Below are 57,671 nucleotides of genomic sequence, written 5' to 3' on the forward strand. Positions count from 1 at the left end.
TTTCGGTCGTCAGGACCTTTGCCGCGGCAACGGCGAGCGTCGCTTCGACCACGCTTTCCTCGGTGCCGTTGATCTGGGCGACGTCGACCTTCTTGCCGGCACGCTCGACCGTTGCCGTTGCCGCCTCCAGGCGGATGGCCAACTGGCCGATGCGGGCGATCGTCAACTGATCGTCGGCCGCCCGTTCGACGCCGCTGTCCATCCAGGGGCGGGCATGATTACGTACGAAATCCAGGGTCTCGGCAAAGGCCGCGCGGGCAATACCGAGGTCGATGCCAGCATGGATGATCTGGCCGACGCTACCGATCGTCGTCGGTCGCTCGAAGCCGCGGTGATGGCGCACCACCGCATCGGCCGCCACATAGATATTCTGCAGCACGGTCGTGCCGCTGCCGGTCGTGCGCTGGCCGAAGCCGTCCCAGTCGTCGATGATCTGCAAGCCCTCGGCGCCACGGGGCACGAAGGCCATGGTCAGCTTGTCGTTCGGATCGAGCGCGAAGACGACGATCCATTCGGCAAAGAGCACGCCGGTCGAATAATATTTTCGCCCGTTCAGGCGGAAGCCGGGGCCGTCGGGGGAAAGCCGGGTCTCATAGTCGCCGACGGTTTTCGTGCCGCGCTCGGAAAGGGCGTTGCCGAAACGGTCGCCGGCAAGCGCCCGCCCGAAGAAAAAGGCCTTCTGCTCCTCGGTGCCGTCGGTGCGCAGCGCCTCGAGAATGTAGAAATGGTTCTGCGGGATCTGGCCGATCGAGGAGTCCGCTTCCGAAAGGATGGCGGTGACTTCGGCAAGAACGGCATTGGAGACGTCTATGCCATCATATTCCGGCGGCACGGTGATCGCCAGCAGGCCGGATTGGGCGAGCGCATCGAGCTCGTCGAAGGGCAGAATGCGATCGGTATCCCGCTCGTTGGCGCTCCCCGCAAATTCCGCCGCCAGCGCACGCGCGATCGACAGCGCTTCCTCTTCGCTTTCGATCCGGTGCGCCGGGGCTCTTGTTTTCTCGGAAAGCCGCGAGATCGTTCCCATGTGACTGCTCCCTGTCGATTGAGGTGCATATCAGTGAATTATCTGGCCTGATCGGGTAAGATAGTATATTCTATAGAAATTATCGATTGGAGTATTTCGTTTCGGCCTTGATGGCGACTTGGTGTTTACCTTCGGGTCGGGATGGGTAAAATCGATTCGGGGGAAGGCCGGGGAAGAGGACCCTGGTGACGGTCGGCGGCGTGTATGCTCACCGATTTCCCGCCAAAATTGACTGCGGCTCAGGGAACCATCGCCCGATTTGTGCATTGCCTCATCGCCTGCAGTTTGACCCGTCGCGTGGCCCCAGAGTATCGGCCACCCGGCACGAACACAAATACATGCTGACAGAATTGGCCATTCGCGTTTCCCGGCCTTAACCACTGAAGGAGACACAAATGACGAATTTCCTGCCTGCTCTCCATGAAGGGCACGCCTCCATCACGCTCCAGAACCTGTTTCGTGATGCTCTGGAGGCCTATGATGACTGGGGCGCCAACATGCCCGAGCCCATCGTTGCGTTCGAAGGCAAGCGCATTCCCATCAGCGAGGTCTTCGACTGGATGAAACCTTGCACCGACATCATGCCGGCAAACCTCATCGGCATCGTGACGGACCGGCTGAACAAGCCCTGGAGCGGTGAGGGGCCGCTCGACGCCATGACCGTCTCGACGGCGGCGCGTGTCATGTCGGTGCTGACGCGGCGGCAGCTGCGCAGCTTCGGCCGCGGCTCGATCGAGATCTTCGCTGACCGCTTCAACCATCCGGTCCATGCCAGCGCGTGAGACCGGTGACCTCTGGGGAGCGCGTGCGCGCGCTCCTCGTTCCCGGCGGGTATCCGGCATGGATTTTCCCGCAGCTTGCCCACCCCTTCCTTGAAGCATCGCCTTCCCGTAAACACGAGGGGAGAGCAAGCGGATGTTCGAGCGGACCGGGGGCGGCGTGAATTTTCGACAATTGGAAGTGCTGCGCACGCTGTTGGCGACCGGATCGACGATCGCGGCCGCAAAAACCATGGGGCTCAGCCAGTCCGGCGTCAGCCGGCTGTTGCAGCAACTCGAGGAAGAACTGTCGCTGACGCTATTTGCCCGCGACAAGGGCCGGCTGATTGCGACGCCCGAGGCGATGAAGCTCGCCGAGGATGCGGAGCATATTCTGCTCGGCATCGACCGGTTCACCAATCTGGCGCAGGACCTGCGCAGCGGCGCAGTCGGCCCAGAGGTCGTGCGCATCGGCCTGCCGAACAGCATGTCCGAGACCTTCGCCCCGGCGATGCTCGCCGACTATGCCAAGGATTTTCCCGGCGTGCGCGTCGAAACCTTCTTCGACACGACCGTTGCGATCGCCCGCCTCGTCGAGCAGCGCATCATCGATTTCGGCTTCCTGCGCTACGAGGGGCAGCTGAGCGCCGGTCTCGAAATGCAGCCGGTCGCAACCGGCCTCAGCGTCTGCGTCATGGAAAAGGGGCACACGCTTTCGCAGCACGAAACCGTGACGCCGAAGGAACTGCGCGGCGTGCCCTTGATCCTGATCGGCCGCCGCCGGCCGACGCGGGTCATGCTCGACGAGATCTTCCGCAAGGCCGGCGTGCCGCAGAAGGTCAAGATCGAGACCCACAGCAACAGCTCGGCCTGCGCCTACGCGGCCTACGGCCTTGGGGTCGCGATCATCAGCAGCTTCTTTGCCAATCTGCACCGGCACCTGCCGATCGAGATCCGTCCGTTTTCGCCGCACCTCACCCAGGATTTCGGCGTCGCGACGGCGGCTGGCGTACCGCTGTCGCTCGCAGCCCAAGCCATGATTGACTGCCTCAAAAGGCAGGTCGCCGCTTCGCAGCAGCCGTGAGGCAATGGCCTCAAGGTTGCGGCCATTGGCAATGGGACGGGCGCGACACTACATTGCCGGCCGATACGAACATTAGAGCGGATAAGATCATGTTTCAGGCAGCCACCATCGACACAGGCGACAAGCGCGCTTTCTACGCGGAGCTGGCCCAGCAGCTCGAATCGCTGCTTCATGGCGAGCCGAACCTGATCGCCAACGCGGCCAATACTTCGGCGCTGATGTTCCAGACCATGCCCAGCCTCAATTGGGCGGGGTTTTATTTCCTCGAAACCGACGACGAACTCGTGCTGGGACCGTTCCAGGGCAAGCCTGCCTGTGTGCGCATCGCCGTCGGCCGCGGGGTCTGCGGCACGGCCGTCAAGGAAGACCGCTCGATCCTCGTGGAAGACGTCCACGCCTTTCCCGGCCACATCGCTTGCGATGCGGCCTCGCGCTCGGAACTCGTCGTTCCGGTCAGGCGTGACGGCCGGGTGATCGGCGTCATCGATCTCGATAGCCCGGAGCCTGCGCGCTTCGACCGCGACGACCAGAGTGGCATCGAAAAACTTGCCGCGATCTTCGCGGCGGCAATCGCATAGGGCCGCCGTCGTGGATGATCTGGCAAGGACAGACAGGCTTTCGCTTCGAGCCGCAGCATGACGGATGCCGCTCCTGTCGTGAACGTCGAAACGCATGCGCGCGTGGCCCGCAAGATCGACGTCGTCGTCATTGGTGCCGGCCAGGCGGGACTGTCTTCGGCCTTTCATCTGAGCCGGCTTGGGCTTGAGCCTCACAGGCAATATGTCGTCATCGACCGGTCGCCGCAGCCGGGCGGCGCCTGGCAGTTTCGCTGGCCGTCGCTGACCTTGAACACGGTCAACGGAATTCATGATCTCCCCGGCATGAAATTTTCCGAAGCGGTCGATACCAGCAAGGGCGAGGTCCACGCGGCCGTCGCAGTGCCGCAATATTACGGCGCCTACGAGAAGGCGTTCGATCTGCCGGTCCGCCGGCCGGTGGCCGTCAAGGTCGTGTGCGACCGTGGCGAGCGCTTCAGGGTGGAGACGGACGACGGCGCCTATGCCGCCCGAGGCATCATCAACGCGACCGGCACCTGGGAGGCCCCCTATATTCCGCCCTATCCGGGCGCGGAGCGCTTCAAGGGGCGCCAGTTGCACACGAAGGATTATCAGTCGGCAGGGCAGTTCGCCGGGCAGCATGTGCTGGTTGTCGGCGGCGGCATCTCCGCCATCCAACTGCTCGATGAAATATCGCAGGTGACATCGACGACCTGGGTAACGCGCGAGGAGCCGGCCTTCCGCAACGAGCCGTTTACGCCGGAGGTCGGACGCGCCGCCGTAGCGATGGTCGAGGATCGGGTCCGCCGGGGCCTGCCGCCGGGTTCAGTGGTCTCGGTCACGGGCATTCCGGTGACGCCGGCGATCATGGCTGCACGCGCACGCGGCGCGCTTGAGCGCCAGCCAATGTTCGCCGAAATGACCGAACAGGGCGTGCGCTGGCCGGATGGACGCGAACTGGCCGTCGACGTCATTCTGTGGAGCACCGGCTTCAGAAGCGCGCTCGATCACCTGGCACCGCTCCAATTGCGCAATACCGACGGCGGCATCCTGATGACTGGGCGGCTGGCGACGCAGGTGGCAAAAGACCCCCGGATCCATCTCGTCGGCTACGGTCCGTCGGCTTCCACCATCGGTGCGAACCGGGCGGGAGGCGCTGCCGCCCGCGAACTCTCAGAATTTCTTCACCTGACCTGACGGACACCGGCGCGATCGCGAAGGCTTCGTCGCCGGCAAGCCAGCGGGCAACGCCCGTCCGGCGGCGCTGAAGTTGCATGCCGTTTTCATAGAGGTATGACGTTTACTCATAATATTGCGCGATTTTTTCCAATCAATCATAGTCCCTGTAACAAGAGAGCCGACGGGCGGGAGAATCGCGGTAACGCGGGCGGTCTGCCTCAGTACGGGGAACCCATGATCAAATTCATTCTCAATCGCCTCGTGATGGCGATACCGACGATGGTCATCGTCTCGGTGGCCGTCTTCACGCTCATCCGCCTCATTCCCGGCGACCCGGCAGCGCTGATGCTCGGCGACATGGCCGAGCCGCAGCAGATTGCGGCGTTGCGCACGGAGCTCGGTCTCGACCGCAGCATTCCGGAGCAATTCGTCATCTGGGCCGGCAACATCCTCTCCGGGGATTTCGGCACCTCGATCGTCACCGGCGAGCCGGTGCTGCATCTGGTGGTCAGCCGCTTCTTCGTCAGCGCCGAAATCGTCGTCATCGCCGTGTTCCTTGCAAGCCTGATCGCGGTGCCGGCCGGCGTCATCGCCGCCTGGCGGCAGAACAGCCTGACCGACCTGGCGCTCGTCGGTTCCGCGACCGTGCTTCTGTCGATCCCCACCTTCTGGCTCGGCCTTCTCCTGCTGCTCGCCTTCGGCCTGAAGCTCGGCTGGCTGCCGGTGCTCGGCTACGTGCCGATCTCGGAGAACTGGAAGGCCGGCCTTCTCTATCTGGTGCTACCGGTCATGACCCTCGTCATCCACGAGATGGGCGTGATCATCCGCATGGCGCGCGCCTCGACGCTCGAGGTGCTCAGGCTCGACTACATCACTCATGCCCGCGCCAAGGGGCTTTCGGAAAGTGCCGTTCTCTGGCGCCACGCCTTCAAGAACGCCTTCGGTCCGACCTGGACGATGATCGGCCTGATCCTCGGCAACCTGCTCGGCGGCATCGCCGTCATCGAGACGGTGTTCACCATTCCGGGTCTCGGCCGCCTGATGGTCGATGCGATCTTCCAGCGCGACTATCCGGTGATCCAGGGCTGCCTGCTGCTCGTCGCCTTCTCCTATGTCGTCGTCAACCTCGTGGTCGACCTCCTCTATCCTCTCTTCGATCCGCGGGTGGTGGCAGAATGAGAAAGCTCACTTTCAACGGCGTCATCGGCGGCGGCCTGATCGGGCTGCTGGTCGTCACCGCCCTCATCGGCCTTTTCTGGACGCCCTATGATCCGATGGCGCTCGGCTTCACCGCGCGTCTTGCCGCCCCCGGTGCAGCGCACTGGCTCGGCACCGACGAGTTCGGCCGCGATGTCGCCAGCCGCCTGATGGTCGGCGCCCGCGCCAGCGTCTGGATCGGCTTCCTGACGGTCACCTTCGCCGTCGTCTTCGGCACCTTCATCGGCATCGTCAGCGGCTATGCCCGCGGCTGGATCGATGGCGTGATCATGGCGATCAACAATGCGCTTCTGGCCTTCCCCGGCATCCTGCTGGCGCTCGGCCTGCTCGCCGTCTTCGGCGCCAACCAGTACGGCATCATCTTCGCGCTCGGCATCGCTTATACGCCGTCGATGGCCCGCGTGGTACGCGGTGCGGTGCTGTCGCTGCGCGAACGCGAGTTCATCGAGGCGTCGCGGGTGATGGGCAACGGCGAGATCTACACGATGCTGCGCCATATCCTGCCGAACTGCCTGGCGCCGATCACGGTGCTTGCGACCTCGATGTTCGGCTGGGCAATCCTGTCGGAAAGCGCGCTTTCCTTCCTCGGCCTTGGCGTTCCGCCACCGGCCCCCACCTGGGGCAACATGCTCGCCGCCGGCCGCCCGTTCATCGAACAGGCCGTCTGGCTCGGTTTCTTCCCCGGTCTCTGCATCGCTCTCACCCTGCTCGGCATCAACCTTCTGGGCGACGCCCTGCGCGACAAGCTCGACCCCCGCATGCGAGGCCTGAAATGACGGGCAAGACCCTCTTAAGCGTCGAAGGCCTTTCGTTGGCCGTCAGCCATACCGGCAACCAGGTGGTCAAGAAAGTCAGCTTCGACGTCGCGCCCGGCGAAATCGTCGGAATCGTCGGTGAAAGCGGCTCCGGCAAGACGCTCGCGACCCGCGCGATCATCGGGCTCATTCCGCCGGCCGTCCGCCGTATCGGCGGAACGATCCTCTACCGGGGCAAGGATGTGCTCGGGATGAAGGATCGCGAGTTGCGTGAGCTTCGCGGCGGCGAGGTCGGCGTTGTCTTTCAGGAGCCGATGACCTCGCTGAACCCGTCGATGACCATCGGCCGGCAGCTCGAAGAAGGGCTGATCCTGCACACCAAGATGTCGGTCGAGGAGCGCCGCACGGCGATCCTCTCGATGCTTGGTCGCGTCGGCATCCGCCAGCCCGAGCGGGCATTGATCGCCTATCCCCACGAGTTCTCCGGCGGCATGCGCCAGCGCATCATGCTGGCCTCGGTCATGCTCTTGAAGCCGGCCTTGCTGATCGCCGACGAGCCGACCACGGCGCTCGATGCCGTCGTGCAGCGCGACGTCATGGAATTGATGGTCGAGCTGACCCAGGCCCAGGGCACGGCGGTGCTGCTCATCAGCCACGACCTGCCGATGGTTGCCCGCTACACCAACCGTTTCGTGGTGATGGAAAAGGGCGTCGTCGTCGAGCAGGGGCTGACCGAAGAGATCCTGCAGGCGCCGCAGCATCCCTATACCCGCAAGCTGCTCTCCTCGCTGCCGTTCCGCGGCGCGGCGCGTGAACTCGACACGACGCGCACGCCGATGGTTTCGGCACGCAACATCGTGGTCGAATATCCGGGCCGCAAGGGGCTGTTCCGCCGCCACGAGCCGAAGCGCGCGCTGCATGGCGTCAGCGTCGATATCCACGTCGGCGAGGTCGTGGCGCTTGTCGGCGGTTCCGGCTCCGGCAAGACGACGCTCGGCCGCACCATCGCCGGCCTCGTCCAGCAGGCCGAAGGCGAGATCCTGTTCCAGGGCCGCGAGCGCAGCGCCGACTGGCGCGACTATCGCTTGAACTGTCAGATGGTGTTCCAGGATCCCTATTCCTCGCTCGATCCGCGCATGACCATCCAGGCGCTGGTCGAGGAAGCGCTGCGGCTGGTGCCGGATCTCGACACGCCGGCCAAGCGCCGCCGTGCTCTTGAAACGCTGGAGGAAGTCGGGCTCAGTGCCGATTTCGCCAATCGTTATCCGCATGAACTTTCCGGCGGCCAGCGCCAGCGCGTGGCGATCGCCCGGGCGATCGCGCGGCGACCGAAGTTCCTGATCGCCGATGAGCCGGTTTCGGCGCTCGACGTGACGGTCCGGGCGCAGGTGCTGGAACTCTTCTCCAACCTGCAGAAGCGATACGGCTTCTCGTGCCTGTTCATCAGCCACGATCTTGGCGTCGTCGAGCAGGTCGCCGACCGGGTCATCGTCATGCAGGACGGGCGGATCATCGAAGAAGGCGACCGCGATCGCATCTTCGATGCGCCGAAGGAGGCCTATACCCGTAAGCTGCTGTCCGCGATCCCGGCGCTCGATCTCAACCAGACCGGCGGCGTCACCCTCAAATGGCGTCTGGAGGCCTGAGATGAGCACCGAAATCAAGACCGGCATGATCGCGGCCGAACTCCATGCGATCGCCGATGCCCAGCCCTTCGTCACCCGCTTCCTGGTGCGCAACCTTCGGACCGGTGAAACCATCGGCCGCGGCGAGCGTGAGGAAACGCCGTCCGCCAGCACCCGCAAGACCTCGATCATGATGGCGGCGCTGAAGGCGGTATCCGAAGGGCGGCTTAACCTCGACGAGTGCATCACCTACGAAGCACGCCTCGCCCAGGAAGTGGCGAGCGGCATGTTCCGCTACCTGACGCCCGGCATCGTCATTTCGCTGCGCGACGCGATCGTCGGCATGATGGTGCTGAGCGACAATGTCTGCACCAAGATGGTGTTCGAGCGACTGACGCTCGAGGAGGTCGACGGCTATTGCAAGGCGCTCGGCATGGTTGGCACCCACCATCGCTTCCTCATTCCGCCGCTGGCGCTCAAACCCGATCACTCGCTGGCCGATGTCACGACGACGACGGCTGCCGACCAGGTGATGCTGCTGGAACTGATCCTCGCCGCCGAGCACGATGCCGCGGCTGCGGCGAAGCTTGGCATTACGGTCGAGCTGGCCGCCTTTGCCGTCCAGACGCTGAAGAACCAGGTTCTTCGCTACGGCATCCGCGCGCGGCTGCCCTTCGATACGGTCGCCGCCTGCAAGGGCGGCCGTGGCAAACGCGGCCGCATGGATGCCGGCGTCGTCTATCGCGACGGCAAGCCGCTCTACGCCATTGCCGCCTTTACCGACGGTGTGCCCGCGCTGATGCCCGACGGCACGCCCGGCTACACCATCGCGCTCGAAACCATCGGCAAGCTGTCGCAGGCCTGCTGGCGCGCCTTTTGAATCGACAACCAACAACAAGAGAGAGGAACCCATGAAAACCATACTTCTTGCCGGCACCATGCTGATGAGCGCGATCGCGCTCGGCCATGCGCGCGACCTGACGGTTGCCCAGAGTTCGGACATCCGCAGCAACGAGCCCGGCGTCAACCGAGACGGCAACACCGACTCAGTGATCTTCCACATCGTCGAAGGCCTGGTCGGCTACGCCGAAAACGGCGAAGTGAAGCCGCTGCTGGCAAAGAGCTTCGAGGCCTCCGCCGATGGCCTGACCTATACGTTCAAGCTGCGCGACGACGTGAAGTTCCACAACGGTAAGGCGCTGACCGCGGAAGACGTGGTCTGGAACTGGAACCGCTACATGAAGCCGGAGACCAAGTGGACCTGCGCCGGCGACTTCGACGGCAGCAAGTCGATCAAGGTGACGAGCGTCGCCGCAGCCGACGCTTCCACCGTCACCATGAGTATCGAGAAGCCTTCGGCCGTCTTTCTCGGCCTGATGGCCCGGCCGGAATGCGGCTACACCGGCATCGTCTCCCAAGATTCCGTCGGAGCTGACGGCGCCTATGTCGCGCCCATCGGCACCGGCCCGTTCAAGTGGGCGGAATGGAAGAAGGGCGAATATGTCCGGCTCGAAAAGAACGCCGACTACGTCTCACCCGCCAATGACGGCAAACCCGATGGCATGGTCGGCTCGAAGCGGCCGCTCGTCGACGGCATCAAGTTCATGGTGATCCCGGACGCCTCGACCGTGAAGACCGGCCTGCTTTCGGGCGCGCTCGACACCGCCGAAGTCTCGGCCGATCTCATTGCCGAGTTCAAGGACAGCGACACGACGCAACTCATCGTCAAGCGCAACAACGGCAAGAACCTGCTTTACTTCCAGACCCGCGACAAGATCCTGAGCAACGTTGCGGTTCGCCGCGCCATGGCCGAAGCGCTCGACCTCGACCAGCTCGTCGCCGCTGTTTCCAACGGCACCGGCGAAGCCAACGCATCGATGGTCTCGGCCGACTCGATCTTCTATTCCGACGTCCAGAAGAAGAAGATCCCGATGGACCTGGAAAAGGCGAAGAAGAACCTGGCCGATGCCGGCTACAACGGCGAGCCGATCACCATCATCGCCAACAAGCGCGGCAACGTGCCGAGCTTCCCCGCTGCCGTCGTCGCCCAGGCGATGATGCAGCAGGTCGGCCTCAACGTGCAGATCGAAGTGCTCGACTATGCGACCCAGGTCGATCGTCGCCGCTCCGGCAACTACCAAGTGATCTCGCAGTCGGTGTCGCCGCGCCTCGATCCGGCGCTGATGTACAGCTTCTATGTCGGCAACAAGGACAAGAACGCCTCGCTGATGTGGGACAACCCGAAGGCGATCGAGCTGATGAAGGCGGCCTATGTCGAGGCCGACCAGGCCAAGCGCCAGGCGATCTTCGACGAGTTTCACCAGCTGATGCTCGAAGAGGTCCCCGGCATCTTCATGTACGACATGGTCGACATCTGGGGCGCCACCAAGAAGCTGCACGGCCAGCCGGTCTGGCAGTCCAACACCCGCCTCTGGGAAGTGACGCTCGACGACTGATGCGGGCGTAGCCCTTCCTCTCCAGCGGATGGCGGCCGTTTGCCGCCCTCCGCACCTCCCTAGACAAACTGCTGATGCGACCGCGCCCCGCGCCGTCGCAAAAGGATGATTGATGCCAAATCCGGCCGCACGAACCGCCCTTGTCGAAACGATCGAAGCGCTGAAGCCCGAATTCGCAGCAATGAGCGACGCGATCTGGGACCACGCGGAACTGAGTTTTCATGAGGAAAAGTCGGTAGCGACACAGATCGCCATGCTTGAGAAGCACGGGTTTCGCGTGTCGCGCGGGTTGGCGGAGATCGACACCGCCTTCGTCGGCGAGAGCGGGCAGGGCCTGCCGGTGATCGCCTTTCTCGGCGAGTTCGACGCACTGGCCGGTTTGAGTCAGTTGGCCGGCGTTGCCGAAGCGCGCGCCGAAGTCGACGGCGGTACGGGCCATGGCTGCGGCCACAATCTGCTCGGCACCGGCTCGCTGCTCGCTGCCGTCGCGCTTGCCCGCTACCTCCAGGAAAACGGCTTGCCGGGCACGGTGCGCTATTACGGCTGTCCCGGCGAGGAAGGCGGCTCCGGCAAGACCTTCATGGCGCGCGCCGGCATCTTTGCCGATGTCGATACGGCGCTGACCTGGCACCCGGCACCCTTCAACGGCGTACGCTCGACCAACAATCTCGCCGTTCTCGAAATCTACTATCGCTTCAAGGGAGTGGCCGCGCACGCATCGAACGGTGCCCATCTCGGCCGCAGCGCGCTCGATGCGCTGGAACTGATGAATGTCGGCGTCAACTTCCTGAGGGAGCATATGCCGCAGGATTGCCGCGTGCACTATGCGATCACCGATGCCGGCGGCAAGGCGGCCAATGTGGTGCAGGCCCGCGCCGAGGCGCTCTATCTTGTACGCGCGCCGCAGATGCCGGAGGCCTTGGCGCTCGCCGCCCGCATCGACAAGATCGCCAAGGGGGCGGCGATGATGACGGAGACCGAGGTCGAGATCGTATTCGACCGCGCGGCGACCAACCTGCTGCCCAATATCGCGCTGGAAACGGCGATCCACGACAACATGGTGGCGCTCGGCCCGGTGCCCTTCGACGAGGCGGATATCGCCTTTGCCAAGGACATCCAGAAGACCCTGACGCAGGAAGCAATATCGAGCAGCATCCGGCTCTATCAGATCAAGGGCGACGTTTTCGCCAACAGCCGCATGGACGGTTCGACCGGTCTGCATCTCGGCCTGCGCGATTTCGAGGGCCAGTCGCATTTCCGCGCCGGCTCGACCGATGTCGGCGACGTCAGCTGGATCACGCCGACGGCGCAATGCTGGGCGCCCGCCTGGGCGATCGGAACGGCGCCGCACACCTGGCAGGTGGTGGCGCAGGGCAAGAGCCCGGCCGCCCACAAGGCTTTCGCCCACGCGGCAAAATCAATGGCCACGACCGGTCTCGACCTGATCCTCGACGCCGATCTCTTGGCGCGGGCAAAGGCCGAATGGCGGGAAAAAACCGAGGGTAAACCCTACCAGTGCCCGATCCCTGATCATATCGGTCCCAAGCTTTGAGTTCACTTTTTCGATGTTTGCAAACGCCCGCGCCACCCCGCGGGCGTTTCGTTTTGTGGGCGTCCGGACGCCTGAGCGTCAAGCGCACGCGCCTTTGATTGGCGCCCGACTCTTGACGCGAATCGCAAGCTCCGGCATCTCTGTTACGGAGTTTTCCGAATAAGTGCCAATTGGCCGTATTTGAGTTGAATCTCTGTTAGCGCGATGGGGCGCCGTTGGGCCGCTGACGCGCGCAAGGAGTATGGCAGAATGAATATGACGGCAACCCACGCAAAACAGGATGCAGGCCACGCCCAGGCCCGGCGCCCAGCCGACGAGGCGATCGCGGCGGATGCCCGCGCGCTTTCCGAACAGTTGAAGGCGATGCGCGAGCGGCTGTTCCCGCCGACGGCGATGAAGACGCTGCGCAGCTTCACCTCGGGCGAGGCGGCCAAGCTGATCGGCGTTTCCGACGGTTATCTGCGCCAGCTTTCGCTTGCCGGCGAAGGGCCGCAGCCCGATACCGGTCTTGGTGGCCGCCGTTCCTATTCGCTCTCCGACATCAATGCGCTGCGCCGGCATCTGGCCGAGCAGGCCCTTGCCAAGGGCAACGCCGCCAAGGCGCGCAGCTATCTGAAATGGCGCGATGCGGAAGCGGGTGAACATCTGCAGGTGATCTCGGTCACCAACTTCAAGGGCGGCTCCGGCAAGACGACCTCTTCGGTGCACATCGCGCAATATCTCGCCATGACCGGCCACCGGGTGCTTGCCGTCGACCTCGACCCGCAGGCGTCGCTGTCCGCCCTCTTCGGTTATCAGCCGGAACTCGACCTCACCGGCAACGACACGCTCTATGGCGCGATCCGCTACGACGCCGAAGCACGCCCGCTGAAGGACATCATCCGAAAGACCTATTTCGACGGTCTCGATCTGGTGCCCGGCAATCTCGAACTGCAGGAATTCGAGCACACGACGCCGCAGGCTCTGGGCGCGCGCCAAAACGGCACGGACGCGGGGCCGCTTTTCTTCGCCCGCGTGCAGGCCGCGCTGGCCAGCGTTGCAGACGACTATGACGTCGTCATCATCGACTGCCCGCCGCAGCTCGGTTACCTGACGCTGTCGGCGCTGTGCGCCTCGACGTCCGTCGTCGTCACCGTGCATCCGCAGATGCTCGACGTCGCCTCGATGAACCAGTTCCTCTACATGACGTCGGACCTCCTGAGTGTCGTGCGCGAGGCCGGCGGCGAACTGAATTTCGACTTCCTGCGCTATCTCGTCACCCGCTTCGAGCCGAATGACGGGCCGCAGGCGCAGATCGTCGGCTTCATGCGCTCGCTCTTCGGCGACCGCGTGCTGACGTCGGCCATGGTGAAATCGACGGCGGTTTCCGATGCCGGCCTGACGAAGCAGACGCTCTACGAGGTTGGGCGGGAGAATTTTACCCGCGCCACCTATGACCGCGCGATCGAATCGCTGAACGCCGTCAACGGTGAGATCGAAGCGCTCATTCACGCGGCTTGGAGGCGCTGACCGACATGGCTGGCAACCGCAAGAACGAACTGCGCGCACTCTTCTCCGGCAATGTCGCCCCGGCGGCACCTGCCGCAGAAGTGGACGACAAGGCGCCCGCCGCACCAAGCGCGCAGCCGGCAAAGCCGGTGGTCGTCCCTGCAGCCCAGGCCGACGTGCCGCGGGCGGCCTCCGGCGCGATCAAGGCCATGGGGCTTTCGCTTGGGAGTATCACCCGCGAGGCGGAAGAGGCGCGCGCACTGCGCGAGGCCCTGCACCAGGGCGAGCGCGTCGTCGAGCTTGATCCGGAACTGATCGACGCGTCCTTCGTCGGCGACCGCCTGACCGATGGCGAGACCGACGATCCGGAATTCCTGGCGCTCGCCGACAGCATTCGCGACAGCGGCCAGCAGTCGCCGATCCTCGTGCGTCCGCACCCGCAGAAGCAAGGCCGTTACCAGACCGCCTACGGTCACCGTCGCCTCAACGCCGTGCGCAGCCTCGGCATCAAGGTCAAGGCCATCGTCCGGCCGCTGACCGACGACGAGCTGGTGCTGGCGCAGGGCAAGGAAAACGCCGAGCGGCGCAACCTGTCCTTCATCGAGCGCGCCATGTTTGCGTCGGCGCTCGCCGACCGTGGCTTCGACCGCAAGGTGATCGGCGAGGCGCTCGCGGTGCAGAAGAGCGAGCTGTCGCGCCTGCTGCAGGTGGCCGAAGGCGTGCCGCCGGCGATCGCTCGCGCCATCGGCCCGGCGCCGAAGGTCGGCCGCGAACGCTGGATGGCCTTTGGCGCGCTGCTTGAGGATATGGCGACCGTGGAACTGGCGCAGGAAGAGTGCCGCGCGCGCCGCTTCCTCGAAGCCGAAAGCGACCAGCGGTTCCAGATCGTCTTCACCCGCCTGTCGCGCAAGCCGAAGCCGGATGCAGCGGCGACCAAGCCGGAAGCGTTGGTCGACGCCGGCGGGCGCGCCTTTGCCAAGCTCAAGCGCGACGGCAAGAATGCCCGCATCGAGTTCTCGGCCGATGTCGATCCCGCCTTCATCGACGAGGTCGTCGAGCTGCTTGCCAGGCATCATGCGGTGTTTGCGTCCGGCCGCGAAGGCTGAGCGAAGCCTACGTCTTAGAAACGTTCGATCGGGCCCGCGTGATGCGCTCACGCGGGCCCGATTCGTTTTCCCGGTGGAGCCGGTGGCGAGCCACCGTGGGCATCCCTTAGCGAGCGCCGATATCGCCTTCATCCAAGAAATATTTTCGGCCGTGCGAGGGCGGCGACGGGATGTCGCGGTCGCCTTGGGGCGTCGGGCCTTGCCGTTGCATCAAGCCCACAGAAAGACGGCAATCGACCGTCGAGTCCGGTTCGAAACGGGGCGTTGGAAGGGACTTGTTAACCTTCATTTCCTATCGCTTAGAAGGCCCCGCGGCGATGTCTCTAGCTCTTCCAGGACCCATGCGTATTCCCAGGACAAACTTCTCACAGGCTGCTTTGCATGATGCAAACCAGGCGGATTATTTCGATGGTCCGCAGGATGATGCGTTGAGCGGTATGCCCACCCATGAGGCGGACCCCGCCGACCCCTATCAGTTGTACGAGGCGCCGGCGGCGCCCCGCCGGCCGGCAAACCAGCAGGCCGAAACCGCGAGCCGTGCGACCCGCCTCTATGGGCAGGGTTCCGCCTACGCTCCTGCACAGGTGACGTCGACGATGAGCGAACCCTTGCCGACCCTCTCGGAGATTGCCGGCCACTACGGTGATTCCACCTGGGAGAGCCATTTCTTCCTGGCCCCGAACGTGCGCTTTACCCGCACGCCCGAGCGCGAATTCATGAAGCGGCGCGCGCCGCAGGTCGAAGAAAGCGAAACGGTTACCGAAGCCGAAGAGGCGATCGTCGCGGTGGCGGCTGAGCCTGCTCCGGTCCTGGTCGAAACCGTCGAGCCCGTCGAGACGGCACCGGTCGAACCCGTGCCGATGGAAGCTTCGGCCGCTGCTGCTGACGAGGTGCTGCAGGCCGAGGTCGCGCTGCCGTCTTACAGCCCGTCCGAACTGCTGCGTATGCTGACCAACCAGTTGCCGACCTGGACCGCGGCACAAAACACGATCGAGCCGGCCATGCTCGAGCGCGTCGAAGCGCCGGCCGATGAGGGCGTCGCCCTTGCGCCGGTTCTGACGACGTCGATCGCCGTTTCCGCACCGGTCGCCGAAGTGACGCCCACGCCCGCTCCGACCTCAGCCGAAGCTCCCGTCGATCAGAGCGCTGCGCATTCCGTCTTCCTGTCGGACTTCGCCTTCTTCGAATTCGGCCCGGCTGACGATGCAGAGGTTACGGGCGCCGAAACCGTGCATCCGAAGCCCTATGTCGAGACGCACGCGCCGGCAGCGATGACGCCCGTTATCGCTTCTGCCGTTGTCGCGCCCTCTGCGGTCACGCCGCCAGCGCCCGTGCGCCAAGTTGAAATCCGCCGCGTGCCGCCGACGGCGATCACCTCGCTGTTCCGCGTCGTGGACGTTCGTGGGGCAAAGCCCGAGGATATGCCGGCATCGCAGCCGCTTGCCGACGTTGCCCCGACTCCCGTTGCCGTGGCTGAAGAACCGGCGTCTGTCGCCGCCGCTGAAATCATCGACGCCGAACCGGTCGAAATCGAACAGCCGGCGCCGGTCGCCACGAAGGCGGCGATCACCATGCCGGCGCAGGTGACCCGCGCGCCGAGCAACATGCCGCCCATCGGCTCGACCGACCGCGCGCCGAGCGCCGACGGCTATGAATTCCCGTCCGAAGAACTGCTGCAGGAAGCGCCGGTCGGCCAGGGCTTCTTCATGACGCAGGAGCAGCTGGAACAGAATGCCGGCCTGCTTGAAAGCGTGCTCGAAGATTTCGGCGTCAAGGGCGAGATCATCCATGTGCGTCCCGGCCCGGTCGTCACGCTCTATGAATTCGAGCCGGCACCCGGCGTGAAGTCATCGCGCGTCATCAATCTTGCCGACGATATCGCCCGCTCCATGTCGGCGCTTTCGGCCCGTGTCGCGGTCGTGCCCGGCCGCAACGTCATCGGTATCGAACTGCCGAATGCGACCCGCGAGACCGTCTATTTCCGCGAGCTGATCGAATCCGTCGATTTCCGCAAGACCGGCTACAAGCTGGCGCTGTGCCTCGGCAAGACGATCGGTGGCGAGCCTGTTATCGCCGAGCTTGCGAAGATGCCGCATCTGCTCGTTGCCGGCACCACCGGCTCGGGCAAGTCGGTCGCGATCAACACCATGATCCTGTCGCTGCTCTATCGCTTGAGCCCGGATCAATGCCGCCTGATCATGGTCGATCCGAAGATGCTCGAACTCTCCGTCTATGACGGCATCCCGCATCTGCTCACCCCCGTCGTTACCGACCCGAAGAAGGCGGTGATGGCGCTGAAGTGGGCGGTGCGCGAGATGGAAGACCGCTACCGCAAGATGTCGCGGCTCGGTGTGCGCAACATCGATGGCTACAACCAGCGCGCCGCCGCTGCCCGCGAAAAGGGCGAGCCGGTCATGTGCACGGTCCAGACCGGCTTCGAAAAGGGCACCGGCGAGCCGCTGTTCGAACAGCAGGAAATGGACCTGGCGCCGATGCCCTATATCGTCGTCATCGTCGACGAAATGGCCGACCTGATGATGGTCGCGGGCAAGGAGATCGAAGGCGCGATCCAGCGGCTGGCGCAGATGGCGCGCGCTGCCGGTATCCACCTGATCATGGCGACGCAGCGTCCCTCGGTCGACGTCATCACCGGCACGATCAAGGCGAACTTCCCGACGCGCATCTCGTTCCAGGTGACCTCGAAGATCGACAGCCGTACCATCCTTGGCGAGCAGGGTGCCGAGCAGCTGCTCGGCCAGGGCGACATGCTGCACATGCAGGGCGGCGGGCGTATCGCCCGTGTCCATGGCCCGTTCGTCTCCGATCTGGAAGTCGAACACGTGGTCGCACACCTGAAGACGCAAGGGCGCCCGGAATACCTCGACACCGTCACGGCGGAAGAAGAGGAAGAAGAGCCGCAGGAGGAGACCCCGGTCTTCGACAAGAGCGCGCTTGCGTCGGAAGACGGCAACGAGCTCTACGACCAGGCGGTCAAGGTGGTGCTGCGCGACAAGAAGTGCTCGACCTCCTACATCCAGCGCCGCCTCGGCGTCGGCTACAACCGTGCGGCCTCGCTGGTCGAGCGCATGGAAAAGGAAGGCCTCGTCGGACCGGCAAACCATGTCGGCAAGCGCGAGATCATCTACGGCAACCGCGACCATATGAGCGCGCCCGACAACGACGACATGGATTGATACCGGTCGCAAGCGTCGCCCAAAACACGGATATCAAGCCGTCGCTGACAGATTGTCGGCGGCGGCTCTTCTATTGTCGCGTTGGTGGTAGTGTCACCGGCGCCAGGAGCGGCCGTGATGCTTCCGGCCCTGATATCGCGCATGGGATGATCTGATCGGTGCAGGCAGTAGCGCATCGTCGCAATGAGACACCGATCTGGCCAAGCCTGACGCTTGCTCTCATCCTTCATGCTTTGGCCGCGCTGGCGCTTATCCTCCTCCCGTCCGCGAGACCACCTGTTCCGACCCCGGACGAGGGGATCGCCGTTCAGATACTGGAATTGCCACCCCCACGCCCTGAGGTGGTGCGGCCCGTGCACGAACCACATGAAGCTCCGGCCGTCGCGCCTTCCGTATCGGAGACGGCGCCTGCTGCGGAAGCAGCCACGCTGCCCCCGGCTGCCCAGCCGGTGGTACAAGCGAAGCGGTTCTTCTCGGCGGCGATACTGGCCGATTCACGCAGCAGACAGGCGCTGGAAGGACTTTCGCAGCTTACCGCCGACGAGCGGATCGTCCAGCTCTGCAATCTCGAGGCGATGGAGCAGGTTCATCGCTGGCGCGTCGACTTTAACCCCGACTTGCTCGTCGCCTATGCCACGTCGAATATCCTCCTGACGGGGCGGGACCTCCGCGCCGATGGCGCCGCCTTCCGCAGCAGGGGGCGTTGGTTCAACATCAAGTTTGGCTGCGCTGTGGCGCCGGATATCAAAAGCGTCGTGCGGTTCGAGTTTCAGGTCGGCGATGAAATTCCGAAAAGCGAGTGGGAGGCGCATTTCCTCCCTGCAGGCGCCGAAGCCCACTGATCGTCGCCATGGCCAGGGTCCGCCTGCACCCGGCGCATTTTGGCGAGGTGCCGGACGAGAACAGGCTGCGAAGGGGATCACGCCGGGGCCGGTCCGCCTTTGGCGTGGCCTGCGCGGCAGCAGTGCTTGAGTTGCTTGCCGGATCCGCAAGGGCAGGGGTCGTTTCCGCGCAGTTGCAGGCGACCGACAAGCGGCAGAAGCGCTGAGGAGGGAAGGAGGCTGGCCATCAGGATCGCCAGCCTGGCGGATATGCCGGGAATGACCAGCCGCCGCCGGGCCTTGAAACCGCGCCAGGCGCATCTTGCCACGTATTCCGGTGTGGCCTTCGGAAGCGCTTTGAACAAGGCCGCCCTGTTGGCGCCGGATTTTTCGAGGAATTCGGTCGACACCGGTCCCGGCGCAACGCAGGTCACGGTTACGCCCGTCTTTCGCGTCTCCTGGTAAAGCGCCTCGGAGAAGGAACGAACGAAGGCTTTGCTCGCATAATACATCGCCATGTACGGGCCGGGCGTGAAACTGGCGACGGAGGCCAGATTGATGATGCCGCCGCGGCCGCGCGCGACCATGCCCGGCAACAGGTGCAAGGTCAGGGCCGCTAGCGCGCGTACATTGACGTCGATCATGCCGATCTGGTCGGCAATCGGCAAAGCGGTCGCCGCGCCGCGCAGGCCGTAGCCGGCACTGTTGACAAGAACGTCGCAGACAAGGCTTTCGCGCGAAAGTAATTCGTCGAGAATGCGCGTGGCATCGGGCGCGGCAAGATCGACTGGCAGGGAGAATGCCTCGCCGCCCGCCTGTTCGATCGCGGCCTCCACGACCCGCAAGCCTTCGATGGACCGCGCGACCAGAACGACCGGCGCGCCGTCTCGCGCGGCAAGCTCGGCAATTGCTCTGCCGATGCCCCGGGACGCTCCGACGACGACAATGGCGGCTCGTGGTGGGTGCTGCAATGTCATACGGAAGGCTCCGGCGCAGCGATGGGCGCATTGTCGGCTTTCGTAAGGCCTGCCACCTCGTCGGCGATCTCGCCGTTCAATATTTCCTCGAAACGCGCCAGGGCGCGCGCGACGTTGGCGCCGTCCATGACGCGGTGGTCATAGTGGATTCTCACAGTGACCGATCCGTCGTCACCGATCGGCCCATAGTTGAAGATGGTGGTGAGCGGCGTCAGCGGATTGAGCGATTCAGCACCCAGGCCGGAATAGACAGACAATTGGAAGGTGCCGAAGCGGTGTCCCCGTTGGCGCCCCATGTTCAGGCTGAGCCACATCAGCAGCCGCCGCAACGGCGCCGGCAGGCGCGCGATCTTCAACGCCCGCCGATATTCCCTGATCTCGGGCACGGGACGGGATCGGGCCTCCTGGAGCAGGGCGCTCAATTCGGCAATGGATCGCCGTTCGGGTGTCTTGATCGTGCTGAGGAGAACGACTCGCTCGCCTTCGTACTCGCGCTCGTGTGCCACGGACGCGATGCTTCCGGGGTACTCATAGAGTTGCGGTCTCGGAAGCTTGATATAGGCCCGGCGCAAGTCTGGTGTCTCCTGCGAGAGCAAACCGTAGCCCTTGAGAAAAAGCACCACCCACGATGGCCGATCCGAGCGGCTTGCCCGGGCTTTGTGCAACGCGCTGATGTCCATCTGCCGCTGCACCGTGACCCGAGGCACGCCGATGGAAAATCGCATCAGATCGCCGACGAGGCGTCGTGCGGCGGAAAGCTTGATCGGTCGGCCCCGCATAGTGCCACCTCTAGTAGATATAGGGTATAATTCGCTTCGTCCTGTCCATGTAGTCGCGATATTCGGGCCCGAAGAATTCCAGCATCAGGCGCTCCTCCTTGCCCACGCGCAGGAAGAAAAGAACAGCGAAACCAACAAGCCCCGCAAGTCCGACCACCCAGTTCGACAGCAGCAGCAGCTGGCCGAGTCCCATAAGCAGGAAGCTCGTATACATCGGGTGGCGGACGGTGGCGTAAGGGCCCGTGCTGATCAGCTTGTGTTTTTCGCGAATTTCCAGCGAAATGGACCAGTTGCGGCCGAGTTCCTTATGCGTTCGACGGAAGGTCCAGATCGCGGCGGCGAACACGAACGCCCCAAGCCCGACCAGCCAAGGTTGGGCGACGTAGTCGGCAAATCTCGGAATTCCCGTCGCCACATAGAGTGCCGGCACAATGGCAAGGCCGAGCGAAGCAGCAGCCAGGCCAATCGTATCGGTCGTCGATCGACGGTTGCTCATCACCCGCACACGCCTTGCGCGGCGTTCGAACGGGTAACGGACGACATACCAGGCAATGATGCCCACGACCCAGACGATTTCGCCGATGGAAGCGGCAGACATGTTCACGTTGGCTCACCCAAGCTCTTTTGTGCGGATGCTGGTCCGCAGGTGGCAATCACGCACGAGACTGCCATGCGTCGCTCGGACCTGACAAGGCAATAAAACCGCAGCGGTCGAGAACACCGTTGCCGGGCGATGAAGGCGTTTCCTTGTGCCTGGTCAGGCGTGGCGTGGCGCGCTCGCCCGCTAGCCGCCGTTCATCTCTCGCAGCCGCGTGATGAACTGCTGCGGCCTTAGCCAGATGCCAGGTGTCTTGTAACCCATGGATCGCGCGATGTCGGCAACGAAAGCGTTGCAGTTGTAGATCGACGCCTGCCAGAAGCGGGCTTCGGACTTGAGCTTCCGGATTTTGGCAACGACGTCGCGATATTGCGCTTCCGTCAACATGACGCGCCAGCTCGCGGACCTGTATTGTTCCTCCAGGTCGCCGTCGCTGGCGCCAGTTTCGGCCGGAACCGGCAGAAGGTGGCCAATAACATAGGGGGCGGTATCGCTTGTGGCGGGTGCAAGCCCCGCAACTTCCGGATTGACCATTGCTCCCGACTTGCTGAGCTGGCCGAAAATTACATAGGAGTGCCCGTAGCTGAGCGCATAACGAGAGCGGAACTCGATGAAGTAGCCCTGATTGCTCTGTTGCGATGTGCCCGCATAGCTTGAGACAAACCGCGGCTGTGGGCCCTTATCCTGCGATTGACACGCCGTGAGCGCCATTGTGGCCAATACGGCGAACGAAATAAGACCTCGTGAACGCATCATTCCTGCGCCATCTTTCCCGAATTCTGATGAGCACACGAGAATGCCACTTACGGCTTTCGGTCCGCGCACCCCTACGAGTGGCCGGGCTGGCCACGATCAGACAGGGCGGGGAGGATGATGGTCCTCCCCGAACCAAGGTCAGAATTATTTGTAAACGGGCGCCGGTTCTGCCGCCACGGGTGGCGGGGCCTTGCCTTTGCCTTTGCCGATGGTTCCGCACGCCGCGAGGCTGGCGACGGAAAGCAACGCAACTGTAACGATTAGGATTCTGCTCATCAATATGTCCTTTCCTCTGTGGTCGGAATGGTTATTCGAAGGCAACGATTACAGTATTAGTAGCAATTCACGATTCGGCCTAGTGCGGAAAGAGCACACTCCCTGTCCGCTTTATCGTTACCAAAATCCAAACTGTGTTTCGGAACATTCCCGCCCTACTCCAATACGGAAGGGAGATAGCGTACGTTATCAAATGATCAATACCGGAGTTCCAACTGGTGTCCGTGCGTAGAGATCGACTATGTCATCATTGGTTAGACGTATGCAGCCGTTCGAAACTGCCTGTCCTATAGTCCAGGGTGCATTCGTGCCGTGGAGCCGGAACTTGGTGTCCTGGCCGTTGCGATAAAGGTATAGAGCCGACGCGCCCAAAGGGTTGTGAGGGCCGCCTGTAACGCCGCCGGCGTATTGCGCCAGTTCCGGTTTGCGTCGGATCATGCTTGCGGTCGGCGTCCATGATGGCCACTCAGCCTTGCGACCGACGATGGCTCGCCCTTTGAGTGTGAGCCCTTCCTGCCCGACGCCGATCCCGTAACGCATCGCCCATCCGCCGTTTTCGATCGAATAGAGGTAGCGTTGCGATGTATCGACGAGGATTGTTCCGGCCGGTTCTTTGCCGTCGTACCGGACGTGTCTCTTTCGGTAGCGTGGATCCACACCCGGTGTGCCACCGTACAGCGATGGGAACGAAACGCCCTGCCAGCTTGAACTGCACCCGGCCAGCAAGCCAAGGCTGCTGATGAACAGGGCTCTTCGAGTAATGCGCTGATTGTCCATCTTTACCTGCTGAGAAAAATGGTACACCCCGACTCGCTTTTAGCATTACAATATTTGCCGGCAAAGTTCCGATCAGTCAAACTAAACCATGCGTCAGCCTATGCGGTCGGGACAGGAGATATTTATGCACGTTCCGCGGGAAAGTCTGCGCAAGAGTGATGTATTCGTGCGGACGAATCTGGATCGTTCTCGGAAATCTCATTAAAAGTGCTGGTGTTTTTCGCGTCTTTCTGTGGACGGTGGGTCGATAAATCTGTGCCTCGCATCGAATGCATGAAATGATTTGCGATGTCGCACACGCTCGGTTGGTCGAGCGTGACAACTGGAAATGACGGTATGAATTTAGGCTTCACTGGCAAAGTCGCTGTGGTGACCGGCGCCGGTTCAGGAATCGGCGCGGCCGTATGCCGGCAACTCGCGGCCGAGGGCGCGGAAGTCATTGCTGCCGATGTCGATGCCGACGCAGTGCGTCTCGTCGTCGAAGATATTTGCGCGAATGGAGGCAAGGCCCATCACGTCGCGCTTGATGTCGCCGATTCTGCCGCCGTCGAAAAGCTGGTGAACTACGCCGTTCAGACCTGTGGTGGCCTGCATCTCGCAGTCAACAATGCCGGGATCGACGGCGTGCGCAAGGCAACCGCCGACTATCCAATCGACAGCTGGCACGCGCTGATGGACGTCAACCTTCACGGCGTTTTCTATTGCATGAAATACGAGATCGCGGCCATGGCGGCGCAGGGTGGCGGCGCGATCGTAAACACGACGTCCATTCTCGGTTCCGTCGCTCTGCCGACAGCCGCCGCCTACACGGCGGCCAAGCACGCAGTGGTTGGGCTGACGAAGGCCGCTGCGATCGAGTACGCCCGTAGCGGTATCCGCATCAATGCGGTGGCGCCCGGCTGGATCGACACGCCGCTATCGGGCGAAAATGCCGACGTGTCCAGCAGCCGGCGCATGATGTCGCTGCAGCCGATGGGACGCCGTGGCACGCCGCAGGAAGTGGCGGCCCTGATCTGTTTCCTGCTTTCGGAACAGGCAAGCTTCATCACGGGAAGCGTTCACCTCGTCGATGGCGCCTACACCGCTCACTAGCGGGCCGCGCACGCACCGTTCCAATCCCCTCCCGTTGTTCAGGGCGCGCAGACGCGCGTCCGGCGTCGCGTAGTGTTTGCTATGACCCATGAATAAAAACGTTTTTATTTTTCTTGAAAACGTTTTTATTGGCTGTTACCTCTAGTCTCCAGGAGAAGGCCTAAGCCTGGGAGGGTGCATGGCGACTGAGATGCACAGGGCGCGACGCACACCGACGCCGACGATCAAGACCCTGGCGGAGATGACCGGCTATTCCATTGCCACGATCTCCAAGGCCTTGCGTGAATCGCCCGTGGTTGCGCCAGCGACCAGAGACATCATCTACAAGGCGGCACGCGAAGTCGGCTACCAGGCCAACGCTCGCGGCATGGCGCTTCGCACCGGCAAGAGTTTTCAGGCGGCCGTGCTGATGCCGGTGACCGCGGCGCGCGACTATGAATGGGACGGCGTCGAATACACCCAGACCCTGAGCGGCATCAGTCAGGCGCTCGAAGGCACCGACTACCGCATGTCCGTGCATGTCATCCGCGATGCCGCCGATGGCGCGGATGCGGCGCGCCGCATCGTCGACCAGGGGCTTGCCGACGGGCTGATCTTCTCCGGCATCCTCGCCGACGATCCGCGCATCGATCTGCTCGTCGGCGAGGATTTCCCCTTCGTCTCGATGGGACGTTGCCGCGGGGATCTCGACTATGCCCATGTCGACATCGACAACGAATGGGCCGCGCATGCGGCGACCGCGCGGCTGATCGCCGGCGGCCACCGGCGGATCGCGCTGGTCAATCCGGAACGGCGGCTTTCCTACGCGCTCGACAGGATCGACGGCTTTGTCCGGGCGTTTCGCGAGGTCGGCCTGGAAACCCCGACGGATCTGATTGCCGAGGGTGATCTCTCGACCCATTTCGGACGGAAGACGGTGACCGATTTCCTGCAATTCGACGACGCGCCGACCGCCTTCGTCTGCATCAACGAATCCACCACGCTCGGCGTGCTCTCGGGCCTCGGCAGCCTCGGGCGCCAGGTCGGCGTCGATGTCGATGTCATCGCCTATGACGACATCAATGTCAGCGCCTATTTCACGCCACCGATCACCACTTTCTATCAGCCGATCGAGGTGCTTGGTCGCACGCTCGGTCAATTCCTGCTGCGCCGCATGGAGGGGGAGGACCCCAAGGTGCTGAGGCAGGTCTTCCGGCCGACGCTGATTGAGCGCCAACCCGACAATCTCGGCGGCCGTCTGATCCAAAACTAATCATCCAAGGAGGAGAACCATGAAAAAACTGATGATTGCCCTGGCCATTGCGGCCCTTGCTTCGAGCGTGTCGCACGCCGCCGATCTCGGCGGCAAGCTCTTGAAGGTCGGCTCCGACACGACCTCGCCGCCGATGGAAAGCATCGATCCGGCAACCGGACAGGTCGTCGGCTTCGACGTCGATGTCGTCAATGCCGTCTGCGCCAAGATCAACTGCCAGGCCGAATTCATCACCACCGGCTGGGACGGCATCTTCGCAGCCCTCGACCAGGGCAGCTTCGACCTTGTCGCATCGGGCGTCTCGATCACCGAGGAACGCAAGAAGGCGATGGACTTTTCCGACCCTTACATCGTCAACAGTCAGGCCGTGCTGATGCGTGCTGACGACCAGGGCATCACGCTCGACGCCTTCAAGGACGCCGGCAGGAAGCTTTCGGCCCAGGCCAACACCACCGACGCCCAGGTTGCCGAAAGCGTCGTCGGCAAGGAGAACGTCGCCGCCTACGACACGTTCAGCGCCGCGATCATCGCGCTCAAGAACAAGGACGTCGACGGCGTCGTCATCAACGGCGCCAATGCGGCTGCCTACGAGCGCGAGTTCGCGGGCGAGCTCGTCGTTGCCATCAAGGATCTCGAATCCGATCCGCTCGGCCTCGTCTTCCGCAAGGGCGACGAAAACGTCGCGGCCTTCAACGAAGGCCTGAAGATGATCAAGGACGACGGCACGCTCGACCAGCTGATCAGCAAATACTGGGGCCTCAAGTAAGCCTTTGAAATCGATCGGATCCGGAGCGTGCCGCGCTCCGGGTCGTCTGTTTGTCTGTCCTGTGCCCCGGAGGAATGAATGTCGTTCCTGAGAAGCGTGCGTCCGAGCAATCTGATCATCCTGACCGCGCTGCCCTTCATCATCTATCTGTTCATCTCCTCCGGCGACTATCAGCGCTCGCTGCGGGCGATTCTCGGTGTCGAGAACGGCTCGTCGGCCTTCGTGCCGGGCTTTCTGGCGCTCGCGATCGCGTTTACCTCGGGCATCGCCGTGCTCGTGTTCTCGCGCGCCAAGGCGCCGCGCCCGCGGCTTGCGAACGTTGCGGCGCTGCTCAATCTGGCTGCCGCCGCCGTTCTCGTCATCGGCCACAACATCCACCCCTTCATCGCATCCGTCGTCGCCAACGGCGTCGATCCGTTCAAGTCGACGCTGATCGTCAAGGGCGTGACGCCCCGGCAGTTGACGGAAGCCGCGGACCTGATGGTGCAGGGCGTCGAAGCCTGGCTGTTCCCCGCCTATCTCGCCGTCACGCTGATCGGCCTCGGGCTTCATTTCCTGAGCGGCCGTCCGGATGCCCCTTCCGACGGAAAGGCGCGTCGCGTCGCCCGCTGGATCCTTGGTCTCACCAATGGCGCCGGTTTGGTTTTCGTCTTCTTCTTCGCCCATATCGCCTTTGCGGCCGGGGTCGCGACCACTATCCGCGCCGCGATCGCCGCCTATATCCTGGCGGCGCTCATGGGTCTTGTCTGGGTCGGGCTGCTGCAACTGCATTCAACAGTTAGAACCAGCCTCTATTTTGCCATTGCCACCCTTGTGCTGGCGGTTGCGGCCGGCTGGTTCCTGATGCAGCCGCGCGACACCTACGTGCTCGCCGGCACGCTTGAGGGCAAGGTCGGCATCGTCACCAACACGCCGGCGGGCCTGATCAGCGCGGTGCGCTTCGGCCAGTATGACGGTGCGCCGCAGACGGAAACGCCGGTGCGCACCTTCGTCGGCCCGGCCGAGGCGCTCGCCTCGATTGCCAAGGGTGAGGGCGTTTCAGGTGCCCTGCTGCCGGCCGCTTCCGCGCCCGCCGACATGCCCGTCCTCTGGAAGACCGAGGCGCTGAACGATCGCGATCGTGCCGCCGGTGTCACCGTCGCCGTGCTTGCGATCATACTTGGTCTCTTGACCTTCGGCGGCTATCTGCATCAGCGCCATCCGCTGGCGATCGGCTCGGAGTTCATCGTCGATACGATCCGCGGCATCCCCATGCTGGTGATCGTGCTCTATGTCGGCTTGCCCTTAAGCGGGGCGCTCAAGGACGCGACACAAGGCGTGCTCGATCCACCAAACCTGGTGCGCGGCATCGTCGCCATGGCGCTCGCCTATTCGGCCTATCTCGCCGAAATCTTCCGCTCGGGCATCAACGCGATCCCGGTCGGCCAGATAGAGGCGGCGCGCAGCATCGGTCTCAACCGCTGGCAGACGGCGCGCCTCGTCGTGCTGCCGCAGGCCTTCCGCATCATCATTCCGCCGCTCGGCAACGAACTGATCGCGATCCTCAAAGACACGTCGCTCTTGTCGATCCTGTCGATCCGCGACATCACCCAGCGCATGCGCGAGTTCCAATCGGCAAGCTTCCTGCCGTTTGCACCCTACAACTCGGCGGCGATCTTCTACATCTTCCTGACGCTGGCTGCGGCAAGCCTCGTCAACATGGTCGAGCGGAAATATGACATCAAGCACCGCTAGACCCCGCACGGTGTTGATCACGGGAACCTCCCGCGGCCTCGGCGCGGAACTCGCGCGGCTTTATACCGAAGATGGCTGGCGGGTGATTGCCTGCCAGCGGAGGCCGATCTCGAGCGAAGGCTCGGCGGATCGCTTGGCGCTGGATGTTGCCGATCCGGCATCGATCGCCGCCCTTGGGCGGTCGCTCCAGGGCGTTGCGATCGACCTGCTGATCAACAACGCGGCCGTGCGCGGCGATGTCGGGGGCCTTGCGACGCTTGAACCGGGCGATTTTCTCGACGTCATGCGCGTCAATGCGCTGGCGCCGCTCTTGGTGACGCGGGCGCTGCTTCCGAACCTGTGCGCCGGCAAACAGCCTGTCGTCGCCAATATCAGCAGCCGGGCCGGGTCGCTCGCCGAAGGCACGCTCGACGATGATGACGGCGACTATGCCTACCGCTGCTCCAAGGCGGCGCTGAACATGGCGACGGTCAAGCTTGCCCAGGATCTGAAGCGCGACGGGATTTCCGTCGTTTCGCTGCATCCGGGCTGGGTGCAGACGGACATGGGCGGCAGCGAGGCCGTCGTTTCGGTGGCTCAAAGTGCGACCGGGTTGAAGGCGATCATCGACCGCACAGGTTTGGCCGATAGCGGCAGTTTCCGCGCCTATGACGGGCGCCGGGTTTCGTGGTGACAGGACAGTGAATATGGACAGAGATTTGAGAACCGAGCAGGAAATGGCGACGATCCGGGCCTGGCTCACCGAGACCTACGGCATCGAGGCGAGCCTGTCGCCGCTACCGGGCGAGCACGATCTCAACTATCGCGTCTCTGCCGCCGATGGCCAGGAATACCTGCTGAAACTGCACGCCGCCGGCGATGCGGACGAACTGGACATGCAGGTGGCTGTGCTCGAACACCTCGCGGCCAAGGCATCGGGCCTGCCGGTCTCGAGGGCGTTTCGTGATCGTTCAGGCGGTGTCACCAGCCGGATCGAACTTCGGGGTCCGCGCACCGCACGGCTTCTCTCCTGGCTGCCGGGCGATATCTGGGCGAAGGCGCCGCGGCGCGATACGGCAAGCGCCGAAAGCCTCGGGCGCCTGCTCGCCGGACTTGATCGCAGCCTTGAAGATTTTTCCCATGCCGGTGCCAAGCGGCTCTATGCCTGGGACATCGGCCGCGCCGACATGCACCGCAAGCACGTGGAGCTGATCGACGGTGACGACAAGCGCGAAGCGGTCGATGCGATCCTCGACCGTTTTGCTGCGGCGGTGCTTCCGCGTCTGGCGTCGTGCCCGATGCAGGTCATTCACAACGACGCCAACGACTATAACGTGCTGCTCGACAAGGACGGAACGGCCAGCGGCCTGCTCGACTTCGGCGATATGGTCGAGACCTGGCGGGTGATCGAGATCGCGGTCGCTTCCGCCTATGCGCTGATCGGGGCTGCCGATCCGGTCGGCACGGTCGCAGCCCTTGCCGGTGCCTACCACCAGGTCAATCCGTTGAGCGAGGCGGAAGTCGAACTGGTCTTCGATCTGGTCATGACCCGCTACGCCGTCAGCATGTGCATGGCGGCAAAGCAGATCCGCGACAATCCCGAAAATACCTATCTGCTCGTCAGCCAGGAGGATGTCTGGCGCGAACTCAATCGCCTGCAGGGCGAAAACCGTGCAATCGCCATCGCGCGCATCCGCGACGCCTGCGGTTTCGCACCGATCCCGCAGGCCGCCGCCGTCGTTCGCTGGCTCGAAAAGAACGCGCATGACTTCGCGCCGATCGTTCAGCCCTCGGTCAAAAAGCCGAAGGTGACGGTGTTCGATTTCTCCGCCTCGGGACCTGAAGCCGCGCAATGGGCAAACCTCGACGCGGCGGAAGCCGAAGCCCGCATCATGGCCCAGATCGGCAGCGAGCGTGCCGCCTTCGGCATCGGTATTTACGGCGAGGATCGCGGCATCTATCAGGGTGACGCTTACGAGACATCGGTCGAGGGCGCACGGCGCTCGGTGCATCTCGGCGTCGACATCTTCGCGCCGGCAGGCGAGCCGGTCTCGGCGCCCTTCGCCGGCACGGTCGCCTTCGTTCACGACGACGCGGTCGCCTTTGGTTTCGGTCCGACCGTTCTGCTGGAACACGAGATCGAAAACGGTGTTCGCTTCTGGACGCTTTACGGTCACCTGTCACGCGACAGCGTTGCCAAGCTCACCGACGGGCAGGCGATCGCCAAGGGCGAAGTTTTTGCCACCTTCGGTTCCGCTGACGAAAACGGCAACTGGGCGCCGCATCTGCATTTCCAGGTCGTTACCGATCATCTCGGCCTTGCTGGGCAGATGCACGGCGTCGGCGTGGGTGACCAATGGCAGGTCTGGCGCGAGGTGAGCCCGGATCCGAGCGTCGTGCTTGGCCTTTCGGTTCCGGTCTCGGTGATCGTGCCGCGCGACAAGCAATTCCTGGTCCGAGAGCGTCATCGCCGCATCGGCCGGTCGTTGAGCATCGCCTATAGCGCCACCCCCTTGAAGATCGTTGGCGGCGAGGGCGCGCATCTGATCGACGAGGACGGCACGCGCTGGCTCGACATGGTCAACAATGTCTGCCACGTCGGCCATTGCCACCCGCGCGTCGTCAAGGCAGCGCAGGCGCAGATGAGTAAGCTCAACACCAATTCGCGCTATCTGCACGATTCGTTGGTCGAATACTCCCGTCGGCTCGCCGCGCAGTTCCCGGACCCGCTCAACGTCTGCTTCTTCGTCAATTCCGGCAGCGAGGCGAACGACCTCGCGATCCGCCTGGCGCGTGCCTATACCGGCAACCGCGACATCATCACCGTCGACCACGCCTATCACGGCCATCTGTCGAGCCTGATCGACGTCAGCCCCTACAAGTTCGCCGGCAAGGGCGGCGAGGGGCAGGCGGCACATGTGAAGGTCGCCGAAATGCCGGATCTCTATCGCGGGCGCTATCGTTATGGCGACGCGGATGCCGGCCGGAAGTATGCCGAGGACGTGCGTAGCCAGGTGGCGGCCCTTGCCGCCGAGGGCCGTCGTCCGGCGCTGTTTTTCAGCGAGGGCATTCTCGGCACCGGCGGTCAGCTGTCGTTGCCGGACGGGTATCTGCGCGAAGCCTATGCGCATGTGCGCGCGGCCGGCGGCCTCTGCCTTGCCGATGAGGTGCAGGTCGGCTTCGGTCGCGTCGGCAGCCACATGTGGGCGCACGAGTTGCAGGGCGTTACGCCCGATATCGTTACCATGGGCAAGCCGATCGGCAACGGCCACCCGATGGCCGCCGTCGTCACGACCGAGGCGATCGCCGCCTCCTTTGCCAACGGCATGGAGTATTTCAACACCTTCGGCGGCAATCCGGTTTCGGCCGAGATCGGCCTTGCCGTGCTCGACGTCATCCGCGACGAGCGGCTGATGCACCATTGCCGCGTCGTCGGCGACCGGCTGATGGACGGCGCACGGGCACTCGCTCAAAAGCACGCGATTATCGGCGATGTCAGGGGGCACGGCCTCTTCAACGGCATCGAGCTGGTGCGCAACCGCGAGACGCTGGAGCCGGCGGCGCGTGAGCTCGATTTCGTCATTGCCGAGATGAAGCGCAAGCACCGCATTCTCTTGAGCAGCGAGGGACCGCACCACAATGTGCTGAAGGTAAAGCCGCCGGCGCCCTTCAGCGCCGAGGATTGCGACCGCTTCCTCAATGCGCTGGACGATACGCTTCAGCGTCTAAGCGTCTGAGACAAAAGACCAAAAACGGCGGCCTCCGGGCGGCCGTTTTGTCATTGCCCGCTGCTCTCAACAGCAAAATCGGATCAATGCAATTTTCCGCTTTACAAGAAAGTTAAACGTTTTTATCGTGCATATAAACGTTTAACTTGGTGCTGCATTAGGGCCATTGGCCACGGCAGTGCTCCGCCGGCAGGGAGGGCCCGTTGGCAGCGATCCGCATCGACAATTTGCGCAAAGGCTTTGGTTCGCTCGAAGTCTTGAAGGGTATCAACCTCGATATCGCCGACGGCGAGTTCGTCTGTTTCCTTGGGCCCTCGGGCTGCGGCAAGAGCACGCTGCTGCGCTCCATCGCCGGGCTCGAGGATCTCGATGGCGGCTCGATCCATCTGGGTGAGCGTGACATCACCGACGTCGCCTCGGCCAAGCGCGATATCGCCATGGTCTTCCAGAACTACGCGCTCTATCCGCACATGAACGTGCGCAAGAACCTGTCCTTCGGCCTAGCCCTGAACGGCATGAAGCGCGACGAGATCGATCGCCGTGTCGACAACGCCGCCGACATCCTGCGCATCAAGGAACTGCTCGCTCGCAAGCCGCGCCAGCTTTCCGGCGGCCAGCGTCAGCGCGTGGCGATCGGCCGCGCGATCGTGCGTGAGCCGAAGCTCTTCCTGCTCGACGAGCCGCTGTCGAACCTCGATGCGGGCTTGCGCGTCACCATGCGCGTCGAGCTCGCAGCCCTGCATGAGCGTCTCGGCGTGACCATGATCTATGTGACCCACGACCAGGTCGAGGCGATGACGCTTTCCGATCGCGTGGTGGTGCTCGACAAGGGCAAGGTCAGTCAGTTCGGCACGCCGCTCGAACTCTTCTATCAGCCGGCCAACCTGTTCGTCGCCGGCTTCATCGGTTCGCCGCGCATGAACTTCGTGACAACAGAAGTGACATCGCAGGTCGATACGGCGGTGACGCTCAACGGCGGCGGTCTTGCCCATCCGCTCGCGCTCGAAATGCTCTCGGCCACACCGATCGCCAAGCCCAAGGCGGTGACGCTCGGCATTCGCCCGGACAAGATCGAGCTGGTTTCGGCCGAGGAGGGTCACCTCGTCGGCGACGTGCGCCTCGTCGAGCGGCTCGGCACGGAAAGCCACGTCCATATCAGCCTTCAGAATGGTGGCGACATGACCGCGGTCGTGCGCGGCACGCATCCGGTTTCCGCCCGCGAGCGCGTGCATCTACGTCTGCCGGCCGAGCATTGCCATCTGTTCGACGGCGAGGGCCAAGCGGTTGCGCGGCGTCTCGATGTCGAGACGCAGGCGCTCATCAATCAGGAAAAGGCAAAGCGGGTCGCGTAACCCGAAGGAGGAGGAGAAACATGCTCAATAGGAAGTCGATTATCGGCTCGCTGATGGTTCTGGCGATGGCCGGAACCGCAACGGCCCGCGCGGAAGAGATCTTGCGCTTTGCGACCTGGGACACGGATGAAAGCCTGGCGATCCAGCAGGAAATCGCCAAGAAGTTCGAGGAAAAGCACCCGGGCGTGAAGGTCCAGGTCGAGCCCTACGCAGATGGCTACGATCAGAAGCTGATCGCCGCCTTCGGCGCCGGCAACCCGCCCGATGTCATGTATATGTGGAACTTCCCGCAATACTACACGTCGCTGAAGCCGCTCGACGATCTGATCGCCAAGGATGCGGCCGAGATCAAGCCGGACGATTTCCCGCAAGGCCTGATGAACACGGTTCGTGTCGAGGGCAAGACCTACGGCATGCCCTCGGGCTTCACCACGCAGGTGGTGTTCTACAACAAGGACATGTTCGCCAAGGCCGGCGTCGAGGAGCCGAAGGACGGCTGGACCTGGGACGACCTGCGCGCCAAGGCCGCCAAGTTCCGTGACGAGCCGAACAAGGTTTACGGCTTTGCCGTCGACGCCAAGCCGGATCCGTACGACTTCGAACAGTTCCTCTGGTCGAACGGCACCAAATACATCTCCGACGACGGCAAGAAGATCGACGGCTACATGAACAGCGATGCGGCAGCGCAGGTGCTCGACATGTTCGGCGACATGGCCAAGAAGCAGGAAGCGATCACGCTCAACCTCGGCGACGACACGTCGGGCAGCACGCTCTTCAAGGGCGGCAAGATCGCCATGTTCCAGAGCGCGATGTGGTCGAAGTCCGGCATCGACGCCTCCGGCATCAAATACGGCGTGGCGCCGCTGCCGAAGTTCGGTGACAAGACCGCCCATTCCGCACTCGGCGTCTCGGCCATCTCGATCGCCAAGGATGCGGCCCATCCGGACCTCGCCTGGGAGTTCGTCAAGTTCTTCTCCTCGCCTGAAGCCGTCGCCATGCGCAAGAACGACCTGCCGGTGCGCACGAGCGTCGCGGAAGAAAAGGGCATGACCAAGGACCCGATCTACAAGCCGTTCTTCGACATTCTTGCGACCTCCAACACCGAGACCCACGCGTTCCTGAAGAACGCCAACTGGGGCAAGGTCCAGGACAATCTCGCCCGGGCCATCGAGGCGACGATGATCGACCAGGGCAATGCCAAGCAGCATCTCGACGAGGCGGTCGCCCGCTCGAAGCGGCTGATCAAGTAAGAAAAGGGAGCCCGGGGAGATGGACATGACCTACGCAACAGCCGCAGTGCCGGCCGCGGCCAAGCGCAAGCGCTCGGCTTTCGCCCGCCACATCGCGGCCTATCTGTTCATCTCTCCGTGGATCCTGGGCTTCCTGTTCTTCACGCTCGGCCCGCTCATCTTCTCGCTGACAATGAGCTTCTACGACTGGCCGGTCGTCGGGGAACGCACGTTCGTCGGGCTCGAGAACTATCGTTCGATGCTGTTCGAGGATCCGCAATTCTGGGAGAGCCTCTGGATCACGGTCAAGTTCGCGGCGATCTACGTGCCGTTCAACATCGTCATGTCGTTCCTTCTGGCGCTGATGCTGCACAACATCACCTTTGCCAGCGGCTTCTTCCGCACTGCCTTCTACCTGCCGAGCGTCATTTCCGGCGTTGCCCTGGTGACGATCTGGAGCTGGATCTACAGTCGGGAATACGGGCTTTTGAACTTCATGCTGTCCTTCGTCGGCATCGACGGGCCGAACTGGCTCGGCGATCCGAACCTCGCGATCGTCGCGATCATCATCGCCAGCCTCTGGGGGCTTGGCGGCACCATGCTGATCCTGCTCACAGGGCTCAAGGCGATCCCGAAGGAACTCTATGAAGCAGCGACCGTTTCGGGCGTTCCCGGCTGGGCGCAGATGCTGTTCATCACCCTGCCGATGCTTGGGCCGATGCTGCTTTTCACCTTCATCACCTCGATCATCTCCGCTTTCCAGCAACTGACGATCGCGCTGCTCCTGACCAAGGGCGGCCCGCTCGGCTCCACCTATTTCTTCGCCATGTACATCTACGACAACGCCTTCAAGTATTTCGACATGGGTTATGCCGCCGCCGGCTCCTGGGTGATGTTCATCATCGTGTTGCTGCTCAGCCTCGGCGTCATGCGCTGGTCGGCCGCCTGGGTCTATTACGAAGGCGAAGTCCGCGAGAACGATGGAGAACGCAATGCGTAAGACGCTGCTCTATTCCGCGCTGATCCTGCTGTCGGCGCTGTTCATCGCGCCGTTCTACTGGACCTTCATGACAGCGATCAAAAGCTCGGCCGAGCTCTACCAGTTCCCGCCGGTCTTCTGGCCCTCCGAATGGCACTGGGAGAATTTCGCCGCCGCCTGGAACAAGCAGCCCTTCGGCACCTATCTCACCAACTCGGTGATCGTGGTGGTGCTGTCGACGATCGGCCAGTTGATCTCCTCGTCGCTGGTTGCCTATGGCTTTGCCCGTTTCCGCTTCCCCGGCCGCGACCCGCTGTTCATCCTGTTGCTCGCCACCATGATGATCCCGTGGGACGTGAAGATGATCCCGCTCTACATGGAGTTCAACCTGCTCGGCTGGATCAACACGCTGAAGCCTTTGATCGTTCCCGCCTATTTCGCCGATGCCTTCTTCGTGTTCCTGCTTCGCCAGTACATCATGACCGTGCCTGTCGAAATCGACGAGGCCGCCCGCATGGACGGCGCCAACGCCTTCGACATCTACTGGCGCATCCATCTGCCGCTGATGATGCCGGCACTGGTGCTGGTCGGCACGTTCCACTTCATGAACGCCTGGAACGACTATCTCGGCCCGTTGATCTTCCTCAACGACCAGTCGAAATACACCCTCACGCTCGGCCTTTCGATGTTCAAGGGCCTGCACGAAGTGGACGTGACGTCAATCGCCGCGATCACCGTCATCCTCTGCCTGCCGCCGCTGGGCCTCTTCTTCGTCGCTCAGCGCTACATCATGGATGGCGCGGTCGGCTCGTCGGTGAAGGGATAAGGGCATGCTGTTCGATATCGACTTTGTCCCCTTCAGCCGCAGGGGCCGGTTCCTGACGCTCTCGATGATGCGTGTCCCGGGCCGCGATGGCGAGCGGGCGCTTTATCTTCGCCACGTCGCCGGCGGCGACGAACGGCCGTCGCTCGGCCGCCTCTGCCGCGTCGAGTTTCTCGACGCTGAGGGCAACACTGCGACGCCCGTGCTCGTGCTGTCGCCAGAAAGGCTCGATGCCCGCATCGGCGAGGGCGAAGTCAGCTTCGTCATCGGCGAGGGTGAGCGGCTGCACGTTGCAGGCAAGCGGGCCGGCGTGCGCTTCCATCTCGAAGGGTCGCGCTACGACTATGTCTACCGCACGCCGCAAGGCGAGGATTGCCTGGTCGCCGCGGTCGAAAACGTCAAGTTCATTCCGCGCGCGATCGCAGGCGAACTCAAGGTCACCGGCGCCTGGCAGCGCGATCATTCCGAAGACGTGTCCTTCGCGTTTTCGGGGACCACTGCTTTCGAGGGCAATGTGGATTTCTTCCGCACCGTGCCGCCGGCTGATCGGCCCGGCCGGTTCGCCGAGGCGCTTTCGAACTCTGCGTCAGAATTCTCTGCCTGGCACGAACGCGTTCCCGGCGGTGTCGACGGCCAGGACGAGGCGCACCGGCTGGCGAGCTATCTGCTCTGGGCGAACGGCGTGCCCGCCGGCGGCGCGCTGACGCGGCCGGCGATCTACATGTCCAAGAACCACATGATCAACATCTGGAGCTGGGACAACGCCTTTTCCGCGCTTGGCGTGGCCGCCTTCGACCCGGATCTCGCCTTCGACCAGTTCGCAGCGATCTTCGACCATCAGGACGCCTCGGGCCTGCTGCCGGATTACATCAACGACCGCGACGTGCTCTTCGCCTTCACCAAGCCGCCTGTGCATGGCTGGGCGGTGTCGCTGATCGCCGCTGGCGATCCGAGCTTCCTGACGGCGGAGCGCAAGGCTTACCTGTGTGGCGCGATCGCCAAGCAGGTGGATTACTGGCTGACCTACGGCCGCAAGGATGCGGTGAGCCTGCCATCCTATTTCCACGGCAACGACAGTGGCTGGGACAATGCCACGTTCTTTGCCGAGGGCGGTCCGGTGATCTCGCCGGACCTGCCAGTCTTCCTGATCCTCGCCTGCGAGACGCTCGCCGATCTTCTCGAAGACGACGCGGACCGCCAGGCGATGTGGCGGCAGAAGGGTGCAGACCTGCAGGCGCTGCTGTTTGAACGTCTGTGGACCGGAGAGACCTTTGGCGCGCGGCTTGCCGCGGATCCGGAGCGGATACTGCCGGGCGAAAACCTCATCCAGTTCATGCCGCTGCTGCTCGGTACGCGCCTGACGTCCGAGATGCGCGAGAAACTTCTGGCGCGGCTGGTCGCCGGCGGCTTCATCACCGAATGGGGTCCGGCGACCGAAAGCCCGAAGAGTTCCTTCTACGAGGACGACGGTTACTGGCGCGGGCCGGTTTGGGCGCCGACGACGATGCTGCTGTGGGACGGTCTGCGCCGGCAAGGGGAGATTGAACTGGCCAACGAGGTCGCGGAAAAGTTCTGTTCACTTGCCAGCAAAAGCGGTATGGCCGAAAACTTCGACGCGCGCTCGGGGAGGGGCCTTCGCGATCGCGCATTCGCCTGGACATCCGCAGTCTATCTTGTGCTGGCAGCATCGCTCAGCGCTGAAAACCCGTGACGAGCAGAACCGCCATGCAGAGACCGACGATCAAGACCATCGCGCAGGAGACGGGGCTTTCCATTGCCACCGTGTCCAAGGCCCTGAAGCATTCGCCTCAGGTCCGCCCGGAGACGCGCGCGATCGTGATCGAGGCGGCGGAGCGCGTCGGCTATGAACTGAACATGCATGGCGTGCAGTTGCGTACCGGCAAGACCTACCAGGTCGCAGCCATCATGACGGCGCCAGGCCCGAAGCAGAATGAATGGGAAGGCGTCGAATACGCCCAGCTCTTGAGCGGCATTTCCTGGGCGCTCGAAGACAGTCCCTATCGCGTCTCGCTCTATGCCGTCCGGAATTTCGAGGAGAGCCAGGCGGTCATCAAGCAGATCGTGTCCTTGAAGAAGGCGGACGGCATCATCATCTCCGGCACGCGCGCCGACGATCCGCGCATCCGCACCATGCAGGCGGCGGATTTCCCGTTCGTCACTTACGGCACCAGCATTCACAATGCGCCGCATGCCTATGTCGATGCCGACAACGAACAGATGATCCGGGTGTCGATGGCGCGGCTGACCGAGCGCGGCCATCGCCGCATCGCGCTGCTCAATCCGCTGTCGGACCTGAGCTACGGCATCACCCGGCTCGAAGCCTACAAACATGCGCTTGAAGTCGCGGGGCTTCCCTACGACCCGGCGCTCGTCGCCCATGGCCGCCTGACGCCGGCCTTCGGCCGGGAAAACGTGCTGACGATGTCCGAGCTCAGCAATGCGCCGACCGCCTATATCTGCGCCAACGAAGCCTCGGCGCTCGGCGCGTTTTCCGGCTTCCACGAGCGTGGCCTGGTGCACGGGCGTGACGCCGTGATCAACGCCACCGACGATCTCAATGTCAGCCAGTATTTCGCGCCGCCGATCACCACCTATTACCTGCCGATCAGCGAGCCGAGCAGCCTGCTCGGTGCCTATATCCTCAGGCGCATGGAGGGCGAGCCGCCGGAGGCGCTGCAGACGCTGCTCATGCCGAACCTGATCGAGCGCTGCGACGACCGCCTGAACCCGAACCGTTGACGAACTTTGCGCCCGCGCCGGGCGCCCATTCATGCCTTTGAATATAAACGTTTATATTTGAGGCCGTACTGACAAAACCCGAGGCCGGACCCAACCGGCCATAAGACATGACGAAGGACCGGACCCGTGCACATGCCCCTGACGAGATCGAACCGCTTCAACGCCAAAGAGCAGCAGGCCGACATGCTGGAGCTTGGCGTCTGCTACTATCCGGAGCAGTGGCCGCGCGAAAAATGGGAAGAGGACGCCCGCCGCATGGTCGAGCTCGGCCTTGCCTGGGTGCGCATCGGCGAGTTTGCCTGGGCGAAGATCGAGCCCCGGTCGGGCGAATTCCACTGGGAGTGGCTGGACGACGCCATCGAGGTGCTCGGCAAGGCCGGTCTTAAGGTCATTCTGGGAACGCCGACAGCAGCACCGCCGAAGTGGCTGATCGATCGCTACCCGGATATCCTGCCGGTCGATGTCAAGGGCGTGGTGCGCAAGTTCGGCGCCCGCCGCCACTACTGCTTCTCCAGCCGCCGCTACCGCATCGAGGCGGCGCGCATCTCCGAGGCTATGGCCGAGCGCTATGGCAACAACGCCTTCGTCCATGCCTGGCAGACGGACAACGAGTACGGCGACCACGATACGATCTACAGCTATTCCGACGAGGCGCTGCGCGCTTTCCGCGAATGGCTCGAGGCCCGCTATGGCACGGTCGAGGAACTGAACCGTGCTTGGGGCACGGCCTTCTGGGCGATGAACTATCTGAGCTTCGCTGAGATTGAGCTTCCGAACAACCTCGTCGAAGAGCCGAGCCCGACCCATATCGTCGACTACATCCGCTTCTCCTCCGACCAGGTGAAGAGCTTCAACAAGGCGCAGGTCGACATCATCCGGAAGCACTCGCCGGGCCGCCCGGTGACGCACAACTTCATGTCGCAGAACACCGATTTCGACCATTACAAGGTCGGCGAGGACATCGATATCGCGTCATGGGACGTCTATCCGATGGGCGGGCTGCTCAACGGCCGGCTCTCGTCGGAAGACAAGGGCCGGTATCTGCGCGTCGGCGATCCGGACCAGCCGGCCTTCAATCATGACCTCTACCGCGCCGTCGGCAACGGCCGCGTCTGGGTGATGGAGCAGCAGCCGGGCCCGGTGAACTGGGCTTCGCACAACCAGTCGCCGGCCGACGGCATGGTCAGGCTCTGGACCTGGCTTGCTTACGCCCATGGTGTCGATATGGTCTCCTATTTCCGCTGGCGGCAGGTGCCGTTTGCGCAGGAGCAGTTCCATGCCGGCCTGCTGCTTCCAAACAGCGAGGCGGACCAGGGCTATCTCGAAGTCGCGCAGGTGGCCGAGGAGATGAAGCGGCTGCCAAAGGGCGAGCGCCGCGAGAAGGCAAAGGTCGCGATCCTGCTCGACTATACGTCCCGCTGGGCCACCCGGGCGCTACCGCAGGGCCGTACTTACCTGGCCTCGCAGATCGCGCTCGACTGGTATTCGACCATCGCTAGGCTCGGCGTCGATGTCGACATCATCGGCCAGCACGCGGATCTCGACGGTTACCAACTGGTGCTGGCGCCCGATCTCGTGATCCCGGATCAGGCCTTTGTCGATAAGCTTGCGGCATCGGGCGCCAAGGTGCTGTTCGGACCGCGCAGTGGCAGCAAGACCAAGGACATGCATATTCCCGAAGGCCTGCCGCCAGGTCCGCTCGCCGCGCTGATCGACCTCAGCGTCGCGCGCGTCGAATCGTTGCCGGAATTCCACACCGAGAGCGTGCTCTATGGCAACGAAACTTATTCGGCTGGTGTCTGGCGCGAGACGGTTCGCAGCAGCGAAACCGTGCTTGCGACCTTCGAGGGCGAGTATCGCAACGGCGCCCCTGCGCTCGTCGGCAACGACAAGGCGCGGTATCTGGCAACCGGCGCCCGCGGCGAATTGCTCGACAAGGTGATCGGCGACGCGCTCGGCTGGGCTTCGGTCGAAGCGCTGGCGGATCTCGGTGATCTGCGCATCACCCGCCGCGGCAAGCTCACCTTCGCTTTCAACTACGGCAAGACCGCCGTGGACGTGCCGGCGTCTTCCAACGCAACCTTCCATGTCGGCGGCCGCAAGCTCGGCCCGGTCGACGTCGCGATCTGGTCGGAGTGATCGGGAGGCGGGCTAAAGCGCCTGCCAACCCATCGGCTTGCCCCAAGAGCAAAGAGCCCGGCCTTTGAAAAGGTTGGGCTCTTTGCTTTTCAGACGGCAATTGTATCCGTGCTCAGACCCGTTCGAGCGCCACCGCGATGCCCTGGCCGACGCCGATGCACATGGTCGACAGCGAATATCGGCCGCCGGTCTCCTGCAGCTCTAGCGCCGCCGTGCCGGTGATGCGGGCGCCGGACATGCCGAGCGGGTGGCCGAGCGCGATCGCGCCGCCGTTGCGGTTGACGCGCGGATCGTCGTCGGCAATGCCGAGGTCGCGCAGTGTGGCGAGCCCTTGCGAGGCGAAGGCCTCGTTGAGTTCGATCACGTCGAACTGCGCCTGCGTGAGCCCGAGCCGCGCCATCAGCTTCTTCGAAGCGGGCGCAGGACCGAAGCCCATGATGCGCGGCGGTACGCCGGCGGTAGCACCTCCGAGAATGCGGGCAATTGGTCGCAAACCGTACTTCTTCGCTGCCGCCTCCGAGGCGATGATCAGTGCCGTCGCGCCGTCATTGACGCCGGAGGCATTGCCGGCCGTCACCGTGCCGCCTTCCTTTTTGAAGGGCGTGCCGAGTTTGGCGAGCGCTTCCATCGTGGTGGCACGCGGGTGCTCGTCGCGGTCAACGATCACGGGCCCGCCTTTGCGCTGCGGGATCGTGACGGCAACGATCTCCTTCGCCAGCCGGCCGTTGGCTTGCGCTGCGGCAGCCTTCGCCTGGCTGCGGACGGCGAAGGCATCCTGGTCCCCGCGGCTGACATGGAAATCCGCGGCGACGTTTTCGCCGGTCTCCGGCATCGAGTCGACGCCGTACTGCTTCTTCATGACAGGGTTGACGAAGCGCCAGCCGATGGTCGTGTCGTAGATTTCGGCATTGCGTGAGAACGCGGTATCGGCCTTCGGCATCACGAAGGGCGCACGCGACATGCTCTCGACCCCGCCGGCGATCATCAGCTCGGCTTCGCCTGACTTGATGGCACGCGCTGCCGCGATCACCGCGTCCATGCCGGAGCCGCAGAGCCGGTTGATCGTCGTGCCGGTGACGCCGACGGGCAGGCCGGCCAGAAGCAGCGACATGCGCGCAACGTTGCGATTGTCCTCTCCCGCCTGGTTGGCGCAGCCGAAGATCACGTCGTCGACGGCGTCCCAATCGACATCGGCATTCCGCTCCATCAGCGCGCGAAGTGGGACCGCGCCGAGATCATCGGCTCGGACGGAGGAAAGCGAGCCGCCGAAACGCCCGATCGGCGTACGGATATAGTCGCAGATGAAAGCCTCGGCCATCACGCAGCCTCCCTGTCGCCCTGGTGGGCCTTCTTGGTGCGGGCGTTGATGTCACGAAGGGTCTTGAGTTCCAGTTCCGTCGGTGCCGGCGTCTCGATCACTTCTTCGGCGAACTTGATGGCCCAGCCGCAATTCTCGACGATCTGCTCGCGCGTCACGCCGGGATGGATCGAGACGACGGTCAGTTCCTTCGTTTCCGGATCCGGTTCCAGAATGCAAAGATCGGTGATGACGCGCGTCGGTCCCTTGGTCTTCATGCCCAGCCGTTCGCGGTGGTCTCCGCCTTCGCCGTGGCCCATGGAGGTGATGAAGGGGAGCTTCTCGACGAAGCCGCGCTTGGAAAGCGCCATGGTGATGAAGATGCGGCCGCAGTTGGAGGCGATCTCCGGGGCACCGCCGCCGCCGGGCAGGCGAACCTTCGGGTGGTCATAGGGGCCGACGACCGTAGTGTTGAGGTTGGCGAACTTGTCGATCTGCGCGCCGCCGAGGAAGCCTGTGGTGATGCGCCCGCCCTGCAGCCAGTAGCGGAACATCTCCGGTACCGATACGGTGAAAAGCGCCGTGTCGCAAAGCTCGCCGTCGCCGATCGAAAGCGGCAGCACGTCCGGCTTGGTGCCGACCGTGCCGCTCTCGTAGATCAGCGTGATGTCAGGCGCATGCGTCAGCCGGGCGACGTTGCAGGCCGCAGACGGCGCGCCGATGCCGACAAAGCAGACGTCATCGTTGGAAAGCGCCCGGGAAGCGGCAATCGTCATCATTTCGGTGGGGGTAAAATCGCTCATCCTATCCTCCCTCAAGCCGCTTTTGCCGGCTTGTTGCCGGCGTGCTTGGCGAAGTCTTCCGGCCTAGCGCCGAGCACGTTTTCCTTGATCCAGGCGGTGAAGCTGTCGCGGTCGCGGGCGATCTCGTCCCAGCCGATATAGAAGGCGTTGGAGCGCGGGTAGTAGCCGTGCGCATAGGACGGGAAGGCGCCGCCCGGAACATGGGCAACCGATGTGACAGCCCAGTTCGGCAGCACGAGGGAATTGGGCGACGGCGGGTTGAGCTCGTCGACGATCTCCTCCACCGTGACAATCGAGCGCTTGGCGGCAAGAACCGCCTCTTTCTGCACGCCGACGATGCCTTCGATCAGCACATTGCCCTTCCTGTCGGCCCGTTGCGCATGGATGATCGTGACATCGGGGCGGATGGCCGGCACGGCGGCCAGCACCTCGCCGGTGAACGGGCAGGTGACTGACTTGATGTTCGGGTTCACCTTCGGCAGGTCGGCGCCGATGTAGCCGCGCAGTGTCGCAAACGGCAGGTTGGCAGCGCCCGCCTCATAGGCGTTGGCCATGGCGGCGTGGGAATGTTCCTCGATCTCGAGCGGTCGCGGCCACTGGTTTTCGACCGCGTCGCGGAAGCGATGCAGCGAGCCGACGCCGGGATTGCCGCCCCAGGAAAACTTCATGCCGCGCGCCGCACCCACGCCGATCAGCTGGTCGTAGAGAATGTCGGGCGTCATGCGCACCAGATAAAGGTCCTTGCGGCCCTGGCGGATCACCTCATGGCCCGCGGCATAGGGGATCAGATGGGTGAAGCCTTCCATGGCGATGGTGTCGCCATCCCTGACATTGTCGCCGACGGCCTCGGCGAGCGAAACGATCTTCGCCATGTTTCCTCTCTTCATCTCAGTGATCTCTTGGCCTTCGTCGCCCGGTGGGCGGCAGGCGCCTTCCTCTTCCGGATGGCAATAAGCGCCGATCGAAAGGCTCGGTCAAATATTTTGTGCGATATTTGACTTTTGTTCGTATATCGCACAAAATTGAACGGCATGATTGGGGAGGCAGGGATGCGGGAAACGGACTTCGTCAGCGGCTTTGCGCGCGGGCTGGCAGTGATCGAGGCCTTCGATGAAACGCGGCCGAAACTGTCGATCGCCGAGGCATCGAAGATCACCGGGCTCGACCGGGCGACGGTGCGCCGGTCGCTGCTGACACTCTCCGAGCTTGGCTATGCCGACTATGACGGCAAGTTCTTCGCATTGACGCCGAAGATCCTGCGCCTCGGCCATGCCTATCTCTCGGCAACCCCGCTGCCGACGATCATCCAACCCTATCTCGATCAGCTCTCCGACCGCGCCGGCCAGAGTGCCTCGGCCTCGGTCCTGGACGGGACCGAGATCGTCTACATCGCCCGCGCCTCGCAGAAGCGGGTGATGTCGATCAACCTGACGACCGGTTCGCGCCTGCCGGCCTATTGCGCCTCCATGGGGCGGGTGTGGCTCGCAGCACTTCCGGAGAACGAGGCGCGCGAGATCCTTTCGCGCTCGAACCTCAAGGCGAACACGCCCTATACGAAAACGGATACGGAGGACCTCGTCGCCGAATTCCGCCGCGTGCGCGACCAGGGCTATGCGCTGATCAACCAGGAACTGGAACTCGGCCTTTGTTCCATCGCGGTGCCGCTCGAAAACGATCGTGGCCGGATCGTTGCAGCACTCAACATCGGCGCACCGGCAGCGCATGTGGCCGCGGCCGAGATGGTGGAGCGCTACCTTCCGCTGTTGAGGGAGACGCAGGCCGCCTTGCGTTTAGTGCTAAGGTAGCAGCTTCCAGCGTCGGCGCTTGATGTCTTGCGCGCGCGGTGTGGGTGCGAAAACGGTAGGAACCGCGCCAGCGCCGCAAGGGGCTGGCGCGCCTTGCCGCCGCCGGCTCCGATGGTCGAAGCGGCCAGCGACGGACCTCGGAGATCTCGGCGCGCGCGCCCTTGGCCGGCAACATGTCTCGCGGCCAGGCAGGTCCCCTACGTTTCATGCCGTGGATGGTTTGGTGGTGCTCGTCCCATTGGCAAGAACCGGTCTGGGAAGCTGAAACGCGCGAAACCGACCCAAAAATGTTTCCGTGAGGCAATGCAGTTTAGGCTTGCATTTGTTTTCCCCTCAAATTCAAGTGGTCGCGCGGGTGGATGTCGACGGCGAAGAACGCCGACACTGGACGATGGAGGGGGCCATCGCACCGCGAGAACCGGATATTTTGTCGAATTTTGCCCACGGCCGCCTCTCGGTCACGTCTGGCTTTACTGCCACTGTTACGACCCGATTGCCGGGAAACCCGAAATTTTACTGAGCGATTCCTTTTCGCCTTTACCTATCGAGCGTCATGAATGAGCAATTGCACCCGTCCGATCATTCGATAGGCCTACCGCCCTACGAACTGATCGCGACGAACGAGCCGCCTTGCCCTGCCGTGGGGCAACCCACGCACGACTGGGCCTATCTGGCTGCCACCCACCTCATCGGTTCGCCGGCCAAAACGGCGATCGCCGCGATCCTGGAGGAAACCGGCAAGCTTGCCGGCGCCGACCGGGCGTGGATGTTCGAATACAGCGACGATCTTCTGCGTTTCCGCAACACCGACGAATGGGTGCGAGGCGGCGTGTCGTCGCATGTCGATGACCTGCAGCAGTCGCCGGTGACGATGATCGGCTGGCTGCATCAGTGGCTGGTGGCCGGCAAGGCAGTCATGATCAACGATGTCGCAAGGCTACCGCGTCCGGCGCGGGCGCTTCAGGCGGAAATGCTTCGCCAGAACGACAAGAGCGTTCTCTGCGTCCCGGTCTTTCACGAGGGCAGGTTGCGTGGCTGTATTGGTTTCGATGCAACGAGGGCGTTGCGTCGGTGGCCGATCGAAGAAATCCACCAGCTCGTCCGCTGTGCAAAGCTGATCGGGATCGCACGCTATGGGCGCACGCGGACGGATGGCGGCCGGGACGATGCGGGTGCCATCCCGTCCGCCGAGACCGACCCGGTCGTCCACCTGCATATGCCGGGACGCACCCGCGGCGTGCCGCTGTCTGCGATCGTCGGGCTTCGCTCCGCCAAGGACTACACCCAGATCTGGCTGAAGGACGAAGCCGCGGTCCTGGATCTTCGTCCGCTTTCATTCTGGATCGGCCTGCTGCCCAAGGCGAACTTCCTGCGCATCCATCGGACGGCGGTGATCAACCTGGCGCATGTGACCGAGCTCGACCGTCATTCCGGTCCGACGAAACAGGCATGGGCCGTGCGTCTGCGCAGGGCAGGCGAAACCTGGACCGTATCCCGCCCTTACAGGCAGGAATTGCGCAGTCGTCTCGGCATCTGAGATTTTCCACAGTGGCTGATATCGCGGTTTGTCGTTTCGTCGAACCCGTAGGTTGCTTCGTCGATAAGGCGTTGTCGCTGTAGAGTTGTCGTGTCAGCCAGCACCCTGGAGAATTTTAGGGTGCGGGGCGGAGGGCAAGCCTTTGAAAAAAATCAATTGTCAGAATCAGGGCTTGGGAAGCGGGCATGAGAGCGAAGAGCGCAACGACCGGCGGTCGCCGTCGCGTCGGTCTGCAGCCGGCCGCCAGCGTTCGCTGATGAGCAGCACCGCTCTGTGGTTGTTCACAGCCTCCGGTATTGCTCTCGGTATGGTCGCGGCCGCGCCGCTGGCGCATGCAGGAGGCAAGGGCGGCACCGGTGGCAGTTCGGGCGGCGCAGGCGGCAGTGTCGACGGAAATCTGCAGGGAACGCCCGGCAGCGATGCGACTGCTTCCGGAAATGGCGGCGGTGGCGGCGGGCCGGGTGCGGCCGGTGGCGCGGGCAGCCAGGTCGGTGCCGGGGTTGGCGGCACGGGCGGTGCCGGTGGTACCGCCGGCAGCCCGAACGGAGCAATGGGTGGAAACGGCATCGGCAATGGCGGCGATTTCGGCGGCGGCGCGGGTGGCGGCGGCGGTGCGCATGGCAGCGTCGGCAATGTCGCTGGCCGCGGTGGCGAGGGCGGCGGGTCTCCGAACGGGGACGGCGGTGGTGGCGGCGCCGGCGGGTATGGCCGTATTGTTGCCGCCGGTGGAACGGATAGCATAACGGGACCGGCCATATCAGGCGGGCGGGGCGGACACGGCGGTGCCGGCGGGGCAGCGTCAGGGGCCATCGGTATTGGTGGCAGTGGCGGTGACGGCGGCGACGGCGCGGCACTTGTCAGCGGCGGCACATTGACGGTGAACACAAACGTCACGGGCGGCAACGGCGGCAACGCCGGCGCCGGCGGTTATATGCTTGAAAAGTTCAATGGCGATGGCGGTCACGGCATCAGCGCCTTGGATGGTGGCACTGTGATCGTCAACGGTAGCGTGACGGGTGGTGTTGCTGGAACCGGTGGAACCGGCGGCGCCCACGGTGCCGGCGTTTTCGGTCGAAACCTGGACGTGACCCTGGGCGCATCAGGCGCGATCATCGGCGGAAACGGCGGGACCGCAAATGCGCTGACGCTCGACGGTGGCGCAAACACGCTTCGATTTTCTACGGCGACCCCAAGCCTCTCCGGCAACATCGCGATCAACAACTCCGGAAGTCTGACGCTCGATCAGACCGGCACCAGCCGCATCAACAACGTGATCACCGGCAACGGCTCGCTGATCAAGTCCGGCAGCGGCACGCTGACGCTGACGGGCATGAACACCTACACCGGTGCGACGAGCATCGCGGCTGGCGGCACGCTGGTGCTGTCCGGCCAGGGCCGTATCAACGCCTCCAGCGGCTTGACGGCCGACGGCATCTTCGACGTTTCCGCGGCAGCCTCCGCACAGGTGAAGTCGCTGGCCGGCAGCGGGCAGGTGGTGCTTGGAACTCAATATCTGATGATCCACAACGCCACCGGCACATTCTCGGGGGTTGCAACCGGCACCGGCGGCATCAACGTCATGGCTGGCACGCAGGTTCTAACCGGCGCCAACACCTTTACGGGCAGCGCGGGTACCAATGTCGGCGCGACGCTGCAGATCGGCGACGGCGGCACGGGTGGCTCGCTCGTCTCCAACATCAACAATGGCGGCGCGCTGATCTTCAACCGGTCCGACAATGTGACCTATGGCGGCGAGATCACCGGCAACGGCACATTCTCGCAGATCGGCAGCGGCACGCTGACACTGACGTACAACAACAGCACGCGCGCGCCGGTTACGATCGGTTCGGGCAGCACGTTGCAGCTCGGCAACGGCGGCACGACCGGCTGGATCGGCGGCACCAACAATTTTGTCGGCTCGATCACCAACAACGGGGCGCTGATCTACAACCGGTCGAACAATGTCAGCTACACCGGCAAGATCACCGGCTCGGGTACGCTCTCGCAGGCCGGCACGGGCAGGCTGACCCTGACGGGCGACAGCTCGTTGTTCTCCGGTGCAACGTCGGTGACGTCCGGCACGACCTATGTCAACGGCCAGCTTGGCGGCAACGTCAATGTCGGCTCCGGCGGCACACTCGGCGGGTCGGGCAGGATCGGCGGCAACGTCGTCGTCGACGGTACGCTGTCGGCTGGCAACAGCCCGGGTACGATAACGGTTGGCGGCAACCTGACGCTCAACGGTGGCTCCTCATCGGTCTTCGAGCTGAATACGCCCGGCCTCGTCGGCAGTGCGGCCGGCAACGATCTGGTGAAGGTCGGCGGCAACCTGACGCTCGGCGGCGCGCTGAACGCCCAGGTAGCGTCGGCCGGCTACTACCGGCTGTTCGAGTATGACGGCGCGCTGTCGGGCAGCTTTGCGACGACGGCCGCGACATCGACGGCTCCTGGCTTCACTGTTGCCAGCCATCAGGTCCAGACGGGGATTGCTAGCCAAGTCAATCTGTCGGTGCTCGGCGCCGGCCAGACGATGCACTTCTGGGACGGCGCGGACACAACGGGCAACGGCACCGTCAACGGCGGCACCGGCACCTGGACATCGGGTGGCACCAACTGGACCGGTGCACCGGGGCGCGCCAACATCAACGGCAGCTTCGGCGGATCGGTCGGCGTTTTTGCCGGCGCCACCGGCGGCACCGTCAATGTCGTCGGCACGCAGGGCTTCGACACGCTGCAGTTTTCCGCGACGAACGACGGTAGCGGCTACACCATCAATGGCGGCGTGCTGAGCTTCAATCCTGCAAGCGGCACGGCGGCGACGATCAATGTCGGCAACGGTGTTGCCACTACGATCGGCTCGGTGCTGCGGGATGGCGGAACCGGAACCGGGCTCAACAAGGTCGGCAACGGCACGCTGACGTTGACGGGCATGAACACCTATACCGGCGCGACGTCGATCGCCGCGGGCGGCACGCTCGCGCTTTCGGGCCAGGGCCGGATCAACGCTTCGAGCGGCCTGACGGCCAACGGCACCTTCGACGTTTCGGCGGCGGCCTCGGCGCAGGTCAAGTCGCTTGCCGGCAGCGGTGAGGTGGTGCTCGGCAGCAAGACGCTCATCATCAACAACGCCACGGGCACGTTCTCGGGCGCGATCACCGGCGCAGGCGGCATCTCGGTCGGTGCCGGCACGCAGGTGCTGAGCGGTGCCAACACCTTTACTGGCGGCGCCGGCATCTCATCCGGCGCGACGCTGCAGGTCGGCGATGGCGGTGCGGGCGGTTCGCTCGCATCCAGTGTCACCAACTATGGCGCGCTCGTCTTCGACAGTTCGGCCAATTCGACCTATGCCGGCTCGATCAGTGGTCCTGGCTCGTTCTCGCAGATCGGCACGGGCACGCTGACGCTGACGGCCAACAACAGCACGTCCGGTGCGGTGACGGTGGGTACCGGCAGCACGTTGCAACTCGGCAACGGCGGCACGACCGGCTGGATCGGCGGCAGCGGCAAATTCGTTGGTTCGATCACCAACGACGGCGCGCTGATCTACAATCGTTCGAATGACGTGACCTATGCCGGTGCGGTCTCGGGCAGCGGCACGCTGACCCAGGCGGGCACGGGCAAGCTGACCTTGACGGGTATCAATACCTTTACCGGTGCGACCAACATTGCGTCGGGCGACCTGATCGTCAACGGCTCTCTGGCGCATTCCAGCTTGACCACCATCCAGCGCGGGGCGCGTCTCGGCGGAACCGGCACGCTTGGCAACACGACCGTCCAGGCTGGCGGCGTCCATGCTCCGGGCAATTCGATCGGCACGCAGACGATCGCCGGGAATTACACCAACAACGGCGTGCTGCAAATTGAGGGCACGCCCACGGCCACCGACAAGCTGGTCGTATCGGGCAACGTCGATATCTCCGGCGCGACCCTTGATCTCCTCCTCTCCCCCAACACGGCGGCGAGCTGGAACCCGGTCAACGGCCCGTTCATCCTGATCGACAAGACGAGTTCCGGGGCGATCACCGGCACGTTTGCGTCGATCGTCGACAACCTGGTGTTCCTCGACCCGACCGTCGATTACAGCGGCGGCGACGGCAACGACCTGTCGCTCCAGCTGACCCGCAACGATCTCAGCTTTGCCAGCGTCGCCCAGACTCGCAACCAGATCGCCACCAGTGGTGGGATCGACCGTCTCGGCATGGGCAATCCCATCTTCAACGCGGTCGCCTTTGCCGCAACGCCAGAAGCGGCGCGCACGGCCTTCGATCTGCTTTCGGGCGAAGTGCACAGCTCGTTCCAGTCGATCCTGATCGAGGACAGCCGGTTCCTGCGCGATGCCGCGAACGATCGCCTGCGCAGCGTGCTCGGCACGGTGGCGGCGAAGCAATCGAGCGAGATCACCGGCGCGATCGACAGCGGTGAACTTGCGCTCTGGAGCCAGGGCTTCGGTTCCTGGGGACGGATCGACGGTGACGGCAATGCCGCCAAGGCGGATCGCTCCATCGGCGGCTTTTTCGTCGGTGCCGATACGCAGGTTGACGAATGGACCGTCGGCGCGCTTGCCGGTTACTCGCGGTCCTCGATGGACATCGACGCGCGGTTCTCGTCGGCAACCTCCGACAACTATCATCTCGGGATCTATGCTGGCGGACGTTGGGGCGATGCGTCGCTGAGGACCGGCGCCGCCTATAGCTGGCACGATATCGAGACAAGCCGCACCGTTTCGTTCCCGGGCTTCACGGACAGCCTTTCTGCCGACTACAGCGCCGGGACAGGCCAGGTCTTTGGCGAGTTCGCCTATGCCTTCCAGGCCGGGTCGGTCGATCTGGAGCCGTTTGCCAACCTGGCCTATGTGCATCTCAACCGCGACGGCTTTGTCGAGCGGGGTGGCGCTGCCGCTCTCATCGGCAAGGACGCTTCGCAGGACACGACGTTCACGACCCTTGGCCTGCGCGCAGCGTCGAGCTTCGACCTTGGCGGCGTGCTGGCGACGGCCCGCGGCACCATCGGCTGGAGACATGCCTTCGGTGACACCTTGCCGCTGTCGTCGAACGGCTTCTCGACGGCGAGCACGTTTGCCATCGCCGGTGTCCCGATCGCCGAGAATTCTGCGGTGATCGAAGCCGGCCTTGATTTCGCCGTCGCGCCCGAGGCGACCCTCGGCTTGACCTACACAGGCCAATTCGGCGGCGGCGTCAGCGACCAGAGCGTCAAGGCAAATCTGAGCGTCAAGTTCTGATTGAACGCAGTCGCGCCAAACGGCCGCCTGTCCGGGTCATGGGTGACCTTGGCAGGCGGCCGTTTGGCGTTTCAAGGCTGGTTTTGACGTGCGCATGGATGTGGCATGCCGGAGGCCAGTGCGTCCAAGCTTCGCCCGCTCCCGCCACGACGGAGGTGGCCGAGCGCTATCCGCCGCTGCTGAAGGACACACAAAGGGGCGGCACGCATGGGGCCGAGCCAACGACGCCGTGCGTTCGCGCTTGACGTTCCGCGACACCGCGCTTTCTATCTCGCCTGGGTGTGAATTCGGGCTGGGAGTGGACCATCATGACTGACGATACGCAGCCGCCGGAAACCAAGCTGACGACGACGAAGCGGCGCTGGGCCGCCGCCGGCAAATTCCTGACGGGGCGGATCGTGCGCCCCGAGGACGAGCGCCTTCCGCCTGGGCAACATCTGGTCAAGGACTGGCCGGTGCTCGACCTCGGCCAGCAGCCGATGATCCGGACGGAAAGCTGGCGGCTCGATATCACCGGGCACATCGAGCATCCATTGTCGCTCGATTGGGCCGCGTTCAAGGCCTTGCCGCAAAGCGACCGGCTCTCCGACATGCATTGCGTGACGACCTGGTCCCGCTACGACAACCGCTGGCAGGGCGTGGCCACACGCGATCTGCTTGACCAGGTGATGCCGAAACCCGAGGCGAGCCACGTCATGCTGACGAGCTATGACGGCTACACCACGAACATGCCGCTTGCGGACTTCGCCTCCGAAGACGCGATCCTTGCGACCGACTGGGAGGGCCAGCCGATCGGCCGTACCCATGGTGGACCGATGCGGCTCGTCGTTCCGCATCTCTATTTGTGGAAGAGCGCCAAGTGGCTGACGCGCATCGACTTTCGCGAAGGTGACATGCCCGGCTTCTGGGAGCGCAACGGCTACCACAGGCGTGGCGACCCGTGGCGCGAGGAGCGCTACTCGGACGATTGATCGGGGCGGGCGAAGGCCTGACGACCGCCGCCCGGCGCGTCCGGGTCCAGAAGCGACTGCAGCCCCGCAAGCTGGTAGCGCCAGAAGAGCGCTATGGCCGACTGGATGGACGGAGCGTCACGGTATTCACTGAGCGTATCGGCAATGGTGTCCAGGGTTCGGGTGAAGGTTCGCTCGAGCATGAAGCCCATCAGTGGCGTCAGGGCTTGCTCGCCGCCCTTGTCGGTCAGATAGCCGGAAGCCAGCCGCATCATCTCCCGGATCATCAGCTTGCGGACATGGGCGTAGCGCGTGCCGTCGGCGCCGCGAAGCAGGATTAGCACCACGAGCCGCTGTTCGATCCAGAAGGACAGCAGTGCCCGGGCGTGCTCGGATCCGGAAGCATCGGCCTCCAGCCAGATGCCAACTGACCGCAGTTCCCGCACGCGGGCGCGCAGCAGGCGCAACAATTGCCCGGCAAGCGCCGGTGTTACGATCTCATAAAACAGCGCTTCCTTGTCGGCGACGTATTTGTAGATGTTGCTCGAGCTGGTGCCCGCCCGTTCCGCCACATCGGCGAGTCGGGCCTTTTCGAAGCCTTGCTCGGCAAACACCGCAGCCGCAGCCGCAAGCAGCCGCTCACGCACTTCCTGCTTCAGACGCTGAGGCATGCGAGCCTTCCTGCAAGCTCGACCAGCCTTGGTTGCCAAGGGGCCGCTTCTTCCAGCTGGAAGGCAAGCGACAAGAGCAGCGCGTCCTCGCCGGCTGCCGCCGCGAAATGGCAGCCGACCGGCAGCCCCTCGGGCGACCAGAAAAGCGGCACCGACATCGCGGGCCATCCGGCAAAGGAGGCCACGTTGGTGAAACCGGCGAGGCGTTCGGTAAAAGCGATGAGTTGGTCCGGATCCTCGGTCGGGCCTTGCGTCCCCAGCGGAAAGGCCGTGAAGGGAACCGTGGGCGAAAGCAGCACGTGATAGCCGGAGATCGCCTGATTTGCGCTCGCCCCGGCCTTCATCGTCGCGCCGATCGCCTCCGTGATTGCCGTCTCCGGCAGCCGCCGGGCCCGGCTCACGAGCTCGACCGTGTAGGGCTCGAACAAGGTCTCATCAAAGGCGCCACCCTTGGCGGCTGCGATCTGGTCGAACAGGCCGGAAAGAACAATTCCGGTCAGGTTGAAGAAGGCGCGGCTGGTTTCCTGCGCGTTGATGTCAGGGCCCACGCATTCGAGGACCTCGTGCCCCAAGGCCGTACATAGCGTGATCGTCGCGTTGAGCGCGTCCTCGACCACTTCGGACACGCCGCGCCCGAAGACATCGTGGCGATAGACGCCGATGCGCAGACGTTTCTGCGGGCCACGGCGCATGTCGTCGATCGCAGGCAATGGTTGGGTCAGGTCCAGCCGTTCGGTTGCCGCCAACCACGCGGCGCTGTCGCGCACGGAGCGGCTGACGCAGTGATCGCTGATCAGCCGCGCCGTCGGCATCGCCGGCGGCAGGCCGGCATTCACCGTGCGGTCGCGGCTCGGCTTGAAACCGAAGAGCCCGCAGAAGGAGGAGGGGCCACGGATCGAGCCGCCCCCGTCGGACGCGTGGGCGATCGGTACCATGCCCGAGGCAACGGCCGCCACCGCGCCGCCCGACGAGCCGCCGGTCGAAAGAGCGAAATTCCACGGATTGCGCGTGGCGCCATGGGCGAGGGTCTCGGTGGTGCCGAGCAGGCCGAACTCCGATGTGGTCGTCTTGCCAAGAACGATCAGACCGGCCTTATCGAGAGCGTCCGTGTAATCCGAACCGCCTTGGGCGGGCTGTCCCTTGAAGAGGCGCGAGCCGAAGCCGGCCGCGTGGCCGGGATAGGCAAGCAGGTCCTTGAGCAGGGTCGGCACGCCTGCAAACGACATGTTCGCTTGCGGCCGAAAAGCGCGGGCGCACTTGCGCGCGTGGTCGAAATCCGTGGATGCAAGCGCGTTGACGTGCGGCTCGCGCCTTTCGATGCGCCGGATGGCGGCTTCGACGAGTTCGAGCGGTGAGGCTTCACCCGTCGAGACAAGATGGGCCTGTTCGGTCGCGTCCAGCGCGGAAAAGTCATCCGATTCCAGTCGTGAGTGTTCGGGATTGGAGGCGCGCATCGGTCCAGCTTCCATTGACGATGAAAAGAGAATGATAGATTCTCTTTTCATCGTCAATGAGCGGTTGCATCCTCAAGCGACAGATTGCATCTTCCCGTCTCCTGCAATGCTGGTGCAATCCACTCCCCGCAAAGCTCGTGCAACGTTTCAACAAAGGACGTTGTCGATGCGCCTGGCGATTTTACCGATGTGGTTGATCCTTTTCAGCGCGAGCCCAAGTCATGCCGAAGAAAAGGGAATGTGGATTGCGGACAATCCGTATCGGACCGTGCAGCCTTTGTACGATCCCTGTCGTGATGCTCGGCTAAGTGATGGAACGCCGCGAACCTGCGCCGAGATCAGGCGCATGTACCGGCATGGAAGAGGCGGCTGGTCCGAAGAGGACCATCGCCTGGATGCATGTAGCGACGGGCGCGTCAGCGACGGCCGGCCGCGCACATGCCGGGAACTGCTTGAATGGATGGAGCGTCGTTGATGAAGGCAGAGCGCAGAGACACCGTGTCGAAGCTTGGACAGGTTTTCAGATTAGTGCTTGGGTATCTGTCCTGGCCGCTGGTGTTTTTCGGCGGACTGCTCGGCGCGCACTACGCGTTCGCGAGCGCAAAGCCGATGGTCGGATTTGTGGCGGTCTATGCGGGCGCCGTCTTCATCCTCTTTCTTCTCGAGCGCTACATTCCCTACGAGCGGGGCTGGCTTCAGTCGGACGGCGAAACGGTGAATGACATCGGCCACACGCTGGCGACGAAGGGCCTGCTGCAGGCGGCTGGCCTGATCGCCGCCGTCTTTCCCATGTACGCCGCCAACATCCTGCAGCCGCTCGCAGCGCTCAAGTTTGGTCTCTGGCCATCGGATTGGCCTATGGTGCTTCAGGTGGCGCTTGCGGTGGTCGTCGCCGAATTCGGCCTCTATTGGTCGCATCGGATCGCCCACGAAAAGCTGTTCTTCTGGCGGTTCCACGCGCTGCATCACAGCGTCGTTCGCCTCTGGGTCATCAATACCGGCCGCTTCCACGTGGCCGATTCGCTGTTCAAGATCGCCATGAGCCAGATCCCGCTTTATTGCCTCGGCGCTCCCCTGCACGTTTTCTGGTGGCTAGGCGCGGTCACGGCCTTCATGGGCATTCTCACCCATTGCAACGTCGACATGCGCACAGGTCCCTTCGACTATCTCTTCAGCACGCCGCGGCTGCACCGCTGGCACCATTCGAAGGACCTCCGAGAGGGCAACATGAACTACGGCGAGAACGTCGTGGTCTGGGACCTTTTGTTCGGCACCTACTACAATCCGGACCGTCCGTCCTCGACCGACATCGGCATCAAGGGCCAGATCGCTCGAGGCTTCCTGGCGCAACTGGCGCAACCCTTCACCAAGAACGGCGTGCGCGAAATCCTCGGCCTCCCGAAGCGACGCTCATGAAAATGCGCAAGCATGCCCGGTCTTCAACCGGGCATGCTTGCGCAACAGCTAGGCCGCGAAGGCCGGCTTGCGGGCGCCGATCCTCAAGACGTAGTAGATCGCCCCGCCGATGGCGACCCCGAAGAACCAGCCGTAAATCCCCCACCAGGCCGGCAGGATGTTGGTGAACGTCGGCAGGATCGAGGAGAACAGTGCGCCGATCGCAAAGGCGATGAAGGCGCTACCGTGCCAGCCGCCCTGGAAGCGGAACTCGCCATCCTCGTGATAGAGCGCCTCGACATTCAGCTGGCCGCGGCGGATCAAATAATAATCCACCATCATCACCCCGAAGATCGGCCCCATGGTCGAACCGATAAAGTTGACGAAGTGCGCGGCACCCGTTTCCCAAGGGGCGAAGGGGTAGAGGATGAGGGCGATGAGGGCCGCGATGTAGCCGCCGCGCTTGAAATTGATCTGTCGCGGGAAGACGTTGGCGAAGTCGAAGGCCGGCGACACGAAATTCGCGACGACGTTGATGCCGAGGGTGGCAACGGCAAAGGTGAGTGCGGCAAGCAGCGCCAGGAACCAGCTGTCGAATTTCGCCGAGATCTGGTCCGGATGCAGCAGCACTTCGCCGTAGACGGCAAATGCAGCGGTCGTCGTCACGCCGGCAACCAGGCAGAAGGCGAGCAGGTTGATCGGCAGGCCCCAGAGATTGCCCTTGCGCAGGGTCTTCACGTCGGTCGCATAGCGCGAGAAGTCGCAGAAGTTCAAATAGAGCGCTGCGAAATAGGTGATACAGGTGGCAGCAACCGCCGCAAGTGCGGGGAAAGTGCCCGGTTCCCACGGAACGCCCGCGTCTTTGGTTTTCTCGATGAGCACGTCGCGCGGGATTTCCGAGCCGAAGGAGAAGGTGCCTGATTTGACGATCAGGTAGACGGCAAGGATCAGCATCATGATCCAGACCGCCGGGCCGGCCCAATCCTGGAACTTGCGCACGGTTTCCATGCCTCGCTGGATGATGAGCAATTGCAGCGACCAGACGACGACGTAGCAGATGACCTCAAGCGTCGAATGACCGAGCATGTGGCTGTTCTGGTGAAATGCCAGCATGCTTTCGTTGCGAATGAGAAGCGCGACGATGGCGCCGGACGCGGCAGCCGTCTGTGCGCCATACCAGAAGCAGGCGACCACGGCGCGAACGAGTGCCGGTACGTTGGCACCGAAGGTGCCGAAGGAGGCGCGGGCGAGAACGGGGAAGGGCACGCCGGTTCGCACGCCCGCGTTGCCGACGAGGCTCATCAGGAAGAAGATCACCAGCGATCCGATGCCAATGGCGATGACGAAGTTTATGAAGCTGCCGCAGAGCAGGAACAGGCTTGCCGCGAGGTAATAGCCCCACAGGCTATGCACGTCGGATGTCCAAACATTGAAGATGCTGAAAGCGCCCCACCGGCGCTCTTCGGCCGGTGCCAGATCCTCGTTGTACAACGAGGGCGACGGATCGCGTACTGCCATGTCTTCCTCCGTATTTCCGCCGGGTCCCCCTCGGACCCAAGCCTTGATTCTGCTCCCGTTTTGAGTCGTTGCAAAAGTCTTTTTGGATTGCCGAGAGGCGGGAAGCCGGTCGTGGTCGAATATAGCCAAGCTCCCTTCGATCAAAGCGACCAACAGGAGACAGCCGCGAGAGATCGCGTATATCCC

Annotated in this window: 46 protein-coding genes (1 of these 46 cut by a window edge); 33 read left to right on the top strand and 13 right to left on the bottom strand. The window is 63.6% G+C overall.

What is annotated here, in order from left to right:
- On the bottom strand, window positions 1-1,027 hold the 5' portion of the coding sequence (locus IB267_RS25830) for an SfnB family sulfur acquisition oxidoreductase (RefSeq protein ID WP_192450366.1). 191 nt of this gene lie to the left of the window's left edge; 1,027 of the gene's 1,218 nt are visible here — the first part of the coding sequence; the start codon lies at window positions 1,025-1,027; the stop codon falls past the left edge of the window.
- 395 nt (window positions 1,028-1,422) lie between these two features.
- Here IB267_RS25830 and IB267_RS25835 point away from each other — a divergent pair, with 395 nt between their 5' ends.
- The 14 genes from IB267_RS25835 (at window position 1,423) to IB267_RS33795 (ending at window position 18,841) form a co-directional block, all read left to right on the top strand.
- Entirely contained in the window at window positions 1,423-1,809 is a 387-nt protein-coding gene (locus tag IB267_RS25835) for a hypothetical protein (RefSeq protein ID WP_043617543.1), read from the top strand.
- A gap of 157 nt (window positions 1,810-1,966) precedes the next feature.
- On the top strand, window positions 1,967-2,869 hold the full coding sequence (locus IB267_RS25840) for a LysR family transcriptional regulator (protein ID WP_034805970.1): 903 nt from the start codon (window positions 1,967-1,969) through the stop codon (window positions 2,867-2,869).
- Window positions 2,870-2,958: 89 nt separating this feature from the next.
- Entirely contained in the window at window positions 2,959-3,447 is a 489-nt protein-coding gene (locus IB267_RS25845; RefSeq protein WP_192450367.1) for a GAF domain-containing protein, read from the top strand.
- A 57-nt stretch (window positions 3,448-3,504) separates the two neighbouring features.
- The gene (locus IB267_RS25850; RefSeq protein ID WP_192450368.1) at window positions 3,505-4,623 is read left to right on the top strand and encodes an NAD(P)-binding domain-containing protein; all 1,119 of its coding nucleotides are present in this window, start codon (window positions 3,505-3,507) and stop codon (window positions 4,621-4,623) included.
- 216 nt (window positions 4,624-4,839) lie between these two features.
- Window positions 4,840-5,784, top strand: coding sequence for an ABC transporter permease (locus IB267_RS25855; protein WP_192450369.1), 945 nt, complete (start codon window positions 4,840-4,842; stop codon window positions 5,782-5,784).
- Complete coding sequence (locus IB267_RS25860; RefSeq protein ID WP_192450370.1) at window positions 5,781-6,599, top strand: ABC transporter permease; 819 nt, start codon at window positions 5,781-5,783, stop codon at window positions 6,597-6,599. The genes IB267_RS25855 and IB267_RS25860 overlap by 4 nt, the downstream gene beginning before the upstream one ends.
- Window positions 6,596-8,224 carry an ABC transporter ATP-binding protein gene (locus IB267_RS25865; protein ID WP_192450371.1) on the top strand — a complete coding sequence of 543 codons (1,629 nt, stop codon included), beginning with the start codon at window positions 6,596-6,598 and terminating at the stop codon, window positions 8,222-8,224. Before IB267_RS25860 ends, IB267_RS25865 begins: the two co-directional genes overlap by 4 nt.
- 1 nt (window position 8,225) lies before the next feature.
- Window positions 8,226-9,083 (top strand): serine hydrolase, encoded by an 858-nt coding sequence (locus IB267_RS25870; protein WP_192450372.1) that lies wholly within the window; start codon window positions 8,226-8,228, stop codon window positions 9,081-9,083.
- Between the two features lie 31 nt (window positions 9,084-9,114).
- Window positions 9,115-10,659: an ABC transporter substrate-binding protein gene (locus IB267_RS25875; RefSeq protein ID WP_192450373.1), complete on the top strand. Its 1,545-nt coding sequence runs from the start codon at window positions 9,115-9,117 to the stop codon at window positions 10,657-10,659.
- A gap of 112 nt (window positions 10,660-10,771) precedes the next feature.
- Window positions 10,772-12,211 carry a M20 family metallopeptidase gene (locus IB267_RS25880; RefSeq protein WP_192450374.1) on the top strand — a complete coding sequence of 480 codons (1,440 nt, stop codon included), beginning with the start codon at window positions 10,772-10,774 and terminating at the stop codon, window positions 12,209-12,211.
- A gap of 249 nt (window positions 12,212-12,460) precedes the next feature.
- Window positions 12,461-13,720, top strand: coding sequence for a plasmid partitioning protein RepA (repA, locus tag IB267_RS25885; RefSeq protein WP_371742639.1), 1,260 nt, complete (start codon window positions 12,461-12,463; stop codon window positions 13,718-13,720).
- A 5-nt stretch (window positions 13,721-13,725) separates the two neighbouring features.
- On the top strand, window positions 13,726-14,805 hold the full coding sequence (repB, locus tag IB267_RS25890) for a plasmid partitioning protein RepB (RefSeq protein WP_192450376.1): 1,080 nt from the start codon (window positions 13,726-13,728) through the stop codon (window positions 14,803-14,805).
- A gap of 341 nt (window positions 14,806-15,146) precedes the next feature.
- Window positions 15,147-17,999: a DNA translocase FtsK gene (locus IB267_RS25895; RefSeq protein ID WP_192450378.1), complete on the top strand. Its 2,853-nt coding sequence runs from the start codon at window positions 15,147-15,149 to the stop codon at window positions 17,997-17,999.
- A 158-nt stretch (window positions 18,000-18,157) separates the two neighbouring features.
- Window positions 18,158-18,841, top strand: a complete 684-nt coding sequence (locus tag IB267_RS33795) for a DUF930 domain-containing protein (protein WP_371742640.1) — start codon at window positions 18,158-18,160, stop codon at window positions 18,839-18,841.
- Between the two features lie 77 nt (window positions 18,842-18,918).
- On the opposite strand, the gene IB267_RS25905 is transcribed toward IB267_RS33795, so the two are convergent.
- From IB267_RS25905 to IB267_RS25925, 6 genes are all read right to left on the bottom strand, one after another.
- Entirely contained in the window at window positions 18,919-19,797 is an 879-nt protein-coding gene (locus IB267_RS25905; protein WP_192450379.1) for an SDR family NAD(P)-dependent oxidoreductase, read from the bottom strand.
- On the bottom strand, window positions 19,794-20,576 hold the full coding sequence (locus tag IB267_RS25910) for a hypothetical protein (protein ID WP_192450381.1): 783 nt from the start codon (window positions 20,574-20,576) through the stop codon (window positions 19,794-19,796). Before IB267_RS25910 ends, IB267_RS25905 begins: the two co-directional genes overlap by 4 nt.
- Window positions 20,577-20,586: 10 nt before the next feature.
- On the bottom strand, window positions 20,587-21,174 hold the full coding sequence (locus IB267_RS25915) for a protein-S-isoprenylcysteine O-methyltransferase (RefSeq protein WP_192450543.1): 588 nt from the start codon (window positions 21,172-21,174) through the stop codon (window positions 20,587-20,589).
- Window positions 21,175-21,360: 186 nt separating this feature from the next.
- The gene (locus IB267_RS25920; protein WP_043616286.1) at window positions 21,361-21,930 is read right to left on the bottom strand and encodes a hypothetical protein; all 570 of its coding nucleotides are present in this window, start codon (window positions 21,928-21,930) and stop codon (window positions 21,361-21,363) included.
- Window positions 21,931-22,074: 144 nt separating this feature from the next.
- The gene (locus IB267_RS33535; RefSeq protein ID WP_082006004.1) at window positions 22,075-22,206 is read right to left on the bottom strand and encodes an ABC transporter; all 132 of its coding nucleotides are present in this window, start codon (window positions 22,204-22,206) and stop codon (window positions 22,075-22,077) included.
- 189 nt (window positions 22,207-22,395) lie between these two features.
- Complete coding sequence (locus IB267_RS25925; RefSeq protein ID WP_192450383.1) at window positions 22,396-22,983, bottom strand: L,D-transpeptidase; 588 nt, start codon at window positions 22,981-22,983, stop codon at window positions 22,396-22,398.
- Window positions 22,984-23,319: 336 nt separating this feature from the next.
- On the opposite strand from IB267_RS25925, the gene IB267_RS25930 reads away from it, so the two are divergent.
- The 13 genes from IB267_RS25930 (at window position 23,320) to IB267_RS25990 (ending at window position 40,816) form a co-directional block, all read left to right on the top strand.
- The gene (locus IB267_RS25930) at window positions 23,320-24,075 is read left to right on the top strand and encodes an SDR family NAD(P)-dependent oxidoreductase (protein WP_192450384.1); all 756 of its coding nucleotides are present in this window, start codon (window positions 23,320-23,322) and stop codon (window positions 24,073-24,075) included.
- Window positions 24,076-24,253: 178 nt separating this feature from the next.
- Window positions 24,254-25,327, top strand: a complete 1,074-nt coding sequence (locus IB267_RS25935) for a LacI family DNA-binding transcriptional regulator (RefSeq protein ID WP_246810842.1) — start codon at window positions 24,254-24,256, stop codon at window positions 25,325-25,327.
- A gap of 19 nt (window positions 25,328-25,346) precedes the next feature.
- Window positions 25,347-26,093: a transporter substrate-binding domain-containing protein gene (locus tag IB267_RS25940; RefSeq protein ID WP_192450385.1), complete on the top strand. Its 747-nt coding sequence runs from the start codon at window positions 25,347-25,349 to the stop codon at window positions 26,091-26,093.
- 78 nt (window positions 26,094-26,171) lie between these two features.
- Window positions 26,172-27,827 (top strand): amino acid ABC transporter permease, encoded by a 1,656-nt coding sequence (locus IB267_RS25945; RefSeq protein ID WP_192450386.1) that lies wholly within the window; start codon window positions 26,172-26,174, stop codon window positions 27,825-27,827.
- 10 nt (window positions 27,828-27,837) lie between these two features.
- Window positions 27,838-28,500, top strand: a complete 663-nt coding sequence (locus tag IB267_RS25950) for an SDR family oxidoreductase (protein WP_192450545.1) — start codon at window positions 27,838-27,840, stop codon at window positions 28,498-28,500.
- 13 nt (window positions 28,501-28,513) lie between these two features.
- Complete coding sequence (locus IB267_RS25955) at window positions 28,514-31,543, top strand: aminotransferase class III-fold pyridoxal phosphate-dependent enzyme (RefSeq protein WP_192450387.1); 3,030 nt, start codon at window positions 28,514-28,516, stop codon at window positions 31,541-31,543.
- A 194-nt stretch (window positions 31,544-31,737) separates the two neighbouring features.
- Entirely contained in the window at window positions 31,738-32,886 is a 1,149-nt protein-coding gene (locus tag IB267_RS25960; protein WP_192450388.1) for an ABC transporter ATP-binding protein, read from the top strand.
- 20 nt (window positions 32,887-32,906) lie between these two features.
- Window positions 32,907-34,136, top strand: coding sequence for a sugar ABC transporter substrate-binding protein (locus IB267_RS25965; protein WP_192450389.1), 1,230 nt, complete (start codon window positions 32,907-32,909; stop codon window positions 34,134-34,136).
- Between the two features lie 25 nt (window positions 34,137-34,161).
- The gene (locus IB267_RS25970; protein WP_246810843.1) at window positions 34,162-35,115 is read left to right on the top strand and encodes a carbohydrate ABC transporter permease; all 954 of its coding nucleotides are present in this window, start codon (window positions 34,162-34,164) and stop codon (window positions 35,113-35,115) included.
- Window positions 35,108-35,920, top strand: coding sequence for a carbohydrate ABC transporter permease (locus IB267_RS25975; RefSeq protein WP_192450391.1), 813 nt, complete (start codon window positions 35,108-35,110; stop codon window positions 35,918-35,920). Before IB267_RS25970 ends, IB267_RS25975 begins: the two co-directional genes overlap by 8 nt.
- A gap of 4 nt (window positions 35,921-35,924) precedes the next feature.
- On the top strand, window positions 35,925-37,628 hold the full coding sequence (locus tag IB267_RS25980; RefSeq protein WP_192450393.1) for an amylo-alpha-1,6-glucosidase: 1,704 nt from the start codon (window positions 35,925-35,927) through the stop codon (window positions 37,626-37,628).
- 14 nt (window positions 37,629-37,642) lie between these two features.
- Window positions 37,643-38,677 (top strand): LacI family DNA-binding transcriptional regulator, encoded by a 1,035-nt coding sequence (locus IB267_RS25985; protein WP_192450395.1) that lies wholly within the window; start codon window positions 37,643-37,645, stop codon window positions 38,675-38,677.
- Between the two features lie 126 nt (window positions 38,678-38,803).
- Entirely contained in the window at window positions 38,804-40,816 is a 2,013-nt protein-coding gene (locus IB267_RS25990) for a beta-galactosidase (RefSeq protein WP_192450397.1), read from the top strand.
- A gap of 112 nt (window positions 40,817-40,928) precedes the next feature.
- Here the strand turns inward: IB267_RS25990 and pcaF are convergent, their stop codons facing one another.
- From pcaF to IB267_RS26005, 3 genes are read right to left on the bottom strand one after another with little or no spacing between them, the layout of a single operon-like run.
- Window positions 40,929-42,134, bottom strand: a complete 1,206-nt coding sequence (gene pcaF / locus IB267_RS25995; RefSeq protein WP_192450399.1) for a 3-oxoadipyl-CoA thiolase — start codon at window positions 42,132-42,134, stop codon at window positions 40,929-40,931.
- A complete protein-coding gene (locus IB267_RS26000) occupies window positions 42,134-42,916 on the bottom strand; it encodes a CoA-transferase subunit beta (protein ID WP_192450401.1) in 783 nt (260 codons plus the stop codon). The genes pcaF and IB267_RS26000 overlap by 1 nt, the downstream gene beginning before the upstream one ends.
- An 11-nt stretch (window positions 42,917-42,927) precedes the next feature.
- Entirely contained in the window at window positions 42,928-43,788 is an 861-nt protein-coding gene (locus tag IB267_RS26005; RefSeq protein ID WP_192450403.1) for a CoA transferase subunit A, read from the bottom strand.
- Window positions 43,789-43,965: 177 nt separating this feature from the next.
- Here IB267_RS26005 and IB267_RS26010 point away from each other — a divergent pair, with 177 nt between their 5' ends.
- The 4 genes from IB267_RS26010 to IB267_RS26025 all read left to right on the top strand — a co-directional run bounded on the left by IB267_RS26010 (window position 43,966) and on the right by IB267_RS26025 (window position 52,468).
- Entirely contained in the window at window positions 43,966-44,721 is a 756-nt protein-coding gene (locus IB267_RS26010; protein ID WP_192450405.1) for an IclR family transcriptional regulator, read from the top strand.
- A gap of 553 nt (window positions 44,722-45,274) precedes the next feature.
- A complete protein-coding gene (locus tag IB267_RS26015; protein WP_192450406.1) occupies window positions 45,275-46,258 on the top strand; it encodes a GAF domain-containing DNA-binding protein in 984 nt (327 codons plus the stop codon).
- Window positions 46,259-46,514: 256 nt separating this feature from the next.
- On the top strand, window positions 46,515-51,497 hold the full coding sequence (locus tag IB267_RS26020; protein WP_192450408.1) for an autotransporter domain-containing protein: 4,983 nt from the start codon (window positions 46,515-46,517) through the stop codon (window positions 51,495-51,497).
- 308 nt (window positions 51,498-51,805) lie between these two features.
- Window positions 51,806-52,468, top strand: coding sequence for a sulfite oxidase-like oxidoreductase (locus IB267_RS26025; RefSeq protein WP_192450410.1), 663 nt, complete (start codon window positions 51,806-51,808; stop codon window positions 52,466-52,468).
- Here IB267_RS26025 and IB267_RS26030 read toward each other — a convergent pair.
- Together IB267_RS26030 and IB267_RS26035 are read right to left on the bottom strand one after the other, a co-directional pair.
- Complete coding sequence (locus IB267_RS26030; protein WP_192450412.1) at window positions 52,453-53,118, bottom strand: TetR/AcrR family transcriptional regulator; 666 nt, start codon at window positions 53,116-53,118, stop codon at window positions 52,453-52,455. The two genes, IB267_RS26025 and IB267_RS26030, sit on opposite strands and share 16 nt — an antisense overlap.
- Complete coding sequence (locus tag IB267_RS26035) at window positions 53,103-54,572, bottom strand: amidase (RefSeq protein WP_192450413.1); 1,470 nt, start codon at window positions 54,570-54,572, stop codon at window positions 53,103-53,105. Before IB267_RS26035 ends, IB267_RS26030 begins: the two co-directional genes overlap by 16 nt.
- On the opposite strand from IB267_RS26035, the gene IB267_RS26040 reads away from it, so the two are divergent.
- Window positions 54,559-55,047: a hypothetical protein gene (locus IB267_RS26040; protein WP_192450415.1), complete on the top strand. Its 489-nt coding sequence runs from the start codon at window positions 54,559-54,561 to the stop codon at window positions 55,045-55,047. The genes IB267_RS26035 and IB267_RS26040 overlap by 14 nt on opposite strands.
- Complete coding sequence (locus tag IB267_RS26045) at window positions 55,047-55,988, top strand: sterol desaturase family protein (protein WP_192450416.1); 942 nt, start codon at window positions 55,047-55,049, stop codon at window positions 55,986-55,988. The genes IB267_RS26040 and IB267_RS26045 overlap by 1 nt, the downstream gene beginning before the upstream one ends.
- A 48-nt stretch (window positions 55,989-56,036) precedes the next feature.
- Here IB267_RS26045 and IB267_RS26050 read toward each other — a convergent pair whose 3' ends face one another.
- A complete protein-coding gene (locus IB267_RS26050; protein ID WP_192450418.1) occupies window positions 56,037-57,485 on the bottom strand; it encodes an NCS1 family nucleobase:cation symporter-1 in 1,449 nt (482 codons plus the stop codon).
- Between the last annotated feature and the right edge of the window lie 186 nt (window positions 57,486-57,671).

Source organism: Ensifer sp. ENS09, from assembly GCF_014852425.1.
GTDB lineage: Bacteria > Pseudomonadota > Alphaproteobacteria > Rhizobiales > Rhizobiaceae > Ensifer.

Coding starts and splice junctions, on each gene's coding strand:
- IB267_RS25850 (WP_192450368.1), top strand. CDS start 3,505: ATGACGGATGCCGCTCCTGTCGTGAACGTCGAAACGCATGCGCGCGTG.
- IB267_RS25915 (WP_192450543.1), bottom strand. CDS start 21,174: ATGTCTGCCGCTTCCATCGGCGAAATCGTCTGGGTCGTGGGCATCATT.
- IB267_RS25895 (WP_192450378.1), top strand. CDS start 15,147: ATGCGTATTCCCAGGACAAACTTCTCACAGGCTGCTTTGCATGATGCA.
- IB267_RS25920 (WP_043616286.1), bottom strand. CDS start 21,930: ATGATGCGTTCACGAGGTCTTATTTCGTTCGCCGTATTGGCCACAATG.
- repA (WP_371742639.1), top strand. CDS start 12,461: ATGAATATGACGGCAACCCACGCAAAACAGGATGCAGGCCACGCCCAG.
- IB267_RS25955 (WP_192450387.1), top strand. CDS start 28,514: ATGGACAGAGATTTGAGAACCGAGCAGGAAATGGCGACGATCCGGGCC.
- IB267_RS25875 (WP_192450373.1), top strand. CDS start 9,115: ATGAAAACCATACTTCTTGCCGGCACCATGCTGATGAGCGCGATCGCG.
- IB267_RS26030 (WP_192450412.1), bottom strand. CDS start 53,118: ATGCCTCAGCGTCTGAAGCAGGAAGTGCGTGAGCGGCTGCTTGCGGCT.
- repB (WP_192450376.1), top strand. CDS start 13,726: ATGGCTGGCAACCGCAAGAACGAACTGCGCGCACTCTTCTCCGGCAAT.
- IB267_RS25985 (WP_192450395.1), top strand. CDS start 37,643: ATGCAGAGACCGACGATCAAGACCATCGCGCAGGAGACGGGGCTTTCC.
- IB267_RS26035 (WP_192450413.1), bottom strand. CDS start 54,572: ATGCGCGCCTCCAATCCCGAACACTCACGACTGGAATCGGATGACTTT.
- IB267_RS25835 (WP_043617543.1), top strand. CDS start 1,423: ATGACGAATTTCCTGCCTGCTCTCCATGAAGGGCACGCCTCCATCACG.
- IB267_RS25945 (WP_192450386.1), top strand. CDS start 26,172: ATGTCGTTCCTGAGAAGCGTGCGTCCGAGCAATCTGATCATCCTGACC.
- IB267_RS25870 (WP_192450372.1), top strand. CDS start 8,226: ATGAGCACCGAAATCAAGACCGGCATGATCGCGGCCGAACTCCATGCG.
- IB267_RS25975 (WP_192450391.1), top strand. CDS start 35,108: ATGCGTAAGACGCTGCTCTATTCCGCGCTGATCCTGCTGTCGGCGCTG.
- IB267_RS25980 (WP_192450393.1), top strand. CDS start 35,925: ATGCTGTTCGATATCGACTTTGTCCCCTTCAGCCGCAGGGGCCGGTTC.
- IB267_RS26010 (WP_192450405.1), top strand. CDS start 43,966: ATGCGGGAAACGGACTTCGTCAGCGGCTTTGCGCGCGGGCTGGCAGTG.
- IB267_RS25965 (WP_192450389.1), top strand. CDS start 32,907: ATGCTCAATAGGAAGTCGATTATCGGCTCGCTGATGGTTCTGGCGATG.
- IB267_RS25905 (WP_192450379.1), bottom strand. CDS start 19,797: ATGACATTGCAGCACCCACCACGAGCCGCCATTGTCGTCGTCGGAGCG.
- IB267_RS25910 (WP_192450381.1), bottom strand. CDS start 20,576: ATGCGGGGCCGACCGATCAAGCTTTCCGCCGCACGACGCCTCGTCGGC.
- IB267_RS25855 (WP_192450369.1), top strand. CDS start 4,840: ATGATCAAATTCATTCTCAATCGCCTCGTGATGGCGATACCGACGATG.
- IB267_RS25935 (WP_246810842.1), top strand. CDS start 24,254: ATGGCGACTGAGATGCACAGGGCGCGACGCACACCGACGCCGACGATC.
- IB267_RS25925 (WP_192450383.1), bottom strand. CDS start 22,983: ATGGACAATCAGCGCATTACTCGAAGAGCCCTGTTCATCAGCAGCCTT.
- IB267_RS26015 (WP_192450406.1), top strand. CDS start 45,275: ATGAATGAGCAATTGCACCCGTCCGATCATTCGATAGGCCTACCGCCC.
- pcaF (WP_192450399.1), bottom strand. CDS start 42,134: ATGGCCGAGGCTTTCATCTGCGACTATATCCGTACGCCGATCGGGCGT.
- IB267_RS26000 (WP_192450401.1), bottom strand. CDS start 42,916: ATGAGCGATTTTACCCCCACCGAAATGATGACGATTGCCGCTTCCCGG.
- IB267_RS25860 (WP_192450370.1), top strand. CDS start 5,781: ATGAGAAAGCTCACTTTCAACGGCGTCATCGGCGGCGGCCTGATCGGG.
- IB267_RS25930 (WP_192450384.1), top strand. CDS start 23,320: ATGAATTTAGGCTTCACTGGCAAAGTCGCTGTGGTGACCGGCGCCGGT.
- IB267_RS26050 (WP_192450418.1), bottom strand. CDS start 57,485: ATGGCAGTACGCGATCCGTCGCCCTCGTTGTACAACGAGGATCTGGCA.
- IB267_RS25970 (WP_246810843.1), top strand. CDS start 34,162: ATGACCTACGCAACAGCCGCAGTGCCGGCCGCGGCCAAGCGCAAGCGC.
- IB267_RS25940 (WP_192450385.1), top strand. CDS start 25,347: ATGAAAAAACTGATGATTGCCCTGGCCATTGCGGCCCTTGCTTCGAGC.
- IB267_RS26045 (WP_192450416.1), top strand. CDS start 55,047: ATGAAGGCAGAGCGCAGAGACACCGTGTCGAAGCTTGGACAGGTTTTC.
- IB267_RS26025 (WP_192450410.1), top strand. CDS start 51,806: ATGACTGACGATACGCAGCCGCCGGAAACCAAGCTGACGACGACGAAG.
- IB267_RS26005 (WP_192450403.1), bottom strand. CDS start 43,788: ATGGCGAAGATCGTTTCGCTCGCCGAGGCCGTCGGCGACAATGTCAGG.
- IB267_RS25845 (WP_192450367.1), top strand. CDS start 2,959: ATGTTTCAGGCAGCCACCATCGACACAGGCGACAAGCGCGCTTTCTAC.
- IB267_RS33535 (WP_082006004.1), bottom strand. CDS start 22,206: ATGAGCAGAATCCTAATCGTTACAGTTGCGTTGCTTTCCGTCGCCAGC.
- IB267_RS25865 (WP_192450371.1), top strand. CDS start 6,596: ATGACGGGCAAGACCCTCTTAAGCGTCGAAGGCCTTTCGTTGGCCGTC.
- IB267_RS26020 (WP_192450408.1), top strand. CDS start 46,515: ATGAGCAGCACCGCTCTGTGGTTGTTCACAGCCTCCGGTATTGCTCTC.
- IB267_RS25880 (WP_192450374.1), top strand. CDS start 10,772: ATGCCAAATCCGGCCGCACGAACCGCCCTTGTCGAAACGATCGAAGCG.